Source organism: Streptomyces sp. NPDC091387, assembly GCF_044756945.1.
Classification (GTDB): Bacteria; Actinomycetota; Actinomycetes; order Streptomycetales; family Streptomycetaceae; genus Streptomyces.
Genome location: NZ_JBIVTZ010000010.1, coordinates 143,475 through 198,565, shown reverse-complemented (window position 1 = coordinate 198,565; position 55,091 = coordinate 143,475). Strand labels below are relative to the sequence as shown.

The window sequence follows — 55,091 nt, the reverse complement described above, 5'->3', positions numbered from 1 at the left end:
AGCGGTGTGCTCGCCAGGCCCCACTTCTTGGCGGCGACCGCGCGGGCCGCCTGGGCGAGGCGCGCCTTCTCGGCCTGCGCGGCGCGGGTGCCCGCCGCCCCCGCGTTCCCGGCCGGACCGCCCGGCTGGCCGGCGAGGGCCTCGGCTCCCTGCCCGGGCCCGGGCCCGGTCACGGTGGCGGTGTGGCTGTCGGTCCCGGCCGCGCAGCCGGAGCCGACCGCGGCGACCAGGAGCGCGGCCAGGACCGCGTAACCGGGCCGGCGCCGCAGGTATCCCCGACCGCGCCCCGTCCCGCTCCGCACCGGCCGGCCCCGCACCGGCTCCGCCCGCATCCGCGCCTGCTCCGCCCCCGCCTGTCCCGGTCCGCGCCTCTTCATGGTGGATTCTTCCTTTTGTCGTACAAGCTGCATGGCGCCGCATACTGCCAGCACGTGATCGGGCTCCCGGGCCGACACCGCCACCGGGCCCGCACGGTCCCCCGGCTGGCTCACAATGGGGCAGGTGAACGCTCTCGCCCCGACCGGCCCGCCCGACGCCCCCGACCCCCTCGCCGGCTTCCTGGCTCTGCGCACCCCGGAGGGCGCCGGGCTGCTGGCCGAGCTGCGGTCGTACGACCCCGCCACGGAACTCGCCACCGCCACCCGGCTGCGCCGCACCCACCCGGCCGGCCTCGTCTCCGCGGCGCTCGGGCAGGCCCGGCTGCGGCAGCGGGCGGTCGCCAAGTTCGGCGCGCAGGACGCGCACCGGATGTTCTTCACGCCGAACGGGGTGGAGCAGGCGACCCGCACCTCGGTGGCGGCCCACCGCGCCGGACGGTTCGCGGGCACCGGGGTGCGCAGCGTCGCCGACCTGTGCTGCGGCATCGGCGGTGACGCCATCGCCCTCGCCCGCGCCGGGATCTCCGTCCTCGCCGTGGACCGCGACCCGCTGACCGCCGAGGTGGCCAGGGCCAACGCCGCCGCGCTCGGCCTGGACGCGCTGATCGAGGTGCGGTGCGCCGATGTCACGGAGATCGACACCTCGCCCTACGACGCGGTGTTCGTCGACCCGGCCCGCCGGGGCGGCCGCGGCCGGATCTTCGACCCGGAGGCCTACTCCCCGCCCCTCTCCTGGGCGACCGCCGCCGCGCTGAAGGCCCCCAGGGCGGCGCTGAAGATCGCCCCGGGAGTCCCGCACGAGGCGATCGGCCCGCAGGCGGAGGCCGAGTGGATCTCGGACGGCGGCGACGTGAAGGAGGCGGTGCTCTGGTTCGGCGAGGGCTTCGAGGCCGGTGCGTACCGCGCCACGCTGCTCCCGTCCGGAGCCACCCTGTCGGCCCCGGCCGTGCTGCCCGCCCCGCCGGTCGGACCGGTCGGCCGCTATCTGTACGAGCCGGACGGCGCGGTGATCCGGGCCCATCTGATCGCCGACATCGTGAGCCGGTGCGGCGGCCGGCTGATCGACGAGATGATCGCGTACGTCACGAGCGACGAGCTGTACGACTCCCCGTACACCGCCGGGTACGAGATCACCGATCAGCTCCCGTTCAACATGAAGCGGCTGAAGGCGCTGCTGCGGGAGCGGATGGTCGGCGTCCTGACGGTCAAGAAGCGCGGCTCACCGGTCGAACCGGAGGAGCTGCGAAGGAAGATGAAGCTCCAGGGCCCGAACCGGGCCACCGTCTTCCTGACCCGCGTCGCGGACGCTCCGACGATGCTGATCGGCCACCCCGTGACCGGCCCGGAGGCCGGCCGGGGCTGAGGACGGGAGCCGAGGGCCGGGGCTACGCGAGGTCGGTCAGGTCGTCGGCGTACACCTGTGAGAGCGGCTGCGGGCCCACGTACTGCTGGCAGTTGCACTGACCCGACTCGAAGCGGACCGGCTTCTTCTGCTCGTCCCAGGCGGTCGGCACCTCGACCAGCTCATGGCACTTGCCCTGCTTGTCATGCTTGGCGAGGTGGTGCGTGCAGCCGCAGACCGGCTCCGGCGGCTTGTGCGCCGCCTCGACGGCCAGCCGTTCCTGCCGGTCGGCCTCCAGCAGCTCCAGCTTGCGCGCGTGCCGATTGCGCAGCGCGGTACGGCCGTTGTCGACCAGCCAGCCGAATCCGCCCGTCCAGAAGATGATGAGCAACCACCAGTACCACTCCATGAGCAGTCCTCCCCCTGAGTCCTTCGTGTAAGTGCCAAGGATAGGGCCGGAGTCAGCGGTGGGCCCCGCCGCCGGAGGAGATCAGCGGCGTGGGCGCGGGCGTCCCGATCAGCACCCGGATCACCCAACGCCGGTGCAGGAAAGCCTTGGTGGCCCCGATGAGCCCGATGAGCCAGCCGATGAACCCGAGGCCCATGACGAGGGCCACCAGGCCGTAGGTGTCGTCGCCCCGGACCGCGCCGGCCGGAACGGCGACGCAGGCGTACAGCCCGAACGCGCACAGGAGGAAGGAGCCCAGCAGCCAGACCAGGCTCGTGCCGGGCAGTCGGAGCGCCCGGTCGCCCGCCGCGTCACGGTCCAGCTCGCCCCACTGCGTGAGCAGTCGGCGGACCCTGCGGTCGCGGCGCAGACCGACGACGACAAGCGCGACGGCCGGCACCAGGCAGCACACGCCCAGGACGAGGAAGACCACGCCGAAGAAGGCGCTGAAGACGTCGTACGACTCCTCGAAGGTGATGAGCGCCGCGCCGACCAGCGACCACCCGAGCGCGCCGAGCCCTCCCCAGAGCCACAGCGTTCCGAGCCGGGCCGGGCCCAGGTGTGTCTTCACCAACTCGCCCAGGATCAGGGCCCGGTCGGCGAGCAGCGCTCCCCGGTCGGGCCAGGTGCGTATCTCCACGGGCGGCGGTGGCGGGGGCAGCGCTGTACGGCGGGACATGCGCGCGACCCTACCGAGTGCCGGGCGGGCACCGCCTTCCGCCGCCGTGCGCCGGGGCGCGTGCTCAGGCGTTGCGCAGGGCCTCGACGTCGAGCCGCCTCATGCCGAGCATCGCCTTCATGGCGCGGGCCGCCTTGTCCGGGTCCGGGTCGGTCAGGGCCTCGCCGAGGCCGGGCGGGATGATCTGCCAGGAGACGCCGAATTTGTCCTTGAGCCAGCCGCACTGGCTCTCCTGTCCGCCGTCCGCGGTGAGCCTGTCCCACAGCCTGTCCGCCTCCTCCTGCGACTCGCAGTCGACGGAGAGCGAGACGGCCTCGCTGAAGGAGAACTCGGGGCCGCCGTTGAAGGCGATGTACTCGGTGCCCGCCAGCTGGAACCGCACGGTCATCACGGCGCCCGCCTCGCCGGGTGACGACGGGCCCCAGCGGGTCACGTCCACGACGCGGGAGTCGCCGCCGATGACCGAGATGTAGTGGTCCGCGGCCTCCTCGGCCCGGTTGTGGTCGAACCACAGGAACGTGGTGATCTTCTGCATGGTCGTTCTCCTCACGCGGTGGTGCGGACGGTCGTGCAGGGTAGACCGGTCGCGGGCCGGGAACTCATCGGCCGGCCCGGTCGAGCAGCGTCGCCCGGTCCAGGCGCATCGCCCGTTCCCGCTCGTTGCGGGTCAGCTCCGCCGCGCGTACGAACTCGGCGCGCGCCTCGTCCGTACGCCCCGTCCTGACCAGGAGATCCCCGCGGACGCTCGGCAGCAAGTGGTACGCCTTGAGGGCGGGTCCTCGGCCGGCGCGTCGACCAGGACCAGCCCGGCTCGATCGCGGCCTGGAGCGCGTACGGGCCCAGGGCCTGCCCCGCCTCACCGCGATCAAGGACGGCTGGCGGGCGTACGCCGCCGACTACGACGTGGTGGACGAGCTGGACGCGATCGTCACCGGTCTGCCGAGCCGAGGGACTCGAAGCGCCAGCGGTGCACCGGCCGGGTGACGATCCCCGCGTCCGGCTCGGGCAGCTCCGGCAGCCCGTCGCCGTACGCGCCCTCCCACCAGGTGATGACCAGGACCCGGTCCTGCGGGCCGCGCATCAGCTCGCTGCGCAGCGGCGGGCGCGCCAGCTCGCCCGCACGGGCCCGCGCCCACGCCAGCAGCTCCGCGCCCCGGCCGTCGGTGGCGCGGGCCTCCCACATCAGGGCGACCGTCGTACCGCTCATGAGTAGAGGTTGTCCTTGCTGATCTCGTGCACGTGATCGTGCGTGTGGGCATGGGCGCCCGGTACGTGGGGCTCGGTCACCGGCAGCGAGGAGTCGGCCGACAGCTCCAGGTCGGAGGCCGGCCGGTTGCGGGCCACCATCTCCGCGCCCAGGGCCGCGACCATCGCGCCGTTGTCGGTGCACAGTCCGGGGCGCGGCACGCGCAGCCGGATGCCGGCCCGCTCGCAGCGCTCCTGGGCGAGGGCCCGCAGCCGTGAGTTGGCCGCGACTCCGCCGCCGATCATCAGGTGGTCGACGCCCTCGTCCTTGCAGGCGCGGACGGCCTTGCGGGTGAGCACGTCCACCACGGCCTCCTGGAAGGACGCCGCCACGTCCCGTACCGGCACCTCCTCGCCGGCCGCGCGCTTCGCCTCGATCCAGCGGGCGACGGAGGTCTTCAGGCCGGAGAAGGAGAAGTCGTACGCGGGGTCGCGCGAGCCGCTGAGGCCGCGCGGGAACGCGATGGCCTTCGGGTCGCCCTCCTTCGCGAGACGGTCGATGACCGGGCCGCCGGGGAAGCCGAGGTGCAGCACCCGGGCGATCTTGTCGAAGGCCTCGCCCGCCGCGTCGTCGATGGTCGCGCCCAGCGGCCGTACGTCGTTGGTGATGTCCGGCGCCAGCAGCAGCGAGGAGTGCCCGCCGCTGACCAGCAGCGCCATCGTCGGCTCGGGCAGCGGGCCGTGCTCCAGCTGGTCGACGCAGATGTGCGAGGCCAGGTGGTTCACCCCGTACAGCGGCTTGTTCAGCGCGTACGCGTACGCCTTGGCCGCCGAGACGCCGACGAGCAGGGCGCCCGCGAGCCCCGGACCGGCGGTGACGGAGATGCCGTCGAGGTCGCGGCCGCTGACCCCGGCCTCCTTCAGGGCGCGCTCGATGGTCGGGACCATCGCCTCCAGGTGGGCGCGGGAGGCGATCTCCGGGACGACGCCGCCGAAGCGCGCGTGCGTGTCGACGCTGGACGCGACGGCGTCGGCGAGCAGCGTCGTGCCGCGGACGATGCCGACGCCGGTCTCGTCGCAGGAGGTCTCGATGCCGAGTACGAGCGGTTCGTCAGCCATCAGTCAGTCTCTGTCTCTTGTACGGGCGCCTGTACGTCTTCTTCGTGTACGTGCAGGCGCATGACGAGCGCGTCGATGTTGCCCGGCTGGTAGTAGCCGCGGCGGAAGCCGATCGGTTCGAAGCCGAAGCGCTCGTACAGCTTCTGCGCCCGGGTGTTGTCGACCCGGACCTCGAGGAGTACCTCGGCGCACTCGAAGGCCGTGGCGTGCTTCAGCAGATCGGTCAGCAGCTCGGAGCCGAGGCCGCCGCCCCAGTGGTCGCGGGAGACGGCGATCGTCTGTACGTCGGCGAGGTCGCCGGCCGCCGCCAGTCCCGCGTACCCGACGATCCGGCCGGTGGCCGGGTCCTCGGCGACCACGTAGCGGCGGGTGGCCCGCGGGCCGCGGGCGTGCGCCAGCTCGGACCAGAACATGCCGGGTGACCAGGCGTCCTCCGGGAACAGCTCGTGTTCGAGGCCGAGCACCGGGTCGATGTCCCACCAGCGCATCTCGCGCAGTACAGCGGTCGCGGTGGTCACTTCGGCGTGACCACCTTGTAGTTCTTCGGGACCTGCGCGTCGGGCCTGCGGAGGTAGAGCGGCCGCGGCGGCAGCAGCTCGGCGCCCGCGGCGAGGCGTTCGGCGGCGAGGGCGGCGAGGGCACCGGCCGCGACGTGCTCGGGGCCGCGCGCGTCCGGGAACGCGTCGGGGTAGAGCACCGCGCCCGCGCCGACCACGGGGACCCCGGCGAGCCGCTCGGCGATGTCGGCGGGCCGGTCGACGGCGGGTTCACCGGTCCGGGTGCGGGGGTCCTCGTACCGCGCCCAGTAGACCTCCTTGCGGCGGGCGTCCGTCGCGACGGCGAACGGTCCCTCCAGGCCGGCCCGGCCGGCGGCGTACGCGAGGCCGTCCAGGGTGCACAGGCCGTGCACGGGCACGGACAGCGCCGACCCGAACGTCGCGGCCGTCACCAGGCCGACCCGCAGCCCGGTGTACGGGCCGGGGCCGACGCCCACGACCACGTCCGTCACGGCGTCGAGTTTCACCCCGGCGGCGGCCAGGACCCGGTCGACGGCGGGCAGCAGCAGCTCCCCGTGCCTCCGGGCGTCGACCTGACCGGACTCGGCGACGACACGGGTCCCGTCGTACAGGGCGACGGTGACGGCAGGGGTGGCGGTATCCATAGCGAGCAAGAGCACGCAAACAGCCTACGGCTCCGGCGCGGGCGGCGACCGCGCCCCGTACGGCGTCCCGGTACCGGGGGTCCCGGCTGCTACCGTCACCGGGTATACGCGGAGTACGTGTAAACGCTTGTACGACAACCCAATGGCGAAAGAGGCGCGCACGGTGGCAAGGGGCAGCTCAGGAATCGTGGCCGCGCTCACCGCGGCGGCCGTGGCCGTCGTCGGTCTCCTCGCCTACCAGGCCTCGGCGAACGCCCCCGACAGCGTCGCCCCCAAGCCGAAGGCGTCCAGCAGCGCGTCCGCCGGTACGGGCCACGCCAAGCCGAAGCCCAAGAAGGACCCGCTCGCGGTTCCGGCCTCCTCGGGCACGGGGGTGCGGGTGGTGTACGCGCTGGGCGACCGGCGGGTGTGGCTGGTCGACGCGAAGGACAAGTCGACGCGGACCTTCAAGGTCATGCCGAGCGCGGTCAGCGCGGTTCCGGGGACGTACCAGGTCACCTCGCGCTCCGGCACCGTCACCGGCTCCGACGGGGTCCCGATCGAGCACGTGGTGCGGTTCGCGACGACCAACGACGTGGCCATCGGCTTCAGCGCCGCGCAGGACGGCTCGATGGAGAGCCCGGACCCGACGCTGAAGGCGGGCGGCGTACGGATGTCCCGTGCGGACGGCAACGCGGTGTGGACGTTCGCCACGGTCGGCGCGAAGGTGGTCGTGGTCCCGTAGGACCGGTCCGGGCACCTTCAGCCCGGACTCGAAGACGTCCTCGAACGCCGGACGGGCTGAAGGTGCCGGACCGGCTCGATGTGCGTCAGGCCCGGTCAGGGGCAGAGGGCGCGCTCTCTCGTGGCGCGGCGGCCCCCGGCCGCACCGCACCCGGCGGTGTGGACACCGCGATCGCCGCCGCCCCCGCGGCCAGCAGATCCCGCATCGATACCGCCCGCGGCGGCTGCCGCACTTCGTGCTCGGTTGTCGGCATGGACGCCTCCTGGGGCTCCGGTGGAAGGCACGTTAGGCAGACCTAACCTGCTCTCGCCCTCCATGTCACCACGCCCGCCCCGCCGCGCGCAACAATTTACCGACACCGTGTCGGAAAGCGTCAGCGCCCAGCGGGCACCCGACGGTCTCTCAGGCCTCACCAGGCCCGTTGTCCCCCTCCGCCACCCACGGCGCCCACGGCGCGAGCCCCAGTGCCGACCAGCGCGCGCCCACGCCCACCAGCGTCACCGCGCGCCGCTCGTCGTCCGTGTCACCGACCGCGCGGTCGATGAGCACCCGCAGCCGGTCGTCCGCCAGCTCCTCGACCTTGCCGTCGCCCCACTCGACGACCACCACCGAATCCGGCAGCGACACATCGAGGTCCAGGTCCTCCATCTCGTCGAGCCCGCCACCCAGGCGGTACGCGTCGACATGGACGAGCGCCGGGCCGTCACCGAGCGCCGGGTGGACGCGGGCGATCACGAACGTGGGGGACGTCACGGCGCCGCGCACCCCCAGGCCCTCGCCGAGGCCGCGGGTCAGGGTGGTCTTCCCGGCGCCGAGCTCGCCGGTGAGCATCACGAGGTCGCCGGGGCGCAGCACACCGGCGAGCCGGCGGCCCAGGGCCTGCATCTGTTCGGGGGACTCGACGGCCAGGTTCACGGTGACGGTGCCCGGCCCGGTGCCCTCGGCGACGTCAGCCGCCGGGCTGTTGTGCGGTGCTTCCATGCCCGCCAACGTTAGAGGATTCCGGCACAGCCCCCACCCTCACCAGCAGGTCGGCCAGCCGGTCGGTCACCGTCTCGGGGTGCTCCAGCATCACCAGGTGCCCGGCGTCCGGGACGATGACCAGCTCCGCGTCGGGCAGCTGGTCCGCCATCGCCTCGCTGTGCGAGCTGGGGGTCACCAGGTCCTTGTCGCCCGCCAGGATCAGCACCGGGACCTCGCGGAACAGGGGCAGCGCGCCGCTCTTGTCGTACTCGGTGAAGGCCGGGTAGAACTCCGCGACCACATCGATCGGCGTGGACTCGATGAGCCGCTCGGCGAACCGTGCGACCGCCGGGTCCACGTCCCGCGAACCGAACGAGTACCGCTTGATCAGCCCCGCGAACAGATCCGCGGTCGCCCGCCTCCCCCGCTCCACCAGCTCCGCCTGCGAGCCGAGCGCCTTCAGCACCCCGGGCAGCACGCGCCGTACCGCGTTCACGCCCGCCACCGGCAGCCCGAAGCTGACCTCGCCGAGCTTCCCGCTCGACGTGCCGACGAAGGCGACGGCGGCGACCCGGTCGCGGAACAGGGCCGGGTACTGGTCGGCGAGCGCCATCATCGTCATGCCGCCCATGGAGTGCCCGACCAGCACCAGCGGGCCCTCGGGCGCGGCCGCGTCGATCACGGCCTTGAGGTCGCGGCCGAGCTGGTCGATGCCGACGTGGACGCCCTGCGCCTGGGCCCTGCCGCGTTCCGAGCGGCCGTGGCTGCGCTGGTCCCAGTGGACCGTGCGCACGAGGCCGCGCAGGGCGGCACGCTGGAAGTGCCAGGAGTCCTGGCTGAGGCAGTAGCCGTGGCTGAAGACGACCGTGACGGGGGCGGGGGCCTTGCGCCCGAAGAGCCGGCGCCTGCGCGGACCGGCCGCGGTGCCGGGGGGCGTACCGCCCGTGCCGGTGCCGCCGCCGGGTTCGATCTCGTCGATCTCGTAGTACAGCTCGGTGCCGTCGTCGGCCGTGGCCCGGCCCGGCAGGCCGCGCAGCGAGCCGTACGGCCCGGTGGCGTCCAGCGCCAGCCTGGCCCGTTTCCGCATCCCGCGGCCGACCGTCAGTCGTTCGACCGCGACACCGGCGGCCGCGCCGGCCGCGATCACGCCTATGGCGGCCCCGGCGATCCCCGCCCGGCGCCAGCCGACCGTCGAAGCGGCCGTCGCCATCGCGTCCCCCGCGCTGATCTCGCTCACCGTGCCGCGCTCCTCGTGGGTCGTGTCCGTCAGGTCAGGCTGGTCGGACAGGTCGGAGCGGGTCCGATCCGGTCCGTTCCGGTCTTCCGGTCATGCTCAGATCGTGCCCGGTCGGAAACGCTTCCGCGTTCAGGACCCGGCCGACTTGCCGTCCGCCGTCCCGTCCCGGTAGACGCGCGGCACCCGGCCGCCGATCCGGGTGACGATCTCGTACGCGATGGTGTCCGCCGCCCGCGCCCAGTCCTCCGCGCTCGGCTCGCCCCGGTCCCCCGGGCCGAACAGCACGGCGTCGCTGCCCTCCTCGACCACGTCCCCGTCGAGGTCGACGACGAACTGGTCCATGGCGACCCGGCCCGCGATCGTCCGCCGGACGCCGCCGACCAGGACCGGGCCGCGGCCGGAGGCGTGGCGCGGGATGCCGTCCGCGTACCCCACCGGCACCAGGCCGAGCGTGGTCTCCCGGGACGTCGTGTAGTGGTGCCCGTAGCTGATGCCGTGCCCGGCCGGCACCTGCTTGACCAGGGCGACGGACGCGGCGAGCGTCATCACCGGGCGCAGTCCGAAGTCGGCCGGGGTGCCCAGCTCCGGGCTGGGCGAGATGCCGTACATGGCGATCCCGGTCCGCACCAGGTCGAAGTGCGACTCGGGGACGGTCAGCGTCGCCGGGGAGTTGGCGATGTGCCGGACCTCGGGCTCGGCACCGGCCTTCTCGGCGTGCGCCACCATGTCGCGGAACAGGTCCAGCTGGGCGGCGATCGAGGGGTGTCCGGGCTCGTCCGCGCAGGCGAAGTGGGACCAGAGGCCGGTGATCCGGACGGTGCCTGCCTCCTCCGCGGTGCGGGCGGCGGCGACGAGCGCGGGCCAGTCGGCGGGCTGGCAGCCGTTGCGCCCGAGGCCCGTGTCGGCCTTGAGCTGGACACGGGCGGGGCGCCCCGCCTCCGTGGCCGCCGCGGTGACCTCGCGCAGCGCCCACATCCCGCTCACCGAGACGTCGACATCGGCCTCGATCGCCTCGCGCCAGGGCCCGCCGGGCGTCCACAGCCAGCACATCACCCGGCCGCCGAGCCCCGCCGCGCGCAGGGCGAGCGCCTCCTGCGGGGTGGCGGTGCCCAGCCAGGTGGCGCCCGCTTCCAGCGCGGCACGGGCGCAGGGCACCGCGCCGTGTCCGTACGCGTCGGATTTGACGACGGCCATGAGCTGCGCGCCGGAGGCTCGGGCGCGCAGGGCGCGCACGTTGGCGCGGAGTGCGGCGAGGTCGATCTCGGCACGGGCTCTCAAGGACGCTGTCTCGTTCATCGCGCCCAGTGTCTCAGAGCCGTGCGGCACGGCCCCCGGGCACCGGTGTCGGCAGGGCGCACGCCGCCGCTTCCGTCAGCCGTGGTGCAGCTCGTGTTCCAGGTGGTCGACGAGGACCGGTACGTGGCTGTGCGGGACGTCCTTGACCGCGGTGACCAGCGTCACCGGGCCGCCGTCGCGGACCAGGGCGACGAGTTCGCCGACGGCCGCGGTGTGCGCGGGATCGGCCAGTTCGGCGCGGTAGCGGTCGACGAAGTCGTCGTAGCGGGTGCCGGAGCGGTCCTCGTGGTACCAGGAGCGCAGCTCGCTCGACGGGGTGAGGTCCTTGAGCCACTTGTCGATCGCGGCGCGCTCCTTGGCGACCCCGCGCGGCCAGAGCCGGTCGACCAGGACGCGGGTGCCGTCGCCGTCCTCCCGCGGGTCGTACACCCGCCGTACGCGCAGGTCACCGTCACCGCTGCCGCCCACGACCGCTCACTCCCTCGCTGCCGCCGTCCCCGCCTCCGCTCCCAGCATCACTCAGGCCCGTACGTCCCGCCAGGCCGCCCGGATCGCCTCCGCGACGTCCTGCGCGGCGACCGGGGAGCCGTCGGAGGCGTGCCGGGCCGCGAGGCCGTGGAGGTGGGCGCCGACGGACGCGGCGTCGCGCGGGGCGAGACCGGCGGCGAGCAGCGAGCCGGTCAGCCCGGAGAGGACGTCGCCGCTGCCCGCGGTGGCCAGCCAGGAGGTGCCGGTCGGGTTGACCCGCACGGGGGTGTGCGGGGTGTCGGTGGCGACCAGCGTCGTCGAGCCCTTGAGCAGGACCGTCGCGCGGAACCGGGAGGCGAGTTCGCGTACGGCGTCGAGCCGCCCCGCCTCGACCTCCTCGCGGGGGACGCCGAGCAGCGCGGCGGCCTCCCCGGCGTGCGGGGTGAGGACGGTGGGGGCGGTGCGTGCCCGTACGGCGGCGGCGTCCAGCAGCCGCAGTCCGTCCGCGTCGACCAGCACCGGGACGTCCGCGGCCAGCACGTCGGAGACCGCCTCGACGGCGTCCGTGCCGTCGCCGAGCCCCGGCCCGACGACCCAGGCCTGCACGCGCCCGGCCTTGGACGGCGGGCCCGCGTGCACCAGGGTCTCCGGATGCCGCGCGATGACCGCGTCCGCCCCCGGACCGACGTACCGCACCGCGCCGGCGCCGCCGCGCAGCGCCCCGGAGACGGCCAGCACCGCCGCGCCCGGGTAGCGCGCCGACCCGGCGACGATGCCGACGACGCCGCGCCGGTACTTGTCGCTCTCGGCGCCCGGTACGGGGAGCAGCGCGGCCACGTCCGCGTACTGGAGCGCCTCCAGCTCCGGGACGTCCGGCAGTTCGGCGCCCAGCCCGATGTCGACGAGGTGCAGGGCCCCGGCCCGTTCGGCGGCCGGGTCGATGAGCAGCCCCGGCTTGTACGCCCCGAAGGTGACGGTCGCGTCGGCGCGGACCGCGTCCCCCCGCACCTCACCGGTGTCGGCCTCGACACCGCTCGGCAGGTCGACGGCGACGACGGGCGCCCCGTGGGCCGCGTACTGCTCCACCAGTGCGGCGGCCGCCGGGCGCAGCCCGCCGCGCCCGCCGATGCCGGTGATGCCGTCGACGACGAGGTCGACCCGGCGCCCCCAGTCGCGGTGCCGGCCCTCCGCCGGACCGGCGTCGGCGTCCACCACCCGTCCGCCCGCCGCGCGCAGCGCCGCGCTGCCGCCCTCGTGGGCCCGGCCGGGCGCGACCCGCACGGCCAGCACACCGGCCCCGCGCCGGGCGAGCCGGGCGCCCGCGTACAGCGCGTCGCCGCCGTTGTCGCCGCTGCCGACGAGGAGGACGACGCGGGACCCGTAGACCCGGCCGCCGCGCCGCAGGAGGTCGATGCAGACGGCGGCGAGCCCGGCGGCGGCGCGCTGCATCAGCGCGCCCTCCGGGAGCCGTGCCATGAGGGCCTGTTCGGCAGCCCGTACGGTCGAGACGCTGTAGGCGGTACGCATGGCTCCAACGTACGCAGAAGTGCGCGTCCTCGGCGCGCGGACGGGCGCGCCGGAGGCCGGACCGGGCCCCGCGCTCAGCCCTCCGCGATCACCACGGCCGACGCGATCCCCGCGTCATGGCTGAGCGACACGTGCCACTGCCGCACGCCCAGCTCGGCGGCGCGCGCGGCGACGGTGCCGCTCACCCGCAGGCGGGGCTGCCCGGTCTCCTCGACGTACACCTCCGCGTCCGTCCACAGCAGCCCGCCGGGCGCGCCGAGCGCCTTGGCCAGGGCCTCCTTGGCGGCGAACCGGGCGGCCAGCGAGGCGATCCCGCGCCGCTCGCCGCTGGGCAGCAGCAACTCGCTCTCCAGGAAGAGGCGTTGGGCCATGTGCGGCGTACGTTCCAGCGCCGCGTCGAACCGCTCGATCTCCGCCACGTCGATCCCGACCCCGATGATCACGTACGTCCCCTCACGACTGGCCGCTCACTTCGTCCCGCGGTCCGTTCCGCGGTCCGTTCCATTGTTCCTCCCACCCCGCTGCCCGTCCCCCCTGTTCATTCCACTGTTCATTCCACGGTGACGGACTTCGCCAGGTTGCGCGGCTGGTCCACCTCGTTGCCGCGGGCCGTGGCCAGTTCGCAGGCGAAGACCTGCAGGGGCACGGTCGCGACCAGCGGCTGAAGCAGCGTGGGCGTCGCGGGAATCCGGATGAGGTGGTCGGCGTACGGGACGACCGCCTCGTCGCCCTCCTCGGCGATGACGACGGTGAGCGCGCCGCGGGCCCGGATCTCCTGGATGTTCGACACCATCTTGCCGTGCAGCACGGAGCGCCCGCGCGGCGACGGCACCACCACGACGACCGGGAGGCCGTCCTCGATCAGGGCGATCGGCCCGTGCTTGAGCTCACCGGCGGCGAACCCCTCCGCGTGCATGTACGCGAGTTCCTTGAGCTTCAACGCGCCTTCCAGGGCGACCGGGTAGCCGACGTGCCGGCCGAGGAAGAGCACGGTGTCGTGGCCCGCGAGCGAGCGGGCCAGCTCGCGCACCGGCTCCATGGTCTCCAGGACCCGCTGGACCTCGCCGGAGATCTCGGAGAGCTGGCGGATGACGGTACGGATCTCGTCGCCCCACTTGGTCCCGCGGACCTGGCCGAGGTACAGGGCGACGAGGTAGCAGGCGACGAGCTGGGTGAGGAACGCCTTGGTCGAGGCGACGGCGACCTCGGGACCGGCGTGCGTGTAGAGGACGGCGTCGGACTCGCGCGGAATGGTGGACCCGTTGGTGTTGCAGATGGCGAGGACCTTCGCGCCCTGCTCGCGGGCGTGCCGCAGCGCCATCAGGGTGTCCATCGTCTCGCCGGACTGCGAGATCGCGATGACGAGGGTGCGCTGGTCCAGGATCGGGTCCCGGTAGCGGAACTCGCTGGCCAGCTCGGTCTCGCAGGCGATCCGGGTCCAGTGCTCGATGGCGTACTTGGCGATCATCCCGGCGTGGAACGCGGTCCCGCAGGCGACGATCACCACCTTGTCGACCTCGCGGAGCTCCGCCCGGGTGATCCGCACCTCGTCGAGGTGGAGCGTCCCCTCCGGGTCGATCCGGCCGAGGAGGGTGTCGGTGACGGCCTTCGGCTGCTCGGCGATCTCCTTGAGCATGAAGGAGGGGTAGCCGCCCTTCTCTGCGGCGGACGCGTCCCAGTCCACGTGGTACGGAAGCACCTTGGCGGGCCGCCCGTCGAACCCGGTGACGAGCACTCCCTCCCGGCGCAGCTCCACCACCTGGTCCTGGCCCAGCTCGATCGCGGACCGGGTGTGCGCGATGAACGCGGCGACGTCGGAGGCGAGGAACGCCTCGCCCTCCCCCACGCCCACCACGAGCGGCGAGTTCCGCCGGGCCCCGACCACCACGTCGGGCGCGTCCGCGAACACGGCGACGAGGGTGAACGCCCCTTCGAGCCGCCGGCAGACCTGCCGCATCGCCTCGGCCGGGTCCGCACCGCCGGAGTACGCCTCGGCGAGGAGGTGGGCGACGACCTCGGTGTCGGTCTCGGAGATCAGGTCGTGGCCGCGCCCGCCCAGTTCCTCGCGCAGGGCGGCGAAGTTCTCGATGATCCCGTTGTGGACGACGGCGACGCGTCCGGCGTTGTCGAGGTGCGGGTGGGCGTTGACGTCGGTGGGCCCGCCGTGGGTGGCCCAGCGGGTGTGGCCGATCCCGGCGCTCCCGGCCGGCAGCGGCTGCTCGACCAGCAGCTTCTCCAGGTTGACGAGCTTCCCGGCCTTCTTCGCGGCGGCCAGCCCCCCGTCCGTGAGAAGCGCGATCCCGGCGGAGTCGTACCCCCGGTACTCCAGCCGCTTGAGGCCCGCGACGACGACGTCCTGCGCCGACTGCCTACCGACGTATCCGATGATTCCGCACATACCGGTCCCTTCGTGGTCACCTGCCCATGTTCTTCGCATATTCGCAGAAGGTGCGGAGGGTGTCGGGGAGGACGGCGTCGGCCGGGGAATGCGGCGCCACGGCCCGGCGCCGGAGCGCACCGCCGCCCCGGAGGACTCCGCCGGGCCGTTCTCCGCCCGACGACCCTGATCACGGACCCCACCGCGCGGGCTTCTACTATCGATTTCGGTGTTCTCCGGCGGACGCCGACGCCCGCCCGGTCGTGCCCCGCCGCCCAACAGCGACACGACACGACGACGGCCACCCCATGGCGTCGGCGTCGAGCTTCGAGGAGAGGAACGTTCATGCGTGCCCGGAATATCGTTGCCGCCACCGCGACAGCACTGGCGCTGGTGGGCGCCCGCGACCTCGTCCAGAAGAAGCACGCACTGCTCCGGAACTTCCCGGTGGTCGGGCACGCCCGGTACCTGCTGGAGATGGTCGGTCCTGAGCTGCGGCAGTACATCGTGACCTCCAACGACGAGGAGCGCCCGTTCAGTCGTGACCAGCGCACCTGGATCTACGCGTCGGCGAAGGGCGAGAACAACTACTTCGGGTTCGGAACCGACAACGACATCGAGCACGTGCAGGGGCACGCGTACGTGAAGCAGCGCACGTTCGCCGGAGAACTGCTCCCCGACGTGCACGACCCGCAGGCCCTGCTGCCGTCGGCCAAGGTGCTGGGCGGGCCGCGCGGACGCGCCAAGGCGTTCCGGCCGGCGAGCGTGGTCAACATCTCGGCGATGAGCTTCGGATCGCTCTCCGGTGCGGCGATCACGGCCCTCAACAAGGGGGCGGCGCTGGCGGGCACGATGCACAACACCGGTGAGGGCGGCCTCTCGCCGTACCACCGCAAGGGCGGCGACCTCGTTCTTCAGATCGGTACGAGCTACTTCGGCTGCCGCGACGAGGACGGCACCTTCAACATCGACAAGCTCATGGACGTGGTCGCCGGCGCCCCGGTCAAGGCGATAGAGATCAAGCTCTCCCAGGGCGCGAAGCCGGGGCTGGGCGGGCTGCTGCCGGGCGCGAAGGTGACCCCGGAGATCGCCGAGATCCGTGGCATCCCGCTCGGCGAGGACTGCGCCTCCCCGTCGCGCCACACCGCGTTCAGCGATGTCGACTCGATGCTCGACTTCGTCGAACTGCTCGCCACCGAGACCGGTCTGCCGGTCGGGATCAAGAGCGCGGTCGGAGAGATGGGGTTCTGGCAGGAGCTGGCCACGCTGATGGCGCGGGGCGACCGCGGCGTCGACTTCGTGACCGTCGACGGCGGCGAGGGCGGCACCGGGGCAGCACCGTTGATCTTCGCCGACTCGGTGTCACTGCCGTTCCGGATGGGCTTCTCCCGGGTCTACGGCACCTTCGCCGAGCTGGGGCTGACCGACGACCTGACGTTCATAGCCTCCGGCAAGCTCGGCCTGCCCGAGAACGCCGTGGTCGCCTTCGCCCTGGGCGCCGACATGATCAACGTGGCGCGTGAGGCGATGCTGTCGATCGGCTGCATCCAGTCGCAGAAGTGCCACACCGACAAGTGCCCCACCGGCGTCGCCACCCAGAACCCGCGCCTGGCCCGCGGCCTCGACCCGACCTCGAAGGCCACCCGCGCCGCCGCCTACCTGCGCACCCTGCGGATGGAGCTGATGAAGGTCTCCGCGGCCGTCGGCGTCGCCCACCCTGCCTTCATCACGGCCAACGACATCGAGATCCTGAACGGCGACTACGACGCCCGCACCCTGTCCGGTGTCTACGGCTACAAGGACGGCTGGGGCGAGCTGGGCCCGCGCGTCGCCGATGAGATCACCGCGTTGCTCGCCACCCGGTCGAAGACGGCCTCCGCGCAGGGACCGGCCGTCTGAGACACCGGCAGTGGGCCTGAACGGTGTCCGGGAGTCACTCGCCCGCCGGGTACCGGACGGCCTCTTCCCCGAGGCGACCGAGGTCGGCGGCTGGTGGAACCGTCGGAACAACCCGGAGGTCGGCCTCATCGGCGCCGACACCCAGCCGGTGGCACGCCGCGTCGCCTTCGTGGGCTCGGTGAAGTGGCGCGACGAGACCCCGTTCGGGGCAACGGACCTGGCCGAACTCGTCGCGTAGGCACAGCAGGTGCCGGGCGCGCAGGACGCGGCCCTGGTCGCGGTCAGCCGCCGGCCCCCGACGCGAGCGGCGGCCGAGGGGCTGGCCGCGCACTGGGGGCCGGAGGCCGTGATCGCCTGGCGGTGACGCCGGGCGCTGCCTTCAGTTGGCCGACGCGTACGAGACGAAGTCGGCCCAGGCGCCCGGGGCGAAGCCGAGTTCGGGGCCGGGGATGTTCTTGGAGTCACGGACGTGGACGGCGGTGGGGGCGGCGGCTACCTCGACGCACTGGGGGCCGTCATTCGTGCTGTAGCTGCTCTTGACCCAGGTCAGGCCGGAAGCACTTCCGGCCGAGGGCTTCGCACTCATGTCTCTCCCAGCAGTTTTTCGATGAAGATTCGTGAGAGCCGAGGCGTGAGCGCCTGGGCCCTGATCAAGCCGTACCGCATCTCAAGGATCTGGACTTCCCTGGGATCGCTGATCAGCCGACTGGTGAGCTGGACCTCGTTGTGCCCCACAGCCGTGCCGTCACTCAACTTAACCACTTCGTGTGAACCGCCCAAGCCCGCGTGCTCCTCGGTCTCGGTCGGCATCACCTGAATTTCGACATGCCTCAACATGCTCAGTTCCAGCAGGTGTTCGAGCTGCTGACGCAGCACCGTTCTCCCACCCGTGGGGCGCCTGAGCGTGGCCTCCTCCTGTACGAAGGTCAGCAGCGGGGCGGGCCGACGCGCGAAGATCGTCTGCCGGGCCATCCGCGCGGCCACCAGCCGGTCGACGTGTTCCTCGGTGAACGCCGGGCGTCGCTCCCCGTACAGGGCGCGGGCGTACGACTCCGTCTGGAGCAGCCCATCGATCACGTCGGCGGCGTACGAGCCCAACTCGACCGCATCGGCCTCCAACTTGGCCAGATCGCGGACCTTCTTCGGATACCGCGCCTCCGCCACATCCCGCTTCATCGCGGCGATCTTGCCGTTCGCGCCCAGGGCCTCGTCCGCCCGGTCCAGGAACTCCGGCTTGGGAATCCGGGTGCCGGTCTCCACCTTGTAGACGAGGTTCTCGCCGTACCCGATCGCCTCGCCCAGTTCCGCGGCGCGCAGGCCCGCCGCCTCCCGCCAGAGCCTGATCTGCCGGCCGACCACGGCCATCACGGCACCCGACTCGTCCTCGGGGTCGACAGCCCAATCCGGTCCGTCCACCACGTCGTTGCCACTCATGCGGCATCCGCCTCCACCCGTTCGCGGCGCACCGGCGCTGTACGGCGTGGACAGGCCCGTACGACCGCTGGACAGTCACCGTCCGTATACGTGTCACTGCTTTTCAGCGTAGCGACGGACGGCCACGCTGAGTGACGTGAACCGAGAAATCACCCAACCGCGTGCACGCAGCGGCACGTTCGCCGTGCAACTCTCCGCGACCCGCCGGGGCGCCCGGCTCGCCCGGCTGCTGGCGACGGAACAGCTCCGTTCCTGGGGGCTGCCGTTGGACGACGCGAGCCAGATCATCGCCGAGCTGGCGTCGAACGCGGCGCTGCACGGTTACGTACCGGGGCGGGACTTCCGCATCCTGCTGACGGTCACCGGGGACACGCTCCGCATCGAAGTGGCGGACGCGCGCGGGGAGCGGCTGCCCCTCGTGCTGGAGCGCTCCGAGGCGTACGAGTCCGGGCGGGGGCTCCTCCTCGTCGAGGCGCTGGCCACGCGCTGGGGCGTCCGGCACGGCCCGTTCCCCCGGAAAACGGTCTGGGCGGAGATCACCCTCACCGGGTCGTAAGGAGCACGACGCGGCTGGCTACGACCCGGTGGAGCGCGTCCCGGCCGGCCGCGACGCGGCGGCCCAAGGACGTAAAAGGCTTTTAAGTCCTTTGGAAGAAGAAACCCTCAAACCAAACCCCACCCAACCCACCCCGGTGGACCTCAGCAGGCCCCCCGCGCACTCACGCGGGCGCCCGTCACTCACACGGGTGAGGTTGGCCAACTGAGCTGGATTTCGCCCGGGTTGCCTGACATATGCTCGCGAAACCAAATTCAGACATGAGACGGCCCCCGCCGGGACTGACATCCCGAGCGAGGGCCTGACCACCAAGGAAGAAGCAGCTTCCCGATGGATAACCAGCAGATTATCGCGCCCTCGCGCGCCTCGTCAGGCGCCTGGTCCGGCACCTCGTCAAGCGCCCGGTCCGGCGGTGTCTTACACGTCAACGTGCGCCACACCAGCCACTTCACGGTCGTGGGCAACCACCTGGCCCAGCACCAGGATCTCTCGCTCGTCGCGATCGGGCTCGCCACCCACATCCAGTCGCTGCCCGCCGGGGCGAAGGTCGGCATCAAGTTCCTGGTCGAGCGCTTCCCGGAGAGCGAGGCCCGCATCGCCGGGGCACTGCGCGAACTCGAAGAGAACGGCTACCTGAGGCGCGACCGCGAACGCCTGAGCAGCGGCCGCGTGATCACGCGCACGACGTCGTACAACCAGCCGTGTCCGCAGGCGGTGGATCCGCCCGCACCGGCTCCGGCCCTGGTTCGGGCTGCTGTTCCGGCTCCGGCTCAGGCTCCGGCTACGGCCCCGGCTCAGGCTCCTGTTCCGGTTCGGGTACCAGCTCCGGCTCGGGTCCCGGTTGCCCCACCAGCCCCCGCACCCACTCCCGCACCCGCCCTCCCCCGTCCGCAGGCACTCATCCCGGACGTGCACCGGACCGCCTCGGCGATCCTGCTCGGGCTGCGGCGCGAGGCTTCCGTGCTCGTGCTCTCCGAGAACGACGTCCGCAGCCTCACCCCGGCCGTCGCGACCTGGCTCGAACGCGACGCCGCCCCCGCGACGATCGCCCAGGCCCTGACGACGGACCTGCCCGTCCCCCTGAAGTACCCGGCCAAGCTGCTCGCGCACCGGCTGAGCACCCTGCTCCCGGCCGCCGTGCCGCCCGCACCGCTCTCCCCTCCCCCGGTGCCGCTCCAGAACTGCGACGCCTGCGACCGCGCGTTCAGAGCGCCCGAGCCGGGCAGGTGCGGCGAGTGCGTCGCGGAGTCGTCCGTCACCGCGTAGAGGCGACGGCTGCCCCCGTTCCCGCGCCGAAGACTGCCGGACCCAGGCAGTGTGCGGAGGCTTGCCGCACCTGCATGCTGATGCCTGCCGACAGAGACGGGGGCCATCAGTGGCAGCGAACACAATCCGCGCCGTGACGCGTGCGCGCAGGGGATGGTTCCTGGCGGTGACGGTCCTTCTGTTGCCTTTCGGCGGCTACGGGCTGGCCAGGGCAGGGCTGGTCCCGGAGGGCACGCCGATCGCGCTCGGTCTGCTGTCGCTAATCGCCGGTGGCGTCCTCCTGCCCGCCCTGTGTGAGGAGCGGGCCCCGTTCCGGCACTCTTCGTCGCACCTGATCGCGCGCACCCTGACCGGCGAACGGTCCGTCGACCTCAACCGGATCACTACCGTCCGGCTGCTGACGACCTTCTCGTACGGCAGCGCGTACCGGACCCTGCTGGTACGCGATGCCGACGGGGTGGGGCTGGGCATCACGACCGAGAGAAGCCGCGGAAAGCTGCGCCGAGCGATCGAAAGGGCCGACGCGAACGCCGCGCGAGGCTCCGCCGGACCCCGTGTGAGCCGCGCGGCTCGGGCACATCTGGGCCTTGCCCCAGGGCGGGGGCTGGTCGGCCACACGGCTCTCGCCTTTTTGGTTCTGACGGTGTCCGCGAGCCTCTACATGGCGGTCGTCCTCCGGCTCGGCGGGCGGTAGGACGAAAGGAACTGCGCCCGCGCAAGCAGGTCGTGAAGCTCAAGGAGCCCTGGAGGGAGGACCGGGCCCCAGCCGCCCCCGGTAGGGAGTCAACGGTTGCGGTAGCGGCCGGGGGTCTCGCCGACGAGAGCGGCGAAAGCCTCGATGAAGCTCGTCGGATTGGACCAGCCGGAGGCGAGAGCGGTGTCGGTGACGGACTTCCCGGCGGCGAGCCGGGTGAGCGCGTGGTGGACGCGTAGCTGAGTGCGCCACTGATGAAAACTCATCCGGAGTTCCTGCCCGAAGAGCCGGCTGAGCGTGCGCTCAGTCGCCCCGACGCGTGCGCCGAGCACGGCGAGAGTCTGCTGATTGGCGGGGTCGGCGTAGAGGATGGCGGTCAGCGCCCGGAGCCGGTCATCGGCAGGTTCGGGCAGACGCAGCGGCTGCTCGGGCGCCGCGGTGAGCTCGTCGACGACGACCGCGTGCAGCCGGTCGACCGCCTCCGGCGCCCGCCCGCCGGTGTCCGTCTCCTCGGCCGTGAGGGCGAGCAGGGCCTCACGGGCGAGCGCGGAGACGGTGAGCACGGCGGGATGCGCGGGCAGCCGGGCGGCGAGTGCGTCGAACAGGAACAGGATCCGCATGTCCGCGTCGCCGTGCGCGGTGTGGTGGTGCTCGAAGGCCGCGGGAGTCCACGCCACCCGGGTCGGCGGAGCGATCCACGTACCCCACCACCTGCTGTGGTACGCGCTGCTCGCACTGAGCGGCGGCATCGTGCTGCGTTCGGTCCCGGGAGTGTTCGCCCTGTTCGGCGGCACCCTGATCGCCGGTGCGGCCATCGCGGTCGGCAACGTCCTCATGCCGCAGCTCATCAAGCACGACTTCGCCGGCCGCGCCTGGCTTCCCGAACTGCTCGCGCCGGACCGGCGTTCCCGGAACGGCCGACGCCGAACGCAGCGCCTCTCAGAGGCGGGCCAGGTGTGAGTGGAGGACGTCGCGTGCCTCTTGCGAGGTGAGGTGGCCGATGAGGACGTGCGCGGTGAGGCCGTCCGCGAGGGCCAGGAGAGTGCGGGCCTCGCGTTGCGGATCGAGAGGCGCGGCGTAGTCGGCGTCCTTGCCGACTTCCGCGATGAGCCGGGTGAACGCCTCTTGCAGAGTTGCGTAGTTCGCCTTCAGCGTCGTCGCGAGCGCCTCGCTGACAGCTGCCTGCGCAACGAAGGCGAGCCAGACCCTGGCCTCGGCGCGGTGCTCTTCCCGGAGCAGCGAGATCTCGGTGGCCGCGTGCCCCAGGGCGGTGCCGGCCGACTGGGCCGGGCTTCTGACGAGGCGGGCCTGTACGCGCTCCATGATCCGCTCACCGATGTGCCCCAGAGCGAACACGAGCATCTCTTCCTTGGTACGGAAGCACCGCTGAACGGCACCCATCGATACCTGCGCGCGGGCCGCTACGTCGCGAAGGGTCACACCCTCCAGCCCGCGTTCGTCGGCGAGGTGACAGACCGCCTCGGCGATGAGGCGGCGTCGGCCAACGTGATCCACCTGCCGGGGCATGGCCGGTCCCCTTCCTGTTTCACAGTGCTCCGCTTTCGGATCACTTTATGTGATGCGCCCGCATCGGTTCCAGGGGTACGGTGCGGTTCCGATGCAAGCGCATCGGAACGGGACGGGGAGGGAAGAGTCATGCAGGACGCCCTGTGGAAGATGTCGGCTGCTGCGCAGGCGGAGGCCGTGCGCAGCGCAGAAGTCTCAGCTGTCGAACTGGTCGACAGCCACCTGGATCGGATCGGCAAGGTCAACCCGCAGGTGAACGCGGTCACGCAGCTCCTGGCAGAGCGCGCACGTGAGGCCGCGGCACGGATGGACCGTCGACGGGCAGCGGGTGAAACGCTGGGACCACTCGCGGGTGTGCCCTTCACCGTGAAGGAGAGCACCGCGATCGAAGGCGTGCCGACCACGTTCGGCACGGAGCGCTTCCGTGATCTGGTGGCGTCGGCCGACGCGCCCCCGGTGGCACGGCTGCGCGCGGCGGGGGCCATCCCCATCGGGCACAGCAACATCCCCACCCTGATCCTGGCGGGGATGCACACGCGCAGCGAGCTGTTCGGCGACACGGTCAACCCGTGGGACCGCAGCCGGACCCCGGGCGGCTCCAGCGGGGGCGACGCGGTGGCCGTGGCCACCGGCATGGCGGCGCTCGGGCTCGGCAACGACTCCGGCGGATCGGTACGCATCCCGGCCCAGTTCTGCGGTGTGGCCGGGCTGAAGCCGTCCACGGGCCGGTTCCCCGCCGACCACCGCGTTCTCGGCCCGGACGACCCCGGCCCCGCGTCCCAGATGCTGGTCACCGACGGCCCGCTGGCCCGGAACGTGGGCGACCTTCGGCTTGCTTACGAAGTGCTGGCCGGGACCGATCCTCGAGACCCACGCGCCGTGCCGGTGCCCGCATATGGCGAACCGCTCCCCGGTCGCGTGAAGGTCGCGGTCGTGGCGGATCCCGGCGGGCACGGCGTGCACCCCGCCGTTCGTGGAGCCATCGCGACCGCGGCCGACGCGCTCCGCGACGCCGGGTACGACGTGCGCGAGGTGCAGGACGTGCCGCGGATGGACGAGGCGCTTGAGGCGTACGGCCGGATCACTGTGACTGAGTTCGCCCCTACCTGGCCGGTGGTACGCAAGCTGCTCGGCAGGGGCGGGGACCGCTACATCGAGATGATGATGGAGCAGACCCCGCCCGCAAGCGCGGAGGAGTTCATGAGGTTGATGGGCACCTGGATGAATATCCGTCGCTCATGGGCCGAATTCCTCGACGCATACCCGCTGTTGCTCGGCCCGGTCTTCACGGAGCCACCGGTCGAGCCGGGTTTGGAGTCGCGTGACAGGTCGAGCAGGGACCGGGTCGGGTCGGGGATGCGGCTGTGCACGGTGACCAGCTTCGTGGGCGTACCCGGTGTGGCCGTACCGACGGGGATGGCCGACGGGCTCCCCTGCGGAGTGCAGATCGTCGGGCGCGCGTTCCGGGAGGACCTGTGCCTGGGGGCGGCCCAGGCGATCGAGGACCGGCTCGGAGTACTCACACCAGTCGACCCGCGTGTGGGAGGACGGGCACATTGAGGGCACGGGACCATGCAGCGGCCCTCCCGGCCGACTGCAGTGACTTGAGTGCGCACTCCGACCGGAATGTCCGGAGTGCGCTGCCTCACCCCGGGCCGTGGCCGCGGCGCCCGATGAGCACACCGGGCGCCGCTGCCGCTCGTCCTCAGGCCGGTGAGGTCACTGCACCGCCGAGGTGCCGGGCGAAGAACCGGACCGCGCTGTCGGCCTCGAACCTCGGCATCTCCCCCTGCTTGCCCGCGTTGGCGTGCAACGTCTTCTCCGTCGAGGCGAAGGCGTCGAACAGGGCGAGGCCGGCCTCGCGCGGGATGTGCTCGTCGTCCCACTGCATGGCGAACTCGATCGGAACGGTGATCTCCTTCGCCTTCTCGGCCACGGCCTCGGACCAGTACAGGCCGAAGGCCGCAGCCGTGATCCTGGGCTCCGCCGCCACGAGTGGCACTCCGGTGGCGGTGCCCATCCGGACGCCGAAGTAGCCGACCGGGCCGCCGGCGCCGATCTCCGGAAGCTCCTGGAGCGCGTCCAGGGTCGCCCGCCACTCGGGCAGGGAGAGCTCCGCCAGGTGCTCGTTGTAGCGCACGACGATCGGATTCACCGGCTCGCCCGTCGCCCACGCCTCGGAGAGGGCGGCCCGCTCCAGCTCGTCGTGCGCGGTGCGCGGCCGGTCGCCGTGACCGGGCGCGTCGATGACGGCGACGTGGAAGCCGCAGTGGTTCACGAGACGGTGGGCGCGGCCCGTCATCGCCGGGTGCTTCTTGTGCTTGGCGCCGTCGTGGCCGATCAGGACGAGGGGCGCGCGACCGGCGCCGGAGGCCGGTGACCAGAGAACCCCGGGGATGTCACCCACGGTGAAATCGCGCTCGACGATGCCGTTCGTCGTCGACTCGGCGGTGAATTGCGGAGAGTACATAGGTGTTGCCTTTCGGGAGTGCCTTGTTGTCGAGGCGCTCCCGGCGACACCTACGTCAATCGCCCGACCGTGACGGCAAGGGGGAGCACCCACATCGATACGTTCATGGGTCTCACCTCCTCGGACGGTGTCGCGGTCACCCGCAAGCTACCAGCCGCCCCCGATCCCGCCCACTCGTTTTCCCGGCACGCGATCACGACTCCGGACGGGCGCCGGGGCGCGGTCGCCTGACAGCCGAGACCTTCCAGGTGCGGCCTGCGAGGATGGCGCCATGCTGCAGGTCTGTCTCAACGGTGCTCGAAGCCGTGCCGAGTGTTCCCATCTGCCGGTGACCGCAGACGAGTTGGCTGCGGCGGCCCGTGACGCCGTCGCCGCCGGCGCCGAGGATGTCCATCTGCACCCCAAGGACCGCGACGGTCGGGACACGCTGGAAGCCGCCGCCGTCGCGGCCGCTGTGAGCGCGGTGCGGGCCGCTGTCCCGGGCGTCCCGGTCGGGGTCACCACCGGTGCCTGGGCCACGGCGGACCCCCGGGCACGTGCCGCGCAGGTCCGGGGCTGGACCGTGCTGCCCGACCACGCCTCCGTGAACTGGCACGAGGACGGCGCCACCTATGTCGCCGCGGCCCTGCTGGACCGGGGGATCGGCGTCGAAGCCGGCATCTACTCCGGTACTCCCGCGGCACAGCGCTTTCTGGACTGGCCCGGATCCGGCCGGGTCCTGCGCGTCCTGGCCGAGGTCACCGAGACCACCCCGCAGGACGCGCTCCTCGCCGCGGCCGGCCTGCTGGACGCACTCGAATCGGCTGCCACGCCGATCCTCCTGCACGGCGAGGACGCCGCCGCGTGGCCCGTCCTGCGCCTTGCGGCCTCCCGCCGTCTGGATACCCGGATCGGCCTGGAAGACGTGCTCCACCTCCCCGACGGCGCCCTCGCCCCGGACAACGCCGCCCTCGTCCGTGCGGCGCGCGAGCCCCAGTTGAAAGTCTCACCGGGGGCGCGTTAGTCGAACGCAACCAGAACGCAACCGGCTCCCGATAGGTTGCGGCTCCCGCGATCAAGGCACCACCGGAGCGCCGACGTGTTCAGGCAGGGCAGGCAGGAAGGGCGGGGCCAGATCGGGGGCCCAGAAAATTCGAAAACCTAGGATGACATTCGAATGCTCCGTCAAAGACCTCCCGCTGTTTCCTTTCTGACTCTGTGGCGACTCCTGTCACTGGGTCTCGTCACAGCCTTGATGGGCGGCTTCCTGGTGGGCCTGGCCCAGCCCGCCCATGCGGTTGTTCCCGGAGAGCAGCGGGTGATGACCTGGAACATGGCCCATACGCCGAAGGCCTGGCAGAACGCCTACAACTACGCCCTCAGGTACGACATTGTGGCGTTGCAGGAAATGCCGATGTCCGCGATCTCGGCCGCAAACGTGGTGAACGACGGAGAAATTCTGGTCCCCGGCACCAGCTACCGGATCGAAAGGAAGAGGCTGACTTCCCGACTGGGCTACCGTTCGGACATTTACCTCACCTATGTCGAGGACAGTCTCCGGCCGCAGATGTACCGTCTCGGATTCATGACGCACCGTCGGCCGGAAAGCGTGGAAATCGTCGAGACGCAATTCGCCAATACGCGCCCGGGGCTCGTCATCGTCGACGGCACCGGCGCCGATGCCATGACCTTCGGCTCCATTCACGCGATCTCCCCCGGCGGGGCCAACGGAAGCGAGTTCGTCAACGCGGTCGCAGGGCGGGCGGGAGCCCTGAGTGCAGGGCGATGGGCGGTCCTGGGTGACTACAACCGCGAGCCGGGAACCATGGCCGATCTCCCCGCGAACAGCCTGACGCACTCCACCGCCCACGCTGTCCGCACCTTCCGGACCGGCGGGCGGTACGACTACATGGTCGCCTCACAGCGGTTCAGCGACTGGGAAATCGTCGGTCGGGCCGACACCACTCATGACAGCGACCACTATCCGGTGTTCTTCGGCGACCTTCAGGCCGGAGCCGATCCGGGAGTTCCTTACTGGCTGACGGGTGGGACCTCGGAGAACACCGCCTCCTGGACGATCGGCGTCGACCAGGCCCGGCTGGAGGACGACAGCATCGGCGAGGACGCCCCGTTCGTCCTGCAGAACATCCGCGCGAAGAACACGAGCCAGGTCCTGTCACCGTTCGGAGCGATCGACGTCAGCGGGAAGAAATACTCACTGCTCCTGCTCGCGAGATCCCTGAAATGTCTCACCATCGCTCCCGACGGCACCGGAAAGATCGTTCACAAGAATTGCCAGACGGGTCAGAAGGAGAGCCAGCTCTGGCGTTTCGACAGTGATTCCGGGCAGTTGGTCAACCCCGAGGGATTCACGATCGCCCCGGAGAATCAGAGAGTCGGTTCGGGACTTCGCGCGGTGTCTCAGGGTACGACTCCCACCTGGAAGTGGAAGACGAAGTTGTTCCAGGGCTGCCCACCGTCCTCGGCCGGCAACGTGACGGTGTCCTCGGCGCTGAACGTTTCCGTCCTGTCCGACGGGCAGACGCCCTTGCCTGGCCCGGAGCCCGATCCCTGCACAGCGGTACCGACGGTGGTGTCGATGGGTGACAGCTACATCTCCGGCGAGGCCGGCCGGTGGGCCGGCAACGCGGACGCCTCTGCCGACGGCTCGGTGTGGGGCACCGACCGCTCCGCCGTGGGCTGCAACGCCGGCGAGAGCAGCTGCACCCACGACCTCACGCGGGTGTACGGCGACACCTCCTACGCCGCCAAGCCCGACGCGGCGTGCGACCGGTCGGACTCCGCCGAGATCAACGGTGTGGCCGTGCCCGGCGCGGAAACTGTCGACCGGGTCAACCTGGCCTGTTCCGGAGCGACCACGGCCAGCGTCCTGACCACCACGTTCAAGGGAGAGCGCCCGCAGATCGAACAGCTGCGCGACCTCACCGCCACACGTGACGTCTCCACCGTGGTGCTGTCCATTGGCGGCAACGACCTCCAGTTCTCCGACATCGTGAAGGAGTGCGTCAAGGCCTACCTCGCCCCGGCCGTGAACAACAACGGCTGCCGAGCCGTCAAGCAGGCCGACTTCGACGCGGCGTTGGGCGCGGTCGAGGAGGACGTGGTCAAGAGCGTGACCGGGATCCGTGACGTCCTGCGCGACTCCGGGCAGTCCGACAACAGCTACCGCATCGTGCTCCAGTCCTACCCGAACCCGCTGCCCAAGAGCTCCGAGTACCGCTACCCGGAGAACTCCTCCAACCCGTTCGAAAAGTACGGGCGTTACACCAAGGGCGGCTGCCCGTTCCTCGACAAGGACAGCGACTGGGCCCGCGACCACGTGATGGCGAACATCACCGCCATGCTGAGCCGGGCCGCCACACGGGCGAAAGTCTCGTTCCTGGACCTCCAGGACGCCTTCACCGGACACGAGTTGTGCTCCACTTCCACCCATCAGGCCACCTCGGCGAACAACTCGACCGCGCCCCTGGACGCCGCACAGGCCGAATGGATCCGCTGGGTCCCCTACCTGATCGACACGGACATCCCGTGGACGGCCCAAGGCCACCAGCAGGAGGCGATCCACCCCAACTACTACGGCCAGCAGGCCCTCTCCGCCTGCCTCACGAAGATCCTCGCCGACCCCGACACCGGACCGGTCACCTCACGCTGCACCGGCAGTGCGGGCTCCTCCCCCGGCGGCCTGGACGACACCAGCCAGGTCCTGGCCAAGGGCAACCGCCGCACCGGCCTGGGCGGTGACCTGCCGGACTGGAGCAAGGCCGGCTACCGGGGCGGGCAACGGCTGCCCGGCCCCGCGGAGCGCTCCAACGACCCGCGCTGCGAGATCACTCCCCAGGTCCTGGCCGACCACTACAACGTGAAGGCCGACGACGGCCAGGACGACACCGCCGGCATCCAAAAGGCCATCGACGACATCCGCACCACCTGCACCCCCAACGCCTCGCCCACCAAGCTCTCCTCGATCGAACTGCCCAAGGGCACCCTGGAGGTCAGCAAGCAACTGGCCGTCGACGCCTCCTACCTCGTCATCCGCGGCCAGGGCACGAAAGCCGACAGCGGCACCAAGATCGTGTTCAGGCCGGGCAGCGCGACCAGGTACGACACCCTCTACCAGGGCAGCCGCTGGGACCAGGACTCGATGCGCTACGTATGCCAGGGCACGATCGGCTCCATCACCGGCACCGGCGGCTGGATCTGGCCCGGACGCGGCCTGTTCCGCGTGCAGACCCGCGAGGTGTCGGCCAAGCACCAGCGCATGTGCGGCAACATCTCCGCGATCCCGGAGAACCGCCGGGACCTGTTCGAGGGATCGGTCAACCAGCACTGGGAATCGGGCGTCACCCTCGCCGAGAACACATCCACCCCCGGATACGCCGCACGAGAGGGCGACAGCACCATCCAACTCAACGCCGCCGCCGACATGTCCGTCTTCAAGCCGGGCGGCTACCTGTGGGTCGGGGCGGCCAACAGCATGAAGTTCTACCAGAGCCAGCAGATCGACACCGCCGGGCAACTGGGCAGCCTGGAGGACCTGCACATGCGCCAGCAGGTCTTCACCATCTCCTCCGTCGACAGCACCCGACGCACCGTCACCATCGACAAGCCGCTGGAGTTCGACGTCCCCGTCAACTCCGTCTCCGACGGCTCCGCGCCCATATCCCCAGGGGGTCCCGCCTACCCCAGCAAGGTCACCCCGCTCAAGATGATCACGGACGTCGGGTTCGAGGACTTCACCTTCACCCAGCAGATGGACGGCCTGACCGCCCAGTGCGTCGACCTGACCACCAACTGCGCCACCCACAACTACGGCAACCTCGCCCCCGACGCCGCCATGCACGGCATCGTCTTCAAATGGGCCGCCAACAGCTGGGTCCGCGGAATCAGGGGCGAGATGACCGGCTCCCACCCCGTCGTCACCGAGGTCGCCAAGAACCTCCAGATCGAGAACAACTACTTCGACGGCGCCTGGAACAAGGGCAAGGGAGGCAACGGATACCTGCGCGGCTCCCGCGTCTGGGACTCCCTCTACGCCTTCAACACCACCCGCAACCTGCGCCACTTCACCTTCCAGTGGTCCTCCTCCGGGAACGTCGCCTTCGCCAACGACTTCGACTCCGACCTCAACCTGCACGGCGGCTGGGAACGCCGCAACCTCTTCGACAACAACACCGTCCACGTCCCCTACAACCACTCCTCCAGCAACTGCAGCGCCAACTGCGGCGGTGAAGGAGGCGTCGGCGACAAGGGCACCTGGTGGCCGATCTACTGGAGCGCCGGCAACAAGGCCGTCAAGTGGTCCGGCTCCAGCGGCCCCCAGAACGTCTTCTTCAACAACAACCTGACCAAACAGACCACCAAGAACGGCCCCTACGCGCTCTACCAGCCCTACTCCACCCGCGGCCGTGCCTACCAGTTCGGCTCCGCCGAGGACTCCCCGCGCTCCTTCAAACACCTCGACTACGGAACCGGCAGCTTGCCGCCCATCGACACCAACCCCATCCAGGACTGGGCCGGCTACGAGAACGGCAGCTTCACCTCAGGACTGGGCGTCAACGACAACTACCAGGACAGCGGGGACTCCCTCTTCCTGAAGTCCTTCCGACGCTGACCGTCACCGACCCGCAGCCGAAGGCCGTGCCGCCGTCCGATCAGGCGGCACGGCCTTCGGCCACCGATGACAACCCCGGCTGAACGTCCCGGCACCCCAGACCGGTCAGGCCGTGGCGCAGGCGCAGCAAGGGGCCCCACGGTCCGACCGGGGCTCACGGACGGCACGGTGGTGAGGCCGCCCGCCGACGGGATGACGGTGTTCATCGGCCCGAACAACGGCAAGCACCACCTGATCGTCGATTTCCACGGCGTTCCGCTCGCCGTCGCACTGGCGAGGCGGGAACCGGCGCGACAATCGGTTAGGCGGTCTTCAGCTGGGTGAAGCGGAGGCGGTTGCCGAACGGGTCGCGGAGGCCGCAGTCGATTCCGTAGTCACGGTCGGTGGGCTCCTCGGTGAACTCGACGCCCTGGGCGAGCAGCGTCTCGTACGTCTTGCGGCAGTCGTCCGTGGTGAGGATGAGCCAGCCGCCCATCGCGCCCTTGGTCACCAGTTCGCGTACCTGCTCCGCCGTCTCCTCCGACATGGCGGGGGCGCCCGGCCGCTCCAGCAGGATCTGGCGCTCCGGGTGGCCGGGGACGCTGACGGCGAGCCAGCGCATGAAGCCCATGTCGACATCGGCGGCGACCTCCAGGCCGAGCTTGCCGACGTAGAAGTCGAGGGCCTGGTCCTGGTCGAGGACGTAGATCTGTGAGTGCGTGATCGCTGTGAACATGTGCTCAACGCTAGTGGGCGGACCCCGGGGAAACTTATCCAGAACTGCTCGTTCGCCCCGCCTCGGCGGCGTCCCGTCGCAGCGTCGCTCCGTCGCTCAGCCGCTCGGCCGCGTCCACGCCATCGTGAAGCACGTGGGGACGCCCGTGGGTACGGACTCCTTGCGGTACGTCCTCGGTGAGCGGCCGACGATGTCGCTGAAGGTGCGGCTGAAGGTGCCCGTGCTGCCGAAGCCGACCTCGAAGCAGATGTCCGTCACGCTGCGGCCGGTCTCCCGCAGCAGGAACATCGCGCGCTCCACCCGGCGGCGTTGCAGATAGCGGTGGGGCGTCTCGCCGAACGTGGCACGGAAGGTGCGCGAGAAGTGCGCCGGGGAGACATGGGCGATCCGGGCCAGGGCGGCCACGTCCAGCGGCTGCGCGTACGCGCGGTCCATCGCGTCCCGGGCCCGGAGCATCCGGCGGTTCGACTCCTCTGCGGCGCGGCTCACCCCGCCATCACACCACGCCCACCCCGCCACCGGCCCCCGCCTGACCCGCCTGACCCACGGGTGCCGCCTGCGGCGTCCTCCGGTGCCCCCGCACCAGCACGAGCACCGCCACTCCCGCGACGACTCCCACCGCACCGGCCACCACGGCCGCCGTGTTCAGCCCCGAGGCGAACGCCGCCCGCAGCGCGTGTTCCGGCACCCCGGCCGCGCGCAGCCCCGGCGCGCCGCCGCCCGCGAGCGCATGGGACCGCCCCGCGCTCAGCGTCCCGCCCATCCGCGAGGTCAGCACCGTCCCGAACACGGCCACCCCGAAGGCGTACCCGAGCTGCCGGAACGTGTTGACCGCGCCGCCCGCCATGCCCGCCCGCTCCGGCGGTACGGAGGCGAGCGCGGCGCCCGCGAGGGCCGGGGAGACCAGGCCCGTGCCGATGCCCGCGACGATCAGCCCCGGCAGCAGCGCGGGCCACGAGGAGCCCGCGCCCAGCACCGCCTGGCCGAGCGTGCCGACGCCGATCAGTGCGAGCCCGACACCGATGGTCAGCCCCGGCCTCACCCCGTGCAGCAGCCGCCCGCCGACGGCCGCCACCACGAACGCCGTCGCGGCCAGCGGCAGTACCGCCAGACCGCCCTGGACCGGGCTGAGTCCGAGCACCGTCTGCAACCAGATAGAGGTGTACGGCAGGACGGCGAAGGCCGCCGCGTTGAACGCGAGCGCCCCGGCCATCACCCCGACGAAGCCGGGCTCATGGAACAACGACATGTCCAGCAGCGGGTGTTCGACGCGCCGCTCGACCAGCACGAAGCCGAGCAGGGCGAGTGCCGCGATCCCGAACGTGGAGAGCGTGCTCACCGACGTCCAGCCCTGGCTGCCCGCCCGTACGACGGCGTACGTGGCCGCCCCCGCGAACACCGCGAAGGCCGCGGTCCCCGCCCAGTCGATCCGCCGGCCCCGCTCGGCGCGCGACTCGGGCACGGTCCGGGCCGTCAGCCAGATCGCGGCCACGCTGACCGGCAGGTTCACGAAGAAGATCCAGCGCCATCCCGGCCCCTCGGTCAGCAGCCCGCCGGCCACCGGACCGATCGCGGCGGCGGCGCCGCTCACCGCGCCCCACAGCCCGAGCGCCACGGACCGGTCCTTGCCCCGGTACACCGAGGCGAGCAGCGGCAGCGTGGTCGCGAACATCGCGGCGGCGCCCACGCCCTGGACCCCGCGCGCCGCCACCAGCGCGGTCGGCGAGGAGGCCAGCCCGCAGGCCAGCGAGGCGGCCGCGAAGAGCACGACGCCCGCGACATGGACCCGCCGCCGCCCGAGCAGATCGGCTGCGGCACCGATGCCGAGCAGCAGCGCCGCGAGCGCGAGCGCGTACCCGTCGATGACCCACTGGAGATCGGAGAGCGACGCATCCAGCGCCCGTGCCATGTCCGGCAGCGCCACGATGACGATCGTGACGTCGAGCAGCAGCATGAACGTCCCGAGACAGACCGCGGTGAGCGGTCCCCACTTACGCATGTGATTTCCCCCTGTGCAGTTTCCGTGTGGTCGGCGACCACTCCCGTACGATCGGACGGCCGCGACCGGAATCCCCAGCCAGGAACCCGAGAGCGGCGGAATCCGACATGGAAGGGTCCTGCTGGTATGGAATCCAACGCCGGGTACGACGTCATCGACCTTCGGATCCTGCACGCGCTGGAGCTGGACGCCCGCGCGCCCTTCAGCCGGATCGCCACCGTCCTCGGCGTCTCCGACCAGACCGTGGCGCGGCGCCTGCGCAGGCTGCGCGCCGAGGCGGGGCTGCGGATCGTCGCGGTCCGCTGCGCGGCGGCCGAGGACTCCCTCGACCACTGGCTGCTGCGCGTGCGCTGCGCCCCCGAGGGCGCGATGGCCATCGCGGAAGCCCTGGCGAAGCGCCCCGACACGGCCTGGATCGGCCTCACCTCCGGCGGTACGGAAGTGATGTGCATGGCCAACGCGCGCACCCGGGGCCACACCGACGACCTGCTCCTCGGCAGGCTGCCGCGCACCCCGCACATCGTCGACATCCGCGCCCACCAGTTGCTGCACCGCTTCTACGGCGGGCCCTCCGGCTGGCTCCACAAGAGCGGCGCTCTCACCGCCGAACAGGCCGCCGCCCTCACGGCCGCGCCCCTTCCCGACCACCCGGGCCCGGCCGTCATCTCCGCCGAGGACGAGGCGCTGGTCGCCGCGCTGGAGGAGGACGGCCGGGCCACGTACCCCGAACTCCAGAAGGCGACGGGCCGCTCCGAATCGGCGGTCAAGCGCCGGCTGGCCCAGCTCGTCGCCTCGGGCGCGCTGTACATCGACGTCGAGTTCAATTCCGGATACTTCGGCTTCCGGAACCACACCATGTTCTGCATCACCGCCGCCCCCCGCGCCCTCCACGCCGTGGGCGAGGCCCTGGCCACCCACCCGGAGATCGCGTACGCGGCGGCGACGACGGGCTCGTCCAACCTGATGGCGGTCACCATCACCCGCGACACCGGCCATCTGTACCGCTACCTGAACGAGAGCCTGGGCCGGCTGGAGGGCGTCGAGCACGTGGAATCGATGCCGTTCCTGCGCCACGTCAAACAGCTGACGTACCGGCCGTTCCGGGGCTGAGGGCTGTGGTCCAGAAGTCTCCTCCGTCTCGCGCGGTGGTCCGGGCCCGGAACACGATCACCGGGCCGTGGGAAACCCCACGACCCGGTGGTCAATCGGCAGTAGCCCGCGCCGCGCGGCCGACGGCTGTCAGTCCCGCTCCTCCGGCGGCTCGTAGTACTCGTTCTCTATGAACTGGCCGGTCCTGCTGCCGTCCGGATTGAGCTTCCAGGCACCCTTGATGTACTTCGAGTCGATCCCGCCGGGGAAGGCGATCTCCTTCTCGTTGGCATGGGGGCTGTTGGCCCCGAAGGTCCCGTTGACATCGATTCCGCCCGGGGCGTCGATCTCGTAGACCCAGTCCTGACCGTAGAAGGGCTTCGGGTTCTCCTCCGTCGTCGTCGAGACGAACGCGGAGTCCTTGTTGGTCTTGACGTAGTCGTACAGATCCGTGTTCTTCGGGTCCTTGGGCTCGAAGTCGTCGACGAAGATGTCCTCCGGCGGACGGTCGTCGAAGCGGTACAGGGGCTCGTCCGTGTCACGCCAGTCCAGCTTGGGCTTGATGCCCGTCGTGTCGACGTCCTTGACCGCGACCTCGGGGTGCGGGTTGGCATTCGGACGGTCGCAGCCGTCCGCCTTCGGCTCGGGCTCGGGCTCCGGGTCGTCCTTGATCGGCGGGGGCGGCGGGTCCGTGAGCCCGAGAGCATTGCTGACCCTGCCCTCCGCCTCCTGGTACGTGTCGACACCGGCGAGGGAGGCTCCGGAAACGGTCGCCATCAGGCCAATCGGCGAGGGCGCCCCCGAGCCGGCCGCGAGCGTGGTGCCGCTGACGGTCACTTGTGTACGGGTCCCGGCCGAGGCGAGCGTGTAGCGCCCGCTGCCCGGACCACCGGTGGTCACCCTGCCGCGGAGGGCGGCGTTGTCGTCCCGGCAGTCGTCGTCCTCGTCGTCATCATCGTCATCGTCATCGTCATCGTCGTTGCAGAGCGAGATCAGACGGGGGCCCGCACCGCCGATACTGCTGTGACCGCCGCTGACCGCGGAGCCACCAGTGGCCGCCGCACCGCCGGACGAGGAGCCCTTGTCCTCGTCCTCGCAGTCGTCGTCGTCCTTGTCGTCATCATCGTCATCGTCGTCGTCGTTGCAGAGCGAGATCAGACGGGGGCCCGCACCGCCGATACTGCTGTGACCGCCGCTGACCGCGGAGCCACCGGAGGTCGACGTACCACCGTCGTCGGATGAACCACCTGAGTCGGACGAACCGCCGGACGAGGATCCGTTGTCCTCGCAATCCCCGTCATCGCCACCGGAGTCACTGCCACCGGAGGCTGCTCCACCGGAGTCGCTGCCACCGGAGTTGTTCCCCCCGGACTTCCCGCCGCTGCTGCCACCGGACGAACCGCCGCCGATGAGACCACCGATCAGACCGCCACTGAGCAAACCGCCACTGATCACGCCGCCAATGGAATTCCCGCCGGAGGCGCTACCGCCGGAGTTGTTGCCGCCGGACTTCCCGCCGCTGTCGCTGCCCCCGGAGTCGCTGCCCCCAGAGTCGCTACCGCCGGAGTCACTGCCACCCGAGTCGCTACCGCCGGAGTCGCTACCGCCGGAGTCACTGCCGCCGGAGTCACTGCCCCCAGAGTCGCTACCGCCGGAGTCACTGCCACCCGAGTCACTGCCCCCAGAGTCGCTACCGCCGGAGTCACTGCCACCGGAATCGCTACCACCGGAGTTGTTGCCGCCGGACTTCCCGCCGCTGCTCCCACCGTCGGAACCACCGCTGTCGGAACCACCACTGGAGTCGCTACCGCCGGAGTCGCTACCACCCGAGTTGTTGCCGCCGGACTTCCCGCCGCTGCTCCCACCGTCAGAACCACCACCGTCAGAACCACCACTGTCGGAACCACCAGCGGAGTCGCTACCACCGGAGTCGCTACCGCCGCTGCTGCCACCGGCGCTGCTGCCACCGGCGGAGCCACCACTGGAGTCGTCTCCACCGGAGTCACTCCCACCGCTGTTCCCGCTACCGCCGGAGTGGCTGCCGCCGGAGTTGTTGCCGCCCGACTTCCCACCGCTGCTGCCGCCGGAGTCACCACCGTTGTTCCCACCACTGTTGGAACCACCACTGTTGGAACCACCACTGGAATCACTGCCACCGGAGTTGTTCCCCCCGGACTTCCCACCACTGCTGCCACCGACGGCTCCACCACCGGAGTCGTCTCCGCCGGAGTCGCTCCCACCGGAGCTGCCGCTGTTGCCACCCGAGTCGTCACCGCCGTCGTCACCCGAGCTGCCGCCCCAGTCACCACCGCTGCCACCGGCGCTGTCGCCACCCGAGTCACCACCACTGCCGCTGCTGCCACCGTTGTCGCCACTGCCGCCGTTGCCGCCGCCGGAGGCACCCTTGCCAGGACCGCCGTCATCCCCGGCGACCGTGTGACTGGAGCAGTTGTCGCCCCCGCCGAGGGTGCAGACCGCGTCCTGGAGACGGCCCGTGATCTGGCCCCCCACACCGCTGAGCGTGAGCGCGCCGATGATCGCCACGACCAGGCAGACCAGGCCGAGGTACTCGACCGACGTCTGGCCGCGGTTCCGGCGCCACGTGATCAGGTGCGGGATCGACGGGAGCGCGTCACGACGAAAACGCGTGCGCGTCCAGCGCGGCCTCACCGCCCTTTGCTCCGCGGGAAGTTCGAACCAGGACCGGCTGACGCCCGCGCTCGCCATCGCCAACAGAGCGCCTGGGAGCAGCAGTTGGGTGAGTCCGCGGGTCGAGCCCCCGTACAGATTGACGATGCCGCCGATCAACAGCCACACCTGGAGGGCTATCAACGTGAACCAGACCGCTTTTCCACCGGTCCACAGCCGCCGCGCCAGGAACACGGCGACGATCCCCGGCGCCATCGCGTACAGCGCCATCAGGCTGAGGGTCGGCGTGATGTGCCTGCCCAGGTCCAGCAGCGAAGTGAGGACGCCGACACCGCCCAGCAGTGTCAGGCCGAACATCAGATGGAGGAGAACACGCGTGACGGCAAGTGAGCGAGGCAACTCCCAACGATGTGTGGGTGTGCCGGCCCGGAACTCCAGGCCCTTCGTGTCGGACAACGGGAAAACCCTTCCACCCACTACTGATGAAGCCCGGCCCCCCCCCGATACAGCCGTGACGCGTATGACGCCACGTTATGTACGCGCAAGACCCAATACGAAGGGTCCGCGGACCCACCCGGAGGCCCAAAACGGGCCCACGACGTGGCCTTTCACCCCGTGGCCACGACCGGAGCGCGCCATCCCGGCCGAGGAGTACCGAGTCGCTCGGGCCCGCATACCGGTCGCCGACATGCGGGAGTCCTTACGGTTCCCGGCGGCCGGGCCCGGGCAGAATCCTCCGGGTGGACGAGATCTTCGGCTCTTCGTCGACGTCGACGATGTACGTATGTCGCGGGGCCGAGGTCGTACGCCGGGACTGCTGCCGCGTACCGCCGAGGGGCCCGCGGTACGGGAAGGCCTGGCGGTCGGTGTGATCCATTTCGTTCTGCTCATCGTGTGCGCGGTGGCGATCTATCTCTCGTGCGAGTGGTTCGTCAACGCGGTGGAGTGGCTGGGGCAGCGCCTCGACGTGGGGAAGATGGCGGTCGGCACGATCCTGGCCGCGTTCGGCACGGCGCTGCCGGAGTCGGTGGTGACGCTGGTCGCGGTGACCACGGGCGCCGACGAGGAGGCCAAGAACATCGGTGTCGGTGCGGCGATGGGCGGACCGCTGGCGCTGTCCACGGTCGCCTACGGCGTGACCGGCGGAATGCTGCTCCTCAAGCGCCGCAGGGAGCGCGGTCCGGAGCCGGACGGAAGCGGCGGGCGCGCCACCGCGCTGGGGGACGCGAAGGACATGAGGCGGCTGGCCAAGGACCAGAAGTGGTTCCTGCCGATCTTCGTGCTCAAGGTCGCGCTCGGCCTGGTCGCCTTCGCCTTCAAGCCCGTACTCGGCGTGCTGTTCTTCGCCGCCTACGCCGTCTACTTCTGGCGCGAGATCCGCAGTGACGACGACGCCGGGGAGGCCGAGGAGCTGGAGCCCCTGAAGCTCCGGCCGAAGGCCGCCTCCCCGGAGACCTGGGCCGTCGTGGTCCAGACCCTGGCCACCCTCGCCGTCATCTTCCTCGCGTCCCAGCTGTTCGTGAGGCAGCTCGACGCGATCGGCCCGATGCTCGGGCTCTCGTCCGCGGTCACCGCGCTGCTCCTGTCTCCGATCGCGACGGAGCTGCCCGAGATCATGAACGCGATCATCTGGGTCCGCCAGGGCAAGACACAGCTCGCCCTGGCGAACATCTCCGACGCCATGATGATCCAGGCGACCGTCCCCAGCGGCCTGGGGCTGATCTTCACCAGCTGGAAGTTCGACGGGGCCCTGCTCTGGGCCGGGCTGATCACCATGGCCGCGATCGTCTATCTCCTGCTGACGATGCGCGCCCACCGGCTCACCCCGGGGCGGCTGACGGTGGCGGCGCTCTTCTACGTCGTCTTCGGCCTGGGGCTCGTCCCGATCCTGGCCTGACCCGCCCGCCCACCCGCCACGGACTACTCCCGGGCGGCAGGTGCACCGGGGGCCGCCGCCCCCACCCCGGCGGTTCCGCTCAGCGCACGTCGACGAAGTCGACGGCGGAGGTGGCGGCGCCGGTGGTGGACCAGCCGCCGAAGCTCCAGCGCCAGTACCCGTCGGCGGACGCCTTGACGGTGGTCTTCAGGGCGCCCGCGGAGCTCGACTTCACCGTCTTGACCGTGGTGTAGGCGGAGGCGCCCTTCTTGCGGAACTGGAGCTTGACCGTCGCGGCGGCGACGCCGGTGTACGTGTGCTTCACCCAGTCGGCGCGCTTGAGGCTGCCCGTCACGGTGAGCGTCCCGCCCTTCTTCACCGGCTCCGGCGAGGCGTTGACCGTGGCCTTGGCCCACCGCCTGATCTGCACACCGCCGGGGGCGGTCGTGTACTGCTCCTTCATGAGCTTCCAGTTGGCGCCCCAGAGCTTCGTCGCGACGCCGATCTTCCAGGTCGTCGCGTCGTTGTTCGAGTCCAGGCGGTAGCGCGGTTCGATGTACAGCGTGCCTTCGCAGTCCGAGATGCGGGCGGCCGTCTCGTAGCAGGTGTAGCTCGCCTGGAGGCTGCCGTCCAGCGCCCCCTTCTCGGCGGTGGTGCCGTGGTAGAGGTAGGGCTCCGCGTCCCACGCATTGAAATCGGCCGTGCTGTACCCGGCGGGAAGGTGGACCCGGAAGGTGATCCGCGGCTCCTTCACGTCCGACGTTCCCACGACGACGGGCTTGCCGCCGTTCACGACGATCCCCGTCACCGTGATCCCGGTGCCGGCGGCCTGCGCCGTCGGAGCCGTGAACGCCGAGAGGACGAGGGCCCCCGCGAGTACGGTCACGGCCCCGGTTCTGCTGCCTGTCTTCATTCATACCTCGCTGGGCTCGCTGCCTGAAGAACTGAGGACCCGCCCGGCCTGACCGTCACCGACCAACTGACCGGTCGACCGGCGGAGCGGCAGGCTACCAGCGGGCCGGCCGGGCGTTCCGGGCAGGGTGATCAAGGAAATCCTCCGGGCCCGGCAGCCGCGTCGGCCGGGGGCCCGGCCGTCCCCCACGTGACCGACTCCACCCCCCACTCCGTTCGAACTCCCGTAACAATGGCCCCGTGATCACTTCGCCCGCACGGAGCACGAACCGACGCGCCGAGCACGCCGCGACGCCGTACGTCGACCTCTCCCGAGCGGAGTGGAGCGCGCTGCGGGACAAGACGCCGCTGCCGCTGACCGCCGAGGAGGTGGAGCGGCTGCGCGGGCTCGGGGACGTCATCGACCTGGACGAGGTGCGGGACGTCTATCTGCCGCTCTCCCGGCTCCTCAACCTGTACGTGCAGGCCACCTCCGAGCTGCGTGGCGCGCTGAACACCTTCCTCGGGGACGCGGGCAACGGGCAGGGCGCGCAGCGCGGCACCCCGTTCGTCATAGGCGTCGCGGGCAGTGTCGCCGTGGGGAAGTCGACCAGCGCCCGTATCCTCCAGGCGCTGCTGGCCCGCTGGCCCGAGCACCCGCGGGTGGAGCTGGTGACGACGGACGGGTTCCTGCTGCCGATGAAGGAGCTCCACGCGCGCGGGCTGATGTCGCGCAAGGGCTTCCCGGAGTCCTACGACCGGCGCGCCCTCACCCGTTTCGTCGCCGACATCAAGGCGGGCAAGGACGAGGTGACGGCCCCCGTCTACTCGCACCTGATCTACGACATCGTGCCCGGCGAGCGGCTCACCGTGCGGCGCCCCGACATCCTCATCGTCGAGGGGCTGAACGTGCTCCAGCCCGCGCTGCCCGGCAAGGACGGCCGGACCAGGGTCGGGCTCGCCGACTACTTCGACTTCAGCGTGTACGTGGACGCGCGGCCCGAGGACATCGAGACCTGGTACCTCAACCGCTTCCGCAAGCTGCGCGCGACGGCGTTCCAGGACCCGTCGTCGTACTTCCGCAAGTACACCCAGGTCTCCGAGGCGGAGGCGATGGAGTACGCGGCGACGATGTGGCGGACCATCAACAAGCCGAACCTCGTGGAGAACGTCGCGCCGACCCGGGGCCGTGCCACCCTGGTGCTCCGCAAGGGCCCCGACCACAAGGTCCAGCGGCTGTCCCTGCGCAAGCTATGAGGCGCGGGAATCACCTGAGGAGCCCGTTGTGCTGCATCTGCGTCTGCTCGTCCCCACCGCGCACACCGACGAGGTGGCGGACCTGCTGGAGCGGACCGTCGGCACGGCCCACCTCGTGGTGCTGCCGGGGGCCTCGCGTGATCCGGTCGGTGACATGGTGCTGTGCGACGTGGCGCGCGAGGCGGGCGACGAGCTGATCGCGGAGCTGCGGCGGCTCGGGGTCGACAGGTACGGGTCGATCACCCTGGAGAACATGGACCTGACGCTCTCGGCGCGCGCCGACCGGGCCGAGGAGGAGGCACCGGGCGAGGGCGCGGACGCGGTGCTGTGGGAGGAGCTGACGGAGGCGACCCACGAGGAGTCGACGTTCAGCGTCACCTATGTGTCGTTCCTCGCGGTCGCGACGATGCTCGCCGCCTGCGGTGTGATGCTCGACAACGCGATCCTGATCGTGGGCGCGATGGCGGTGGGCCCGGAGTTCGGCCCGCTGGCCGGGATCTCCACGGCGCTGGTGCAGCGCGCCCCGCGCCTGGTGTGGCGCTCGCTGTGGGCGCTGGTCGGCGGCTTCGCCATCGCGATGGTGCTGACGGCGGGCTTCGCCTGGCTGATGGACGCCTTCGGGCTGTTCGACGCCGCGATGATCGAGGCGAAGCGGCCCAACACGGCGTTCGTCTGGCAGCCGGACTGGCTGTCGTTCGTGGTGGCGTTCCTGGCGGGCATCGCCGGGACGCTCTCCCTGACCTCGGCGAAGTCCGGGGCGCTGATCGGGGTCGCGATCTCGGTGACGACCGTGCCGGCCGCCGCCAATGCCGCGGTGGCGTTCAGCTACAGCGACTACCACCAGATGACCGGCTCCACGCAGCAGCTGGCGGCGAACCTCGGCGGCATCGTGCTCGCGGGGACGCTGACGCTGCTGGCGCAGAAGGCCCTGTGGCGGACGGCCCGGCGCCACCAGCGGGTCCACCCGAAGCTGCCCGCTCACGGCACGCGGGCGTAGGCGGGCGTGCGGTGAGCGGGCGGCCCCTCATGGCTCTCGCCCCTAACCCAGCGCGGACTTCACCACGTCGGCCAGCCGGCCGGCCACCGCGCGCGCCTGCTCGATGTCGGCCGCCTCGACCATGACCCGTACCAGCGGCTCCGTGCCCGACTGGCGCAGCAGCACCCGTCCGGTGGCGCCCAGCTCGCGCTCGGCCTCGGCCACGGCCGTGGCCAGCTCCGGGGAGGTGGCCACCCGGGACTTGTCGACGTCCGGCACGTTGATGAGCACCTGCGGCAGGCGCTCCATCACACCGGCCAGCTCGGCGAGCGTACGGCCGGTGGCGGCGACCCGGGCCGCCAGCATCAGGCCGGTCAGCGTGCCGTCGCCGGTCGTGGCGTGGTCCAGGACGATGACGTGGCCGGACTGCTCGCCGCCCAGGGCGTAGCCCTCGGCCTTCATCGACTCCAGTACGTAACGGTCACCGACCGCGGTCTGGACGAGCTGGATGCCCTCCCGCTCCATGGCGATCTTGAAGCCGAGGTTCGACATCACGGTGCCGACCACGGTGCCCTTGCGGAGCTGTCCGGCGTCGCGCATGGCGAGGGCGAGGACGGCCAGGATCTGGTCGCCGTCGATCTCCTCGCCGGCACTGTCCACGGCCAGGCAGCGGTCGGCGTCGCCGTCGTGCGCGATGCCGAGGTCGGCGCCGTTCTCGACGACGGCGGCGCGGAGCAGCTCCAGGTGCGTGGAGCCGCAGCCGTCGTTGATGTTCAGGCCGTCCGGGTCCGCGCCGATCGTGACGATCTCGGCCCCGGCGCGGGCGAACGCCTCGGGCGAGACGCGGGCGGCGGCGCCGTGCGCCTCGTCGAGTACGACCTTCAGGCCGTCGAGCCGGTTGGGCAGTACGCCGATGAGGTGAGCGACGTAGCGGTCGAAGCCCTCGGCGTAGTCGCTGATCCGGCCCACTCCGGCCCCGGTGGGACGGGCCCACGGCGCGCCGGTGCGGTGCTGCTCGTAGACCGTCTCGATGCGGTCCTCCAGCTCGTCGGCGAGCTTGTGGCCGCCGCGGGCGAAGAACTTGACCCCGTTGTCCGGCATCGCGTTGTGGCTGGCGGAGAGCATCACACCGATGTCCGCGCCCAGCGCACCGGTGAGGTAGGCCACTGCCGGGGTCGGCAGCACGCCGACGCGCAGGACGTCGACGCCCGCGCTGGCGAGGCCCGCCACCACGGCGGCCTCCAGGAACTCTCCGGAGGCACGGGGATCCCGGCCGACCACGGCCGTCGGCCGGTGGCCCTCGAAAGTGCCCACTTCGCCCAGCACGTGCGCCGCAGCGACCGAGAGGCCGAGCGCGAGCTCAGCCGTCAGGTCCGCATTGGCGACACCGCGCACGCCGTCCGTGCCGAAGAGTCGTCCCACTGGTGTCCTCCGAAGGTGCTCCGAAACGCAAAAAACAGACCAGACAATCCACGGGCGTATGAACGTCTTATGCCGTTATATGCCCGAGGCTGTCAATAAACGAACGCCCCGGCAGCACGAGGTGTGCCGCCGGGGCGAACGGGTAACGCGAATGAGCAGGCGGTTTAGCGCTTGCTGTACTGCGGGGCCTTACGGGCCTTCTTGAGACCGGCCTTCTTGCGCTCGACCGCACGGTCGTCGCGGGAGAGGAAGCCGGCCTTCTTCAGCGTGGCGCGGTTGTTGTCCTCGTCCGCCTCGTTGAGCGAGCGGGCGACGCCGAGGCGCAGGGCGCCGGCCTGACCCGAAACGCCGCCACCCGAGATGCGGGCGATGACGTCGTAGCGGTTGTCGAGCTCGAGCACCTTGAAGGGCTCGTTGACTTCCTGCTGGTGCACCTTGTTGGGGAAGTAGTCCTCAAGGGTGCGACCGTTGATCTTCCACTTGCCGGTGCCCGGAACGATCCGGACGCGGGCGATGGCGTTCTTGCGACGGCCAAGGCCGGCCGCGGGCTGCGGGTCGCCGAAGCGGCCCACGAGCGACTCCGAGGTGTACTCGCCCTCGACGGGCACCTCGGACTCGAAGGTGGTCACCTCGGCGAAGGTCTCTTCGCCCTCGGTGACCTCGGTGCCCTCGACGGGCGTCTCTGCAGTGGTCTCGGCCACGATTCTCCTCAGATCTTTCTGTACGTCTTAGGGGGAGGCCGGAACTACTGCGCGACCTGGGTGATCTCGAACGGGACCGGCTGCTGCGCAGCGTGCGGGTGCTGGTCACCCGCGTAGACCTTGAGCTTCGAGATCATCTGGCGACCCAGAGTGTTCTTGGGGATCATGCCCTTGATGGCCTTCTCGACAGCCTTCTCGGGGTTCTTCGCGAGAAGCTCGTCGTAGCGCACGGAGCGCAGGCCGCCCGGGAACCCGGAGTGGCGGTAGGCCATCTTCTGGGTCTTCTTGTTGCCGGAGAGGTGAACCTTCTCGGCGTTGATGATGATGACGAAGTCGCCCATGTCCATGTGGGGGGCGTAAATCGCCTTGTGCTTGCCTCGGAGGAGGTTCGCAGCCGTGGTGGCCAGACGGCCGAGGACGATGTCCTCCGCGTCAATGATGTGCCACTGGCGAGTGACATCGCCGGGCTTGGGGCTGTACGTACGCACTTCGTAGCCTTCGCTTCTTCAGTGGATGGGGTCCAGACACACGGCACCTCTGAAGCGACCATGCAGCTGGGGCCCACAGTGCCGGGACGCTGCCCGTATGCGAGCCACTGGTAACTGCTCCAGAGAACCTACGTAAGGGCCCTTCGCGTGAGAACGACGAAGCCAATACGTATAACAATCCCCGACAGTACCCGCCCCGCCCCGGACGGGTCAAAACGCACCCCCGGGAACGGTTCCCGCCCCGGTCCGGGCCAGGGCTTCCGTCCTCAATCGCCGGACGGGCTTGGGTTGTGCGGGTGCCACGCAGGGGTGCGCCTGGCGTGCGGGTGGGCGTCTCCTCGGACGACGAACGTTCGGCGGGTACGCGAGGGACCCGGGTATCTGTTCGTCGTCCCGCGTCTGCGGCAGCAGCTTCGCCGGTGTGCAGAAGCGCACGATGCAGGGGTGGGGACGTGCAGGGGAGTCCCCGCAGGAAATGGCGTACGACCCGGGTCCCCCGCGTACCCGGGTGAACACGCCATTTCCGAGGAGACGCCCCGGAGGGGCACCACCCCCCACCCACCGCGCAGAGCGCACCCCTGCGGGGGCACCCGCACAATCAAGCCCGTCCGGCGATTGAGGACAAAGACCCGCACCCAGGAACCCCGCACCCGCCAAGCGCGTCACCGCGCTCGCGACACCCGCCGCTCGTCCCACACCGGCTCCGCCGTCTCCCGGACGACCCCGTCCGAGCCGAAGACCAGATACCGGTCGAAGGACTTCGCGAACCACCGGTCGTGCGTGACGGCCATCACCGTCCCGTCGTAGACCTCGAGACCGTCCTGGAGGGCCTCCGCCGACTCCAGGTCCAGGTTGTCCGTCGGCTCGTCCAGCAGCAGCGCGGTCGTGCCGGACAGCTCCAGGAGCAGGATCTGGAACCGGGCCTGCTGTCCGCCGGACAGCTTCTCGAAGGGCTGGTCCCCCTGCCGCTCCAGCTCGTACCGCCGCAGCACGGACATCGCGCCGCCCCGGTCCTTCGCCTGCTCCGTCCACAGGATCTCGACGAGTGTCTTGCCGAGCAGCTCCGGGTGGGCGTGGGTCTGCGCGAAGTGGCCGGCCACCACCCTCGCCCCGAGCTTCCACTCCCCCGTGTGCGCCACCGGCTCGCCGGCCAGCAGCCGCAGGAAGTGCGACTTGCCCGACCCGTTCGAACCGAGGACGGCGACCCGCTCCCCGTAGAAGATTTCCAGGTCGAACGGCTTCATCAGGCCGGTCAGCTCCAGGTTCTTGCAGGTCACCGCCCGCATCCCGGTCCGGCCGCCGCGCAGCCGCATCCTGATGTCCTGCTCGCGCGGCGGCTCCGGCGGCGGGCCCGCGTCCTCGAACTTCTTGAACCGGGTCTGCATCGCGTGGTAGCGGTTCGCCATGTCGGGGCTGTTCGCCGCCTGCTGCCGCATCCGCAGGACGAGCGCCTTCAGCCGGGCGTGCTCCTCCTCCCAGCGCCGCAGCAGTTCCTCGAAGCGCGCGAACCGCTCCTTGCGGGCCTGGTGGTACGTGGCGAATCCGCCACCGTGCACCCATACGTCGCTGCCGGCCGCGCTGGGCTCCACGCTGACGATCTTCTCGGCGGCCCGGGACAGCAGCTCCCGGTCGTGGGAGACGAAGAGGACCGTCTTACGGGTCTCCTTCAGCTTCTCCTCCAGCCACCGCTTTCCGGGGACGTCCAGATAGTTGTCCGGCTCGTCGAGCAGCAGGACCTCGTCGGGCCCGCGCAGCAGCGCCTCCAGCACCAGCCGCTTCTGCTCACCGCCGGAGAGCGTGCGCACCTCGCGCCACTGCGCCTTCTCGTACGGGACGCCGAGCGCCGCCGTCGTGCACATGTCCCAGACCGTCTCGGCCTCGTACCCGCGCGCCTCCGCCCAGTCGCTCAGCGCCTGCGCGTACGCCATCTGCGCGGCCTCGTCGTCGACGCTGAGGATCTTCTCCTCGGCCAGGTCGACGGCCCGCGCGGCCTCCCGGATACGGGGCTGGGCGACGGACACCAGCAGGTCGCGCACCGTGCGCTCGTCGCGCACCGAGCCGACGAACTGCTGCATCACCCCGAGCCCGCCGCTCACCGATACGGAGCCGCCGTGCGGCTGGAGCTCCCCGGCGAGCAGCCGCAGCAGTGTGGTCTTCCCGGCGCCGTTCGCGCCGACGAGGGCGACCACCGCCCCGTCCGCCACACGGAACGAAGCATCGCCGAGCAGCACCCGCCCGTCCGGTAGGTAGTACTCCAGATGGCCTGCTTCAAGATGTCCCATGTACAGCATTGTCACGGCCCGCGAAGCTCTGGCCCAACCGGTTTGTGTTCCGTCTAGGATTCGCCGCATGAGCTTTGGGCAAGGGGGGCCCTCCTGGGGGCCGGGCGACAACGGGACTCCGGACTGGGCGGCGCTGGCCGAGCAGTCCGCGGCGCGGACCAGACGCAAGAGGTGGCTGACGATCGGCGGGGGCGCGGTCGCCACCGCCGCGGTCGCCGCGATCGTGGCCACCGCGGTCATCTCGACCAACAAGGACGACTCCGCCGCGTCCGGCGGGAAGAACGCGAGCCAGCTGCCGTCGGCGACCGATCTGCCGAGCGAGACGGCGCAGCCCGAGCCGTCCTTCTCCTCGGTGGAGCCGCCGCCCCCGCCGGACCCGAAGGACTACATATCCGACGTGAAGAAGGACCGGGCGCCCGTCACCGCCGACGCCTTCTTCCCCGGCAAGCAGCTGAGGATGGGCGACCGCCTCTACGCCAAGGGCGCCACGAACCGCACCACGAACTGCGCCGCGACCACCCAGGGCGCACTGGGCTCGATCCTCGCCGCCAACGGCTGCGACCAGGTCATCCGTGCCACGTACAGCCGCAGCGGCGTGGCCGTGACCATCGGGCTGGCGGTCTTCGAGACCGAGGCCCAGGCCAAGAAGGCCGCCCAGCAGGCCTCCGGCGGCATGGCGTCGCTGAGCGGCTCGGGTGTGCCGACCTTCTGCCGCGGCGGCGCCGTCTGCCGTCGTACGGCCAACTCCTACGGCCGGTACGCCTACTTCACGGTCGGCGGGTTCACCAGCGGCAAGAGCGTCACCAAGGCCGACGCGAACGTGTTCGCCGTCGGCAACGACCTGACGAACTTCACGTTCCGGCAGATCCGCCACCGCGGCGAGGTCCAGGCCTCGGCAGCGGCCACCGCCTCCACCACCTGACCCCGGCCCGCCGCCCCGTTCGGCCACTCCGTCCAGTCACCTCATCCGGATACGGAGGATCTGCCGCTGTGCGCCTCGCCCACCCGCTCGCGTTCCTGCGCGTCGTGCGCCACCGCGACGCGATCGGCGCCGACCTCGCGCCCGACGAGGCCGTGACCCTCGACGCGCCGGACGCCCCGCTGCGCGCCGCCCTCGCCGCGGCGGTGGCCGGTGACCACGCACCGGCCCGTGAGCTCCTCGCCGCCACCCGGACACACGCCCAGTGGGAGCGCAGGGACGCCTACGTGAACCGGCTGGCCCGGACCGCGCTGCACCACGACGGCTGGCTGGAGAGCTGGGTCCAGGAGGCGCCCGCGGACCCGGACGCGATCCTCGTGGTGGCCGACTTCCAGCTCCGGCAGGCCTGGCGGATACGGACGGACGCCGGCGCCGAGGACGTGGAACACGACCGGTTCCAGGCCTTCTTCGCGCTGCTGGAGGACGCCGTACCGGTGATCGGCGCCGCGGCCGAGCTGAACCCCGCCGACCCGGTCCCGTGGCGCATCGCCCTCGCGCACGCCCGCGGCATCCAGGCCCCGCGCGAGGTGTTCGACGCGTATCTGGCCGAGGCACGGGCCCGCGACCCCCACCATTCCGGCTGCCACCAGCAGGCCCTCCAGTACCTGTGCGCCAAGTGGCACGGCTCGCACGAGGAGATGTTCCGGTACGCGGAGCGGGTGGCGGCATCGGCCCCGCCCGGCTCGAAGCTGCACGCGCTGCCGCTCCGGGCCGCACTGGAGTACCGGCTCTCCGTACAGGACGAGCCGCACGAGCCACACACCCACGAGCCGTACGGCCCCGAGACCGAGGCGGCCCTCACCCGGGCCCTGGGCCTCTCCGACAGCTACCCGGCGGGCGAACCCGAGGCGGCCGGCTTCCGCAACGAACTGGCCCTGCTGCTGATCATGGCGGACCGCCCGGCCGAGGCCCTCGACGCGTTCCGGGCCATCGGGGTGCACGCCACGGAGTTCCCCTGGGCCCGGCTCGGCGACCCCCGCGCCGAGTTCCTCGAAGCCCGCTCGGACGTCCGGCTCGACCTCGCCGCGCAGGTCCCGTTCTTCGGCCGCCCGCCCGAACCGCCCGCCACCGGCACGGACACCCCGGACTGGGCGGAGCTGGCCCCGCGGGCGGTCGCCATCGTGCCCGCTCCCCCGGCCGAGGTCGCCCAGGCTGCCCTGCTCTGCGGCTACTCCCTGCGCACGGCCCCGGCCGGCGAGGGCTCCAGCTACGTCGAGGTGGTCCCGGAGGCCGTCCGCAGCCGGCGTGCGGCGCTGCTCCCCGAGGAGCCCCTGACCTCGGCGGCCGAGACCTTCACGACCGGGGAGAGCTGGCCGGCCCTGGTCCTGCACCGCGCCCCGGGACGCAGCAGCATCACCGCCCTCCACCAGGGCCGGACGCACGCCACGCACACCTGGCACACCGAGTCCCCCACCCCCGACCACGCCGAGGTCCGGGCCACCGCGCAGAGCCTCGCTGACCTCTACCGGCGGGACGACCCGCGCCCCCTGGCCCACATACTGCGCGCCACCGGCGACCCGGCCGGGCACCAGGAGGACCTGGTGACGGCCCTGGGCCTGCCGCCCGTACCGCCGGGCTTCGGCGGCGAGACCCAGGTCCTCGGCGAGCTCCCCGGAGCCAGGGTGCTGGCCCGGCGCGGACTCCTGGCGGGGATGCGCGACACGATGTCCTCGGGCAGCGGCGGCCACCCGCCGGAGCCCCGTCCCCCGCGCGGCCCGTTCTGGCTGCTGGTCCGGACGCTGGTGCTGCTGGTCCTCACCCAGGCGGCCGCCTTCGCCTGGTGGAGTCCGCGGATCGGCTGGCTCCGCGCCTCCGTGCTGAGCGGTGCGGCGCTGTACGCGGCGGCGTCACTCACGGGCGCGCTGCGCCGACGCCGCCGCTCCCCGGCCTGACCCGCCGTACGGGCCCGCCGCTCAGCAGCAGCCGGCCCCCGGCAGGGTCCGCACGTTACGGGCCTCGACCGCCCGCGCGGCCAGCAACTCATCGGCCGGGTAGGCGACTTCCTCCAGTGTCAGCCCGTGCGGCCGCACCACGTGCACCCCGGGGTCCCGCACCCGGGCCGCCAGCACCTCGGCCGGCCAGGCCGCCGGGCGCCGCCCGTCCCCCACGAACAGGGCCGCGCCGATCAGCGCCCGCACCATGTTGTGGCAGAACGCGTCGGCCTGCACGGTCGCCGTCATGATCCCGGACGCCTCGTCCCGTACCCAACTCAGCTTCTGCAGCGTGCGGATGGTCGTCGCACCCTCGCGCTTCTTGCAGTACGCGGCGAAGTCGTGCTCCCCGGTCATCCGCGCCGCCGCCTCGTTCATCGCGTCGATGTCCAACGGCCGGTCGTGCCACAGGACATGACCCCGCAGCAGCGGATCAACCCCGCCCGGCCGGTCCGCCACCCGGTAGGCGTACCGGCGCCACAGCGCCGAGAAGCGGGCGTTGAACCCGGCGGGCGCCTCCGCGATCCGCCACACCCGCACATCGGGCGCCATCCGCCCGGCCATCCGCCGCAGCAGCTTGTCCGCGTGCTCGGCCCACACCTCGGCCGGCAGGTCCACGTGCGCGACCTGGCCACGGGCGTGCACCCCGGCATCGGTGCGCCCGGCCACGGTCAGGTCGTACGTCCGCGAGGAGCGGGTCACCGTGCGCAGGGCGTCCTCGATCTCCCCCTGGACGGTCCGCCGGCTGGTCTGCTTCGCCCAGCCCGAGAAGTCCTTGCCGTCGTAGGCCAGGTCCAGCCGCACCCGTACGAACCCGGGCTCCACTACGTCACTCACCAGCGATCCTCTCAAGATCCGTACACAGCAGAACGGGCCCGCACCGCCCCGAAGGGTGATGCGGGCCCGTCCAGTGGTCTCAGAACGCTCAGGCGTCCTTCGACTCCTCGTCGGCCTCGGCCGGCTTGGCGTCCTCGACGGACTCGACCGGGGTCTCGTCCTTCTTGAGGGCGTCTTCCTTGACCGCACGCTTTGTGGCGGCCTCGGCCTCACCGGTGGCAGCCTGCGCCACGGTCAGGGCCTCGACCAGCTCGATGACGGCCATCGGGGCGTTGTCGCCACGACGGTTGCCGATCTTGGTGATACGGGTGTAACCACCGGGGCGGTTCTCGTACCGCGGGGCGATCTCGGTGAAGAGCGTGTGCACGATGCCCTTGTCCGTGATCGACTGCAGCACCAGGCGACGGTTGTGGATGTCGCCCTTCTTCGCCTTGGTGATGAAACGCTCGGCGACCGGACGCAGGCGGCGGGCCTTGGCCTCGGTCGTGGTGATGCGGCCGTGCTCGAACAGCGCCTTCGCGAGGTTGTTGAGAAGGTGCTTCTCGTGCGCAGCGCTGCCGCCCAGACGGGCGCCCTTGGCGGGCTGAGGCATGGTATTTCTCCTTGTGTGCTGCACCGGCCGTATCAGGTACCGGTGTCAGTTCCCGAGCGGCGGTCGCCACACGGAAGTATTCATCCGCCACACGCACTCGACATCAAACCCGCATATCAAGCCCGTCCGGCGCTTGAGGACAGAGCCCTCGCCCGGTCCGGGGCACCCGGCGAACCCGGGCACCCCAGCCGGAGGCGTACTAGTACTGCTCGGTCTCCACGAAACCCGCGTCCGCGTCGTCGTCCGCGCCGAACGCGTCCGCGGCGGCGGTGGGGTCGAAGCCGGGAGGCGAGTCCTTCAGCGCCAGGCCCATACCGGCCAGCTTCGCCTTGACCTCGTCGATCGACTTCGCACCGAAGTTGCGGATGTCGAGCAGGTCGGCCTCGGAACGGGCCACGAGCTCACCCACGGAGTGGATGCCCTCGCGCTTGAGGCAGTTGTACGAGCGGACCGTGAGCTCCAGCTCCTCGATCGGCAGCGCCAGATCGGCAGCGAGCGCGGCGTCCGTCGGCGACGGGCCCATGTCGATGCCCTCGGCGTCGATGTTGAGCTCGCGCGCCAGACCGAACAGCTCGACCAGGGTCTTACCGGCCGACGCCATGGCGTCACGGGGACGCATGGCCTGCTTGGTCTCGACGTCGACGATCAGCTTGTCGAAGTCGGTGCGCTGCTCGACACGGGTCGCCTCGACCTTGTACGTGACCTTGAGCACCGGCGAGTAGATGGAGTCGACCGGAATCCGGCCGATCTCCTGGCCCACCTGCTTGTTCTGGACGGCGGAGACGTAGCCGCGACCGCGCTCGACGGTCAGCTCCATCTCCAGCTTGCCCTTGCCGTTCAGCGTGGCCATGACGAGGTCCGGGTTGTGGACCTCGACACCGGCCGGCGGGGCGATGTCAGCGGCGGTGACCAGGCCGGGACCCTGCTTGCGCAGGTACATCACGACCGGCTCGTCGTGCTCCGAGGAGACGACCAGCTGCTTGATGTTGAGGATGAGGTCGGTGACGTCCTCCTTGACACCCGGCACGGTGGTGAACTCGTGCAGGACGCCGTCGATCCGGATGCTGGTGACAGCGGCACCGGGGATCGAGGAGAGGAGCGTACGGCGAAGAGAGTTACCGAGCGTGTAGCCGAAACCCGGCTCCAGGGGCTCGATGACGAACCGCGAACGGAACTCGTCAACGACCTCTTCGGTCAGCGACGGACGCTGAGCGATAAGCATGGTGTGAATCCTTCAGTCGTGGACGCCCACTATTTGACGTCCTACAGATGAAACAAGGATACGGGCGGCACACCCCCGTAGGGGGCATACCGCCCGTACCCACGCTACTGACGCACGGCCGTCACCGGCCGTTGCGGATCAGACGCGGCGACGCTTCGGCGGACGGCAGCCGTTGTGCGGCGTCGGGGTGACGTCCTGGATCGAACCGACCTCGAGGCCCGTGGCCTGGAGGGAGCGGATCGCGGTCTCGCGGCCGGAGCCCGGACCCTTCACGAAGACGTCAACCTTGCGCATGCCGTGCTCCTGCGCGCGGCGGGCGGCCGACTCGGCGGCCATCTGCGCGGCGAAGGGGGTGGACTTGCGCGAGCCCTTGAAGCCGACGTGGCCGGCGGAGGCCCAGGAGATCACGTTGCCCGAGGGGTCCGTGATCGAGACGATGGTGTTGTTGAACGTGCTCTTGATGTGCGCGTGGCCGTGAGCGACGTTCTTCTTTTCCTTGCGACGCACCTTCTTGGCTGCGCCCTGACGACCCTTGGGGGGCATGTCTTTACTCCAGATGGAGAGGGGAGGTGATCGGTCCTACAGCGAAGACCGCTGGATGCTGCGGATGCCCGGGGACCCGGACGTTCGCAGTGCGTCCGCTGAGGACTACTTCTTGCCCGGCTTCTTCTTACCGGCGATCGCGCGACGCGGGCCCTTGCGGGTACGCGCGTTCGTGCTGGTGCGCTGACCGTGCACCGGCAGACCACGGCGGTGACGAATGCCCTGGTAGCAGCCGATCTCGATCTTGCGGCGGATGTCGCCCTGGATCTCGCGGCGGAGGTCACCCTCGGTGCGGAGGTTGGCGTCCACGTACTCGCGGATCTTGACCAGGTCTTCCTCGGCCAGGTCACGAACGCGGGTGTTCGGGTTCACGCCGGTGGTGGCGAGGATCTCCTTGGACCGGGTGCGCCCGATACCGAAGACGTAGGTGAGGGCAACCTCCACGCGCTTCTCGCGCGGGATGTCAACACCTGAAACGCGTGCCATTCAATGGCTCCAGTTGTCATTTCGGGGGTCTTCCGCAGTGCCGCTCCCGATCGCCGACCGCTCACGGGGAGAGGTGGTACGCCCGGGTCTCCGGCCCCCGCCGGAGGTGTCGTCAGCCGTGGCTTGGACGGGCACTGCGTATGTACGTTTACGTGCGTCGCGCGAAGTACTGCGAGATGCGAGGGGGTCGTGCGTCAGCCCTGGCGCTGCTTGTGGCGCAGGTTGTCGCAGATGACCATGACCCGACCGTGACGGCGGATCACCTTGCACTTGTCGCAGATCTTCTTGACGCTCGGCTTGACCTTCATGGGATGTCAGGTTCTCCGGGTCAGTGCCAGCACCCCGCCGAAACGGAATGTGGGCAAGATCTACTTGTAGCGGTAGACGATCCGGCCACGCGTCAGGTCGTACGGGGAGAGCTCCACGACGACCCGGTCATCGGGAAGGATTCGGATGTAGTGCATCCGCATCTTCCCGCTGATGTGCGCGAGGACCTTGTGACCGTTCTGGAGCTCCACCCTGAACATGGCGTTCGGGAGAGACTCGATCACGGTGCCCTCAATTTCGATGGCACCTTGCTTCTTGGCCACGCTTCGCCTTTCGAATCGGCTACCTTGATCGGCTCTGCACAATCGTGTGCATACATACGGGCACACGGATGCACGAGAGCCGACGAGTCAGTCTACGTCAGCGGACTCCAAAAGACGAATCCGTCAAGTTTGCCCACCGTGGGAGATCCTTAGACCTCCGCGCCACCGCCAATCACCCCGGCGGGCACGGTGCGGATCATTCAGCCCAGCGGGTCCGGCGCCGCCTCCACGCCGTACTGTGCCAGCCTCTCGCGGCCGCAGTCCGGCGCGGTGAGCACCAGCGGGCCCTGCTCCGTGAGCGCGATGGAGTGCTCCCAGTGGGAGGACCAGCTGCCGTCGGTCGTGAGGACGGTCCACTCGTCGGCGAGCACCTCGGTGCGTGCGGTGCCGAGGGAGACCATCGGCTCGATGGCCAGGCAGACACCGGGCACCAGCTTGATGCCCTTGCCGCGCTTGCGCGCGACGTAGTTCAGCACGTGCGGGTCCATGTGCATCTCGGTGCCGATGCCGTGGCCGCCGTAGTCCTCGACGATCCCGTACTTGCCGCTCGACGGGCGGGGCTGGCGGCGGATGTAGGACTCGATCGCCTTCGAGATGTCGACGAGGCGGTTGTTCACCTTCATCGCGGCGATGCCGGCCCACATCGACTCCTCCGTCACCCGGGACAGCTCGACGAGCTCCGGAGCGTGACCGGTGCCGACGAAGGCCGTGTACGCGGCGTCGCCGTGCCAGCCGTCGACGATCGCGCCGGCGTCGATGGAGATGATGTCGCCGTCCTTGAGGACGGTCTTGTCATCCGGGATGCCGTGGACGACGACCTCGTTGACCGAGGTGCAGATCGTCGCGGGGAATCCGCCGTACCCGAGGAAGTTCGACTTCGCACCGTGGTCGGCGATCACCTTGCGCGCGACCTGGTCCAGGTCCAGCGTGGTGGCGCCGGGCACCGCGGCCTCTCGCGTGGCCGCGTGAATGGCAGCGACCACCAGCCCCGCCTCACGCATCTTCGCGATCTGCTCGGGGGTCTTGATCTGCACCATTGCGCGGCGCCTCTCTCCATGGACGGTGACGGGTGCGGCGTACTCCACGATACGGCCGCAAACAGTCGGGCGCGGGGGCCCCCGGGGGGCCCCCCCCCCCCCCCGCGGGCGGCCGGGGGGGGGACCACCCCCGCCGCGAGACTGGTTGGCCCCCAACGCCCCGCCCAG

The 55,091-nt window shown here is 71.0% G+C and carries 55 protein-coding genes and 1 pseudogene (1 of these 56 only partly in view); 17 read left to right on the top strand and 39 right to left on the bottom strand.

The features are described 5' to 3' along the window. Nucleotides 1-332, bottom strand: partial view of a polysaccharide deacetylase family protein gene (locus ACIQM0_RS22080; protein ID WP_401289460.1) — the start only. The gene continues 667 nt to the left of window position 1, outside the view; 332 of the gene's 999 nt are visible here — the first part of the coding sequence; the start codon lies at nt 330-332; its stop codon lies off the left edge, out of view. A 160-nt stretch (nt 333-492) separates the two neighbouring features. Between ACIQM0_RS22080 and ACIQM0_RS22075 the strand changes: the two genes are divergently transcribed. Beyond that, complete coding sequence (locus ACIQM0_RS22075; protein WP_401289160.1) at nt 493-1,740, top strand: methyltransferase domain-containing protein; 1,248 nt, start codon at nt 493-495, stop codon at nt 1,738-1,740. Nucleotides 1,741-1,762: 22 nt separating this feature from the next. Here the strand turns inward: ACIQM0_RS22075 and ACIQM0_RS22070 are convergent, their stop codons facing one another. The 8 genes and pseudogenes from ACIQM0_RS22070 to tsaB form a co-directional block, all read right to left on the bottom strand. Next, a complete protein-coding gene (locus ACIQM0_RS22070; protein ID WP_363022093.1) occupies nt 1,763-2,128 on the bottom strand; it encodes a hypothetical protein in 366 nt (121 codons plus the stop codon). 52 nt (nt 2,129-2,180) lie between these two features. Then, complete coding sequence (locus ACIQM0_RS22065; protein ID WP_401289157.1) at nt 2,181-2,846, bottom strand: hypothetical protein; 666 nt, start codon at nt 2,844-2,846, stop codon at nt 2,181-2,183. Between the two features lie 64 nt (nt 2,847-2,910). Beyond that, nucleotides 2,911-3,381, bottom strand: coding sequence for a VOC family protein (locus tag ACIQM0_RS22060; protein WP_401289154.1), 471 nt, complete (start codon nt 3,379-3,381; stop codon nt 2,911-2,913). Nucleotides 3,382-3,445: 64 nt separating this feature from the next. Then, nucleotides 3,446-3,622: pseudogene (locus ACIQM0_RS22055) on the bottom strand (RNA polymerase subunit sigma-24); the annotation flags it as partial. 152 nt (nt 3,623-3,774) lie between these two features. Next, on the bottom strand, nt 3,775-4,053 hold the full coding sequence (locus ACIQM0_RS22050) for a hypothetical protein (protein ID WP_401289152.1): 279 nt from the start codon (nt 4,051-4,053) through the stop codon (nt 3,775-3,777). Then, a complete protein-coding gene (gene tsaD, locus ACIQM0_RS22045) occupies nt 4,050-5,150 on the bottom strand; it encodes a tRNA (adenosine(37)-N6)-threonylcarbamoyltransferase complex transferase subunit TsaD (protein ID WP_363022080.1) in 1,101 nt (366 codons plus the stop codon). Before tsaD ends, ACIQM0_RS22050 begins: the two co-directional genes overlap by 4 nt. Continuing rightward, the gene (rimI, locus tag ACIQM0_RS22040) at nt 5,150-5,668 is read right to left on the bottom strand and encodes a ribosomal protein S18-alanine N-acetyltransferase (RefSeq protein WP_401289148.1); all 519 of its coding nucleotides are present in this window, start codon (nt 5,666-5,668) and stop codon (nt 5,150-5,152) included. The genes tsaD and rimI overlap by 1 nt, the downstream gene beginning before the upstream one ends. After that, entirely contained in the window at nt 5,665-6,312 is a 648-nt protein-coding gene (tsaB, locus tag ACIQM0_RS22035; RefSeq protein WP_401289458.1) for a tRNA (adenosine(37)-N6)-threonylcarbamoyltransferase complex dimerization subunit type 1 TsaB, read from the bottom strand. The genes rimI and tsaB overlap by 4 nt, the downstream gene beginning before the upstream one ends. 142 nt (nt 6,313-6,454) lie before the next feature. Here tsaB and ACIQM0_RS22030 point away from each other — a divergent pair, with 142 nt between their 5' ends. Further along, nucleotides 6,455-7,036 (top strand): hypothetical protein, encoded by a 582-nt coding sequence (locus ACIQM0_RS22030; RefSeq protein ID WP_401289147.1) that lies wholly within the window; start codon nt 6,455-6,457, stop codon nt 7,034-7,036. An 85-nt stretch (nt 7,037-7,121) separates the two neighbouring features. Here ACIQM0_RS22030 and ACIQM0_RS22025 read toward each other — a convergent pair whose 3' ends face one another. The 8 genes from ACIQM0_RS22025 to glmS all read right to left on the bottom strand — a co-directional run bounded on the left by ACIQM0_RS22025 (nt 7,122) and on the right by glmS (nt 14,925). Then, nucleotides 7,122-7,289, bottom strand: a complete 168-nt coding sequence (locus tag ACIQM0_RS22025; RefSeq protein ID WP_401289144.1) for a hypothetical protein — start codon at nt 7,287-7,289, stop codon at nt 7,122-7,124. Between the two features lie 149 nt (nt 7,290-7,438). Further along, nucleotides 7,439-8,017 (bottom strand): tRNA (adenosine(37)-N6)-threonylcarbamoyltransferase complex ATPase subunit type 1 TsaE, encoded by a 579-nt coding sequence (gene tsaE / locus ACIQM0_RS22020; protein ID WP_401289143.1) that lies wholly within the window; start codon nt 8,015-8,017, stop codon nt 7,439-7,441. After that, nucleotides 7,986-9,236, bottom strand: a complete 1,251-nt coding sequence (locus ACIQM0_RS22015) for an alpha/beta fold hydrolase (RefSeq protein WP_401289140.1) — start codon at nt 9,234-9,236, stop codon at nt 7,986-7,988. Before ACIQM0_RS22015 ends, tsaE begins: the two co-directional genes overlap by 32 nt. Nucleotides 9,237-9,365: 129 nt before the next feature. Then, nucleotides 9,366-10,532 carry an alanine racemase gene (gene alr, locus ACIQM0_RS22010; protein ID WP_401289137.1) on the bottom strand — a complete coding sequence of 389 codons (1,167 nt, stop codon included), beginning with the start codon at nt 10,530-10,532 and terminating at the stop codon, nt 9,366-9,368. A gap of 75 nt (nt 10,533-10,607) precedes the next feature. After that, nucleotides 10,608-11,000, bottom strand: coding sequence for a DUF488 domain-containing protein (locus tag ACIQM0_RS22005; protein ID WP_401289135.1), 393 nt, complete (start codon nt 10,998-11,000; stop codon nt 10,608-10,610). 51 nt (nt 11,001-11,051) lie between these two features. Continuing rightward, nucleotides 11,052-12,527 carry an NAD(P)H-hydrate dehydratase gene (locus ACIQM0_RS22000; RefSeq protein ID WP_401289132.1) on the bottom strand — a complete coding sequence of 492 codons (1,476 nt, stop codon included), beginning with the start codon at nt 12,525-12,527 and terminating at the stop codon, nt 11,052-11,054. Between the two features lie 74 nt (nt 12,528-12,601). Beyond that, a complete protein-coding gene (locus ACIQM0_RS21995) occupies nt 12,602-12,970 on the bottom strand; it encodes a holo-ACP synthase (RefSeq protein ID WP_401289129.1) in 369 nt (122 codons plus the stop codon). A 107-nt stretch (nt 12,971-13,077) separates the two neighbouring features. Next, nucleotides 13,078-14,925 (bottom strand): glutamine--fructose-6-phosphate transaminase (isomerizing), encoded by a 1,848-nt coding sequence (gene glmS, locus ACIQM0_RS21990; protein ID WP_401289127.1) that lies wholly within the window; start codon nt 14,923-14,925, stop codon nt 13,078-13,080. 324 nt (nt 14,926-15,249) lie between these two features. Here glmS and ACIQM0_RS21985 point away from each other — a divergent pair, with 324 nt between their 5' ends. Both ACIQM0_RS21985 and ACIQM0_RS21980 read left to right on the top strand, forming a co-directional pair. Continuing rightward, nucleotides 15,250-16,803 carry an FMN-binding glutamate synthase family protein gene (locus ACIQM0_RS21985; RefSeq protein WP_401289124.1) on the top strand — a complete coding sequence of 518 codons (1,554 nt, stop codon included), beginning with the start codon at nt 15,250-15,252 and terminating at the stop codon, nt 16,801-16,803. Between the two features lie 10 nt (nt 16,804-16,813). Next, nucleotides 16,814-17,041, top strand: a complete 228-nt coding sequence (locus ACIQM0_RS21980) for a hypothetical protein (RefSeq protein WP_401289121.1) — start codon at nt 16,814-16,816, stop codon at nt 17,039-17,041. A 141-nt stretch (nt 17,042-17,182) separates the two neighbouring features. On the opposite strand, the gene ACIQM0_RS21975 is transcribed toward ACIQM0_RS21980, so the two are convergent. After that, entirely contained in the window at nt 17,183-17,389 is a 207-nt protein-coding gene (locus ACIQM0_RS21975) for a DUF397 domain-containing protein (RefSeq protein WP_385028681.1), read from the bottom strand. Continuing rightward, complete coding sequence (locus tag ACIQM0_RS21970) at nt 17,386-18,237, bottom strand: helix-turn-helix domain-containing protein (RefSeq protein WP_401289118.1); 852 nt, start codon at nt 18,235-18,237, stop codon at nt 17,386-17,388. Before ACIQM0_RS21970 ends, ACIQM0_RS21975 begins: the two co-directional genes overlap by 4 nt. Before the next feature lie 136 nt (nt 18,238-18,373). Here ACIQM0_RS21970 and ACIQM0_RS21965 point away from each other — a divergent pair, with 136 nt between their 5' ends. From ACIQM0_RS21965 to ACIQM0_RS21955, 3 genes are all read left to right on the top strand, one after another. Continuing rightward, complete coding sequence (locus ACIQM0_RS21965; protein WP_401289116.1) at nt 18,374-18,793, top strand: ATP-binding protein; 420 nt, start codon at nt 18,374-18,376, stop codon at nt 18,791-18,793. Between the two features lie 330 nt (nt 18,794-19,123). Then, nucleotides 19,124-20,059, top strand: coding sequence for a helix-turn-helix domain-containing protein (locus ACIQM0_RS21960; protein WP_401289114.1), 936 nt, complete (start codon nt 19,124-19,126; stop codon nt 20,057-20,059). A gap of 133 nt (nt 20,060-20,192) precedes the next feature. Then, nucleotides 20,193-20,753: a hypothetical protein gene (locus ACIQM0_RS21955; protein WP_401289112.1), complete on the top strand. Its 561-nt coding sequence runs from the start codon at nt 20,193-20,195 to the stop codon at nt 20,751-20,753. 89 nt (nt 20,754-20,842) lie between these two features. On the opposite strand, the gene ACIQM0_RS21950 is transcribed toward ACIQM0_RS21955, so the two are convergent. Beyond that, nucleotides 20,843-21,373, bottom strand: coding sequence for a helix-turn-helix domain-containing protein (locus ACIQM0_RS21950; RefSeq protein WP_401289109.1), 531 nt, complete (start codon nt 21,371-21,373; stop codon nt 20,843-20,845). Here ACIQM0_RS21950 and ACIQM0_RS21945 point away from each other — a divergent pair. After that, the gene (locus ACIQM0_RS21945; protein WP_401289107.1) at nt 21,372-21,713 is read left to right on the top strand and encodes a hypothetical protein; all 342 of its coding nucleotides are present in this window, start codon (nt 21,372-21,374) and stop codon (nt 21,711-21,713) included. The two genes, ACIQM0_RS21950 and ACIQM0_RS21945, sit on opposite strands and share 2 nt — an antisense overlap. On the opposite strand, the gene ACIQM0_RS21940 is transcribed toward ACIQM0_RS21945, so the two are convergent. Then, nucleotides 21,693-22,280 (bottom strand): TetR/AcrR family transcriptional regulator, encoded by a 588-nt coding sequence (locus ACIQM0_RS21940; RefSeq protein WP_401289104.1) that lies wholly within the window; start codon nt 22,278-22,280, stop codon nt 21,693-21,695. The genes ACIQM0_RS21945 and ACIQM0_RS21940 overlap by 21 nt on opposite strands. 129 nt (nt 22,281-22,409) lie before the next feature. Between ACIQM0_RS21940 and ACIQM0_RS21935 the strand changes: the two genes are divergently transcribed. Beyond that, complete coding sequence (locus ACIQM0_RS21935; protein WP_401289101.1) at nt 22,410-23,840, top strand: amidase; 1,431 nt, start codon at nt 22,410-22,412, stop codon at nt 23,838-23,840. 145 nt (nt 23,841-23,985) lie between these two features. Here the strand turns inward: ACIQM0_RS21935 and ACIQM0_RS21930 are convergent, their stop codons facing one another. Continuing rightward, nucleotides 23,986-24,750, bottom strand: a complete 765-nt coding sequence (locus ACIQM0_RS21930) for an alpha/beta hydrolase (protein ID WP_401289099.1) — start codon at nt 24,748-24,750, stop codon at nt 23,986-23,988. A gap of 271 nt (nt 24,751-25,021) precedes the next feature. Here ACIQM0_RS21930 and ACIQM0_RS21925 point away from each other — a divergent pair, with 271 nt between their 5' ends. Beyond that, the gene (locus ACIQM0_RS21925; protein WP_401289096.1) at nt 25,022-25,753 is read left to right on the top strand and encodes a 3-keto-5-aminohexanoate cleavage protein; all 732 of its coding nucleotides are present in this window, start codon (nt 25,022-25,024) and stop codon (nt 25,751-25,753) included. A 231-nt stretch (nt 25,754-25,984) separates the two neighbouring features. Then, nucleotides 25,985-30,361: a hypothetical protein gene (locus ACIQM0_RS21920; RefSeq protein ID WP_401289094.1), complete on the top strand. Its 4,377-nt coding sequence runs from the start codon at nt 25,985-25,987 to the stop codon at nt 30,359-30,361. Between the two features lie 301 nt (nt 30,362-30,662). Here ACIQM0_RS21920 and ACIQM0_RS21915 read toward each other — a convergent pair whose 3' ends face one another. The 3 genes from ACIQM0_RS21915 to ACIQM0_RS21905 form a co-directional block, all read right to left on the bottom strand. Further along, entirely contained in the window at nt 30,663-31,076 is a 414-nt protein-coding gene (locus ACIQM0_RS21915; protein WP_401289092.1) for a VOC family protein, read from the bottom strand. Between the two features lie 96 nt (nt 31,077-31,172). Then, nucleotides 31,173-31,565, bottom strand: coding sequence for a helix-turn-helix domain-containing protein (locus ACIQM0_RS21910; RefSeq protein WP_401289089.1), 393 nt, complete (start codon nt 31,563-31,565; stop codon nt 31,173-31,175). A gap of 7 nt (nt 31,566-31,572) precedes the next feature. Further along, nucleotides 31,573-33,075, bottom strand: a complete 1,503-nt coding sequence (locus ACIQM0_RS21905) for an MFS transporter (protein ID WP_401289086.1) — start codon at nt 33,073-33,075, stop codon at nt 31,573-31,575. Between the two features lie 126 nt (nt 33,076-33,201). On the opposite strand from ACIQM0_RS21905, the gene ACIQM0_RS21900 reads away from it, so the two are divergent. After that, nucleotides 33,202-34,185, top strand: coding sequence for an Lrp/AsnC family transcriptional regulator (locus ACIQM0_RS21900; protein ID WP_401289084.1), 984 nt, complete (start codon nt 33,202-33,204; stop codon nt 34,183-34,185). 129 nt (nt 34,186-34,314) lie between these two features. Here the strand turns inward: ACIQM0_RS21900 and ACIQM0_RS21895 are convergent, their stop codons facing one another. Continuing rightward, nucleotides 34,315-37,170, bottom strand: coding sequence for a hypothetical protein (locus ACIQM0_RS21895; protein ID WP_401289082.1), 2,856 nt, complete (start codon nt 37,168-37,170; stop codon nt 34,315-34,317). A gap of 427 nt (nt 37,171-37,597) precedes the next feature. Between ACIQM0_RS21895 and ACIQM0_RS21890 the strand changes: the two genes are divergently transcribed. Continuing rightward, on the top strand, nt 37,598-38,710 hold the full coding sequence (locus ACIQM0_RS21890; protein WP_401289079.1) for a sodium:calcium antiporter: 1,113 nt from the start codon (nt 37,598-37,600) through the stop codon (nt 38,708-38,710). 79 nt (nt 38,711-38,789) lie between these two features. Here ACIQM0_RS21890 and ACIQM0_RS21885 read toward each other — a convergent pair whose 3' ends face one another. Then, nucleotides 38,790-39,575, bottom strand: coding sequence for a hypothetical protein (locus tag ACIQM0_RS21885; RefSeq protein WP_401289077.1), 786 nt, complete (start codon nt 39,573-39,575; stop codon nt 38,790-38,792). 266 nt (nt 39,576-39,841) lie between these two features. Between ACIQM0_RS21885 and coaA the strand changes: the two genes are divergently transcribed. Both coaA and ACIQM0_RS21875 read left to right on the top strand, forming a co-directional pair. Then, nucleotides 39,842-40,837 (top strand): type I pantothenate kinase, encoded by a 996-nt coding sequence (coaA, locus tag ACIQM0_RS21880; protein WP_385028731.1) that lies wholly within the window; start codon nt 39,842-39,844, stop codon nt 40,835-40,837. A gap of 28 nt (nt 40,838-40,865) precedes the next feature. Beyond that, on the top strand, nt 40,866-41,834 hold the full coding sequence (locus ACIQM0_RS21875) for a DUF389 domain-containing protein (protein ID WP_401289074.1): 969 nt from the start codon (nt 40,866-40,868) through the stop codon (nt 41,832-41,834). A 42-nt stretch (nt 41,835-41,876) separates the two neighbouring features. Here ACIQM0_RS21875 and glmM read toward each other — a convergent pair whose 3' ends face one another. From glmM to ACIQM0_RS21855, 4 genes are all read right to left on the bottom strand, one after another. After that, entirely contained in the window at nt 41,877-43,235 is a 1,359-nt protein-coding gene (gene glmM / locus ACIQM0_RS21870) for a phosphoglucosamine mutase (protein WP_363022036.1), read from the bottom strand. Nucleotides 43,236-43,399: 164 nt separating this feature from the next. Next, on the bottom strand, nt 43,400-43,936 hold the full coding sequence (gene rpsI, locus ACIQM0_RS21865) for a 30S ribosomal protein S9 (RefSeq protein WP_123461078.1): 537 nt from the start codon (nt 43,934-43,936) through the stop codon (nt 43,400-43,402). A gap of 44 nt (nt 43,937-43,980) precedes the next feature. After that, on the bottom strand, nt 43,981-44,424 hold the full coding sequence (gene rplM, locus ACIQM0_RS21860; RefSeq protein WP_024490227.1) for a 50S ribosomal protein L13: 444 nt from the start codon (nt 44,422-44,424) through the stop codon (nt 43,981-43,983). A gap of 662 nt (nt 44,425-45,086) precedes the next feature. Next, a complete protein-coding gene (locus ACIQM0_RS21855) occupies nt 45,087-46,706 on the bottom strand; it encodes an ABC-F family ATP-binding cassette domain-containing protein (RefSeq protein ID WP_401289070.1) in 1,620 nt (539 codons plus the stop codon). Nucleotides 46,707-46,773: 67 nt separating this feature from the next. On the opposite strand from ACIQM0_RS21855, the gene ACIQM0_RS21850 reads away from it, so the two are divergent. Beyond that, nucleotides 46,774-47,628, top strand: a complete 855-nt coding sequence (locus ACIQM0_RS21850; protein WP_401289068.1) for a hypothetical protein — start codon at nt 46,774-46,776, stop codon at nt 47,626-47,628. A 68-nt stretch (nt 47,629-47,696) separates the two neighbouring features. Next, nucleotides 47,697-49,577, top strand: coding sequence for a hypothetical protein (locus ACIQM0_RS21845; RefSeq protein WP_401289066.1), 1,881 nt, complete (start codon nt 47,697-47,699; stop codon nt 49,575-49,577). 21 nt (nt 49,578-49,598) lie between these two features. Here the strand turns inward: ACIQM0_RS21845 and truA are convergent, their stop codons facing one another. The 8 genes from truA to map form a co-directional block, all read right to left on the bottom strand. Beyond that, nucleotides 49,599-50,453, bottom strand: a complete 855-nt coding sequence (truA, locus tag ACIQM0_RS21840) for a tRNA pseudouridine(38-40) synthase TruA (RefSeq protein ID WP_401289063.1) — start codon at nt 50,451-50,453, stop codon at nt 49,599-49,601. An 88-nt stretch (nt 50,454-50,541) separates the two neighbouring features. Then, the gene (gene rplQ / locus ACIQM0_RS21835; protein ID WP_362966950.1) at nt 50,542-51,045 is read right to left on the bottom strand and encodes a 50S ribosomal protein L17; all 504 of its coding nucleotides are present in this window, start codon (nt 51,043-51,045) and stop codon (nt 50,542-50,544) included. A gap of 199 nt (nt 51,046-51,244) precedes the next feature. After that, nucleotides 51,245-52,267, bottom strand: a complete 1,023-nt coding sequence (locus tag ACIQM0_RS21830) for a DNA-directed RNA polymerase subunit alpha (protein ID WP_024491600.1) — start codon at nt 52,265-52,267, stop codon at nt 51,245-51,247. Nucleotides 52,268-52,405: 138 nt separating this feature from the next. After that, nucleotides 52,406-52,810, bottom strand: coding sequence for a 30S ribosomal protein S11 (rpsK, locus tag ACIQM0_RS21825; protein WP_003956432.1), 405 nt, complete (start codon nt 52,808-52,810; stop codon nt 52,406-52,408). A 105-nt stretch (nt 52,811-52,915) separates the two neighbouring features. After that, nucleotides 52,916-53,296, bottom strand: coding sequence for a 30S ribosomal protein S13 (gene rpsM, locus ACIQM0_RS21820; protein WP_014047799.1), 381 nt, complete (start codon nt 53,294-53,296; stop codon nt 52,916-52,918). A gap of 194 nt (nt 53,297-53,490) precedes the next feature. Then, on the bottom strand, nt 53,491-53,604 hold the full coding sequence (gene rpmJ / locus ACIQM0_RS21815; protein ID WP_003956441.1) for a 50S ribosomal protein L36: 114 nt from the start codon (nt 53,602-53,604) through the stop codon (nt 53,491-53,493). A 60-nt stretch (nt 53,605-53,664) separates the two neighbouring features. Further along, a complete protein-coding gene (infA, locus tag ACIQM0_RS21810) occupies nt 53,665-53,886 on the bottom strand; it encodes a translation initiation factor IF-1 (RefSeq protein ID WP_014047798.1) in 222 nt (73 codons plus the stop codon). 200 nt (nt 53,887-54,086) lie between these two features. Continuing rightward, the gene (gene map / locus ACIQM0_RS21805) at nt 54,087-54,923 is read right to left on the bottom strand and encodes a type I methionyl aminopeptidase (RefSeq protein ID WP_401289060.1); all 837 of its coding nucleotides are present in this window, start codon (nt 54,921-54,923) and stop codon (nt 54,087-54,089) included. Between the last annotated feature and the right edge of the window lie 168 nt (nt 54,924-55,091).

What these genes read in the sequence shown, in the direction of transcription:
- ACIQM0_RS21975 (WP_385028681.1), bottom strand. Translation starts at nt 17,389, where the DNA reads ATGAGTGCGAAGCCCTCGGCCGGAAGTGCTTCCGGCCTGACCTGGGTC.
- ACIQM0_RS21945 (WP_401289107.1), top strand. Translation starts at nt 21,372, where the DNA reads ATGTCCGCGTCGCCGTGCGCGGTGTGGTGGTGCTCGAAGGCCGCGGGA.
- ACIQM0_RS21925 (WP_401289096.1), top strand. Translation starts at nt 25,022, where the DNA reads ATGCTGCAGGTCTGTCTCAACGGTGCTCGAAGCCGTGCCGAGTGTTCC.
- alr (WP_401289137.1), bottom strand. Translation starts at nt 10,532, where the DNA reads ATGAACGAGACAGCGTCCTTGAGAGCCCGTGCCGAGATCGACCTCGCC.
- glmS (WP_401289127.1), bottom strand. Translation starts at nt 14,925, where the DNA reads ATGTGCGGAATCATCGGATACGTCGGTAGGCAGTCGGCGCAGGACGTC.
- tsaE (WP_401289143.1), bottom strand. Translation starts at nt 8,017, where the DNA reads ATGGAAGCACCGCACAACAGCCCGGCGGCTGACGTCGCCGAGGGCACC.
- ACIQM0_RS21970 (WP_401289118.1), bottom strand. Translation starts at nt 18,237, where the DNA reads ATGAGTGGCAACGACGTGGTGGACGGACCGGATTGGGCTGTCGACCCC.
- ACIQM0_RS21850 (WP_401289068.1), top strand. Translation starts at nt 46,774, where the DNA reads ATGAGCTTTGGGCAAGGGGGGCCCTCCTGGGGGCCGGGCGACAACGGG.
- ACIQM0_RS21940 (WP_401289104.1), bottom strand. Translation starts at nt 22,280, where the DNA reads ATGCCCCGGCAGGTGGATCACGTTGGCCGACGCCGCCTCATCGCCGAG.
- ACIQM0_RS22070 (WP_363022093.1), bottom strand. Translation starts at nt 2,128, where the DNA reads ATGGAGTGGTACTGGTGGTTGCTCATCATCTTCTGGACGGGCGGATTC.
- ACIQM0_RS22030 (WP_401289147.1), top strand. Translation starts at nt 6,455, where the DNA reads ATGGCGAAAGAGGCGCGCACGGTGGCAAGGGGCAGCTCAGGAATCGTG.
- ACIQM0_RS22065 (WP_401289157.1), bottom strand. Translation starts at nt 2,846, where the DNA reads ATGTCCCGCCGTACAGCGCTGCCCCCGCCACCGCCGCCCGTGGAGATA.
- rpsM (WP_014047799.1), bottom strand. Translation starts at nt 53,296, where the DNA reads ATGGCACGCGTTTCAGGTGTTGACATCCCGCGCGAGAAGCGCGTGGAG.
- ACIQM0_RS22050 (WP_401289152.1), bottom strand. Translation starts at nt 4,053, where the DNA reads ATGAGCGGTACGACGGTCGCCCTGATGTGGGAGGCCCGCGCCACCGAC.
- rplQ (WP_362966950.1), bottom strand. Translation starts at nt 51,045, where the DNA reads ATGCCTCAGCCCGCCAAGGGCGCCCGTCTGGGCGGCAGCGCTGCGCAC.
- tsaB (WP_401289458.1), bottom strand. Translation starts at nt 6,312, where the DNA reads ATGGATACCGCCACCCCTGCCGTCACCGTCGCCCTGTACGACGGGACC.
- ACIQM0_RS21900 (WP_401289084.1), top strand. Translation starts at nt 33,202, where the DNA reads ATGGAATCCAACGCCGGGTACGACGTCATCGACCTTCGGATCCTGCAC.
- rpmJ (WP_003956441.1), bottom strand. Translation starts at nt 53,604, where the DNA reads ATGAAGGTCAAGCCGAGCGTCAAGAAGATCTGCGACAAGTGCAAGGTG.
- rpsK (WP_003956432.1), bottom strand. Translation starts at nt 52,810, where the DNA reads ATGCCCCCCAAGGGTCGTCAGGGCGCAGCCAAGAAGGTGCGTCGCAAG.
- ACIQM0_RS21960 (WP_401289114.1), top strand. Translation starts at nt 19,124, where the DNA reads ATGGATAACCAGCAGATTATCGCGCCCTCGCGCGCCTCGTCAGGCGCC.
- ACIQM0_RS21935 (WP_401289101.1), top strand. Translation starts at nt 22,410, where the DNA reads ATGCAGGACGCCCTGTGGAAGATGTCGGCTGCTGCGCAGGCGGAGGCC.
- tsaD (WP_363022080.1), bottom strand. Translation starts at nt 5,150, where the DNA reads ATGGCTGACGAACCGCTCGTACTCGGCATCGAGACCTCCTGCGACGAG.
- ACIQM0_RS21920 (WP_401289094.1), top strand. Translation starts at nt 25,985, where the DNA reads ATGGGCGGCTTCCTGGTGGGCCTGGCCCAGCCCGCCCATGCGGTTGTT.
- map (WP_401289060.1), bottom strand. Translation starts at nt 54,923, where the DNA reads ATGGTGCAGATCAAGACCCCCGAGCAGATCGCGAAGATGCGTGAGGCG.
- ACIQM0_RS21915 (WP_401289092.1), bottom strand. Translation starts at nt 31,076, where the DNA reads ATGTTCACAGCGATCACGCACTCACAGATCTACGTCCTCGACCAGGAC.
- ACIQM0_RS21950 (WP_401289109.1), bottom strand. Translation starts at nt 21,373, where the DNA reads ATGCGGATCCTGTTCCTGTTCGACGCACTCGCCGCCCGGCTGCCCGCG.
- ACIQM0_RS21890 (WP_401289079.1), top strand. Translation starts at nt 37,598, where the DNA reads ATGTCGCGGGGCCGAGGTCGTACGCCGGGACTGCTGCCGCGTACCGCC.
- ACIQM0_RS22060 (WP_401289154.1), bottom strand. Translation starts at nt 3,381, where the DNA reads ATGCAGAAGATCACCACGTTCCTGTGGTTCGACCACAACCGGGCCGAG.
- ACIQM0_RS21830 (WP_024491600.1), bottom strand. Translation starts at nt 52,267, where the DNA reads ATGCTTATCGCTCAGCGTCCGTCGCTGACCGAAGAGGTCGTTGACGAG.
- ACIQM0_RS22025 (WP_401289144.1), bottom strand. Translation starts at nt 7,289, where the DNA reads ATGCCGACAACCGAGCACGAAGTGCGGCAGCCGCCGCGGGCGGTATCG.
- ACIQM0_RS21905 (WP_401289086.1), bottom strand. Translation starts at nt 33,075, where the DNA reads ATGCGTAAGTGGGGACCGCTCACCGCGGTCTGTCTCGGGACGTTCATG.
- ACIQM0_RS21855 (WP_401289070.1), bottom strand. Translation starts at nt 46,706, where the DNA reads ATGGGACATCTTGAAGCAGGCCATCTGGAGTACTACCTACCGGACGGG.
- ACIQM0_RS22075 (WP_401289160.1), top strand. Translation starts at nt 493, where the DNA reads ATGGGGCAGGTGAACGCTCTCGCCCCGACCGGCCCGCCCGACGCCCCC.
- ACIQM0_RS21930 (WP_401289099.1), bottom strand. Translation starts at nt 24,750, where the DNA reads ATGTACTCTCCGCAATTCACCGCCGAGTCGACGACGAACGGCATCGTC.
- ACIQM0_RS21985 (WP_401289124.1), top strand. Translation starts at nt 15,250, where the DNA reads ATGCGTGCCCGGAATATCGTTGCCGCCACCGCGACAGCACTGGCGCTG.
- ACIQM0_RS22000 (WP_401289132.1), bottom strand. Translation starts at nt 12,527, where the DNA reads ATGCGTACCGCCTACAGCGTCTCGACCGTACGGGCTGCCGAACAGGCC.
- ACIQM0_RS21895 (WP_401289082.1), bottom strand. Translation starts at nt 37,170, where the DNA reads ATGTTCGGCCTGACACTGCTGGGCGGTGTCGGCGTCCTCACTTCGCTG.